The organism is Stenotrophomonas sp. STEN033 (assembly GCF_056856655.1).
In genome coordinates, this window is record NZ_JBXFWM010000012.1 from 1 (window position 1) to 57,671 (window position 57,671).

The 57,671-nt window shown below is 59.8% G+C and carries 36 protein-coding genes and 1 pseudogene; 5 read left to right on the forward strand and 32 right to left on the reverse strand.

Going from position 1 to position 57,671, the window contains the following annotated elements:
• Positions 1–159: 159 nt before the first annotated feature.
• The 5 genes from AC1VXC_RS06175 to AC1VXC_RS06195 form a co-directional block, all read right to left on the reverse strand.
• A complete protein-coding gene (locus tag AC1VXC_RS06175) occupies positions 160–1,410 on the reverse strand; it encodes a DUF819 family protein (protein ID WP_313170531.1) in 1,251 nt (416 codons plus the stop codon).
• Between the two features lie 260 nt (positions 1,411–1,670).
• Entirely contained in the window at positions 1,671–2,921 is a 1,251-nt protein-coding gene (locus AC1VXC_RS06180) for a DUF819 family protein (protein WP_481538223.1), read from the reverse strand.
• Positions 2,922–3,115: 194 nt separating this feature from the next.
• Positions 3,116–3,346: an SHOCT domain-containing protein gene (locus tag AC1VXC_RS06185; protein WP_313493841.1), complete on the reverse strand. Its 231-nt coding sequence runs from the start codon at positions 3,344–3,346 to the stop codon at positions 3,116–3,118.
• A gap of 94 nt (positions 3,347–3,440) precedes the next feature.
• The gene (locus AC1VXC_RS06190) at positions 3,441–5,501 is read right to left on the reverse strand and encodes a S9 family peptidase (RefSeq protein WP_481538222.1); all 2,061 of its coding nucleotides are present in this window, start codon (positions 5,499–5,501) and stop codon (positions 3,441–3,443) included.
• A 353-nt stretch (positions 5,502–5,854) separates the two neighbouring features.
• Positions 5,855–7,846: an OPT family oligopeptide transporter gene (locus AC1VXC_RS06195; protein ID WP_293714347.1), complete on the reverse strand. Its 1,992-nt coding sequence runs from the start codon at positions 7,844–7,846 to the stop codon at positions 5,855–5,857.
• Positions 7,847–8,055: 209 nt separating this feature from the next.
• On the opposite strand from AC1VXC_RS06195, the gene AC1VXC_RS06200 reads away from it, so the two are divergent.
• Entirely contained in the window at positions 8,056–9,819 is a 1,764-nt protein-coding gene (locus tag AC1VXC_RS06200; protein WP_481538221.1) for a peptide MFS transporter, read from the forward strand.
• A gap of 146 nt (positions 9,820–9,965) precedes the next feature.
• On the opposite strand, the gene AC1VXC_RS06205 is transcribed toward AC1VXC_RS06200, so the two are convergent.
• The 12 genes and pseudogenes from AC1VXC_RS06205 to AC1VXC_RS06260 all read right to left on the reverse strand — a co-directional run bounded on the left by AC1VXC_RS06205 (position 9,966) and on the right by AC1VXC_RS06260 (position 28,915).
• Complete coding sequence (locus AC1VXC_RS06205; RefSeq protein ID WP_481538225.1) at positions 9,966–11,918, reverse strand: alpha/beta hydrolase family protein; 1,953 nt, start codon at positions 11,916–11,918, stop codon at positions 9,966–9,968.
• Between the two features lie 244 nt (positions 11,919–12,162).
• The gene (locus tag AC1VXC_RS06210; RefSeq protein WP_481538220.1) at positions 12,163–13,146 is read right to left on the reverse strand and encodes a hypothetical protein; all 984 of its coding nucleotides are present in this window, start codon (positions 13,144–13,146) and stop codon (positions 12,163–12,165) included.
• Positions 13,147–13,576: 430 nt separating this feature from the next.
• Positions 13,577–14,179, reverse strand: coding sequence for a hypothetical protein (locus AC1VXC_RS06215; RefSeq protein ID WP_481538219.1), 603 nt, complete (start codon positions 14,177–14,179; stop codon positions 13,577–13,579).
• Between the two features lie 230 nt (positions 14,180–14,409).
• A complete protein-coding gene (locus AC1VXC_RS06220) occupies positions 14,410–15,144 on the reverse strand; it encodes a hypothetical protein (RefSeq protein ID WP_481538218.1) in 735 nt (244 codons plus the stop codon).
• A gap of 6 nt (positions 15,145–15,150) precedes the next feature.
• Positions 15,151–19,461, reverse strand: a pseudogene (locus AC1VXC_RS06225) (hemagglutinin repeat-containing protein); the annotation flags it as partial.
• A 777-nt stretch (positions 19,462–20,238) separates the two neighbouring features.
• Positions 20,239–21,936, reverse strand: coding sequence for a ShlB/FhaC/HecB family hemolysin secretion/activation protein (locus AC1VXC_RS06230; RefSeq protein ID WP_481538224.1), 1,698 nt, complete (start codon positions 21,934–21,936; stop codon positions 20,239–20,241).
• Positions 21,937–22,885: 949 nt separating this feature from the next.
• Positions 22,886–23,593, reverse strand: a complete 708-nt coding sequence (locus AC1VXC_RS06235) for an SseB family protein (protein ID WP_481538216.1) — start codon at positions 23,591–23,593, stop codon at positions 22,886–22,888.
• A 78-nt stretch (positions 23,594–23,671) separates the two neighbouring features.
• Entirely contained in the window at positions 23,672–23,920 is a 249-nt protein-coding gene (locus AC1VXC_RS06240) for a BPSL0761 family protein (protein WP_481538215.1), read from the reverse strand.
• A gap of 347 nt (positions 23,921–24,267) precedes the next feature.
• The gene (locus AC1VXC_RS06245) at positions 24,268–24,519 is read right to left on the reverse strand and encodes a hypothetical protein (RefSeq protein WP_481538214.1); all 252 of its coding nucleotides are present in this window, start codon (positions 24,517–24,519) and stop codon (positions 24,268–24,270) included.
• Between the two features lie 84 nt (positions 24,520–24,603).
• Positions 24,604–25,317, reverse strand: a complete 714-nt coding sequence (locus tag AC1VXC_RS06250; RefSeq protein ID WP_481538213.1) for a DUF6602 domain-containing protein — start codon at positions 25,315–25,317, stop codon at positions 24,604–24,606.
• Positions 25,318–25,633: 316 nt separating this feature from the next.
• Positions 25,634–28,312, reverse strand: coding sequence for an AAA family ATPase (locus AC1VXC_RS06255; RefSeq protein ID WP_481538212.1), 2,679 nt, complete (start codon positions 28,310–28,312; stop codon positions 25,634–25,636).
• Positions 28,313–28,588: 276 nt separating this feature from the next.
• Positions 28,589–28,915, reverse strand: a complete 327-nt coding sequence (locus AC1VXC_RS06260; RefSeq protein WP_481538211.1) for a helix-turn-helix domain-containing protein — start codon at positions 28,913–28,915, stop codon at positions 28,589–28,591.
• A gap of 208 nt (positions 28,916–29,123) precedes the next feature.
• On the opposite strand from AC1VXC_RS06260, the gene AC1VXC_RS06265 reads away from it, so the two are divergent.
• The gene (locus AC1VXC_RS06265) at positions 29,124–29,762 is read left to right on the forward strand and encodes a hypothetical protein (RefSeq protein WP_481538210.1); all 639 of its coding nucleotides are present in this window, start codon (positions 29,124–29,126) and stop codon (positions 29,760–29,762) included.
• On the opposite strand, the gene AC1VXC_RS06270 is transcribed toward AC1VXC_RS06265, so the two are convergent.
• Positions 29,759–30,157: an H-NS family nucleoid-associated regulatory protein gene (locus AC1VXC_RS06270; protein WP_481538209.1), complete on the reverse strand. Its 399-nt coding sequence runs from the start codon at positions 30,155–30,157 to the stop codon at positions 29,759–29,761. The genes AC1VXC_RS06265 and AC1VXC_RS06270 overlap by 4 nt on opposite strands.
• A gap of 293 nt (positions 30,158–30,450) precedes the next feature.
• Here AC1VXC_RS06270 and AC1VXC_RS06275 point away from each other — a divergent pair, with 293 nt between their 5' ends.
• Positions 30,451–30,654, forward strand: coding sequence for an antitoxin PaaA2 family protein (locus AC1VXC_RS06275; RefSeq protein ID WP_481538208.1), 204 nt, complete (start codon positions 30,451–30,453; stop codon positions 30,652–30,654).
• On the opposite strand, the gene AC1VXC_RS06280 is transcribed toward AC1VXC_RS06275, so the two are convergent.
• From AC1VXC_RS06280 to AC1VXC_RS06330, 11 genes are all read right to left on the reverse strand, one after another.
• Entirely contained in the window at positions 30,638–31,672 is a 1,035-nt protein-coding gene (locus AC1VXC_RS06280) for a DUF4365 domain-containing protein (RefSeq protein WP_481538207.1), read from the reverse strand. The genes AC1VXC_RS06275 and AC1VXC_RS06280 overlap by 17 nt on opposite strands.
• 133 nt (positions 31,673–31,805) lie before the next feature.
• Positions 31,806–32,660: a phospholipase D-like domain-containing protein gene (locus AC1VXC_RS06285; protein WP_481538206.1), complete on the reverse strand. Its 855-nt coding sequence runs from the start codon at positions 32,658–32,660 to the stop codon at positions 31,806–31,808.
• Positions 32,632–34,857: a hypothetical protein gene (locus tag AC1VXC_RS06290; protein ID WP_481538205.1), complete on the reverse strand. Its 2,226-nt coding sequence runs from the start codon at positions 34,855–34,857 to the stop codon at positions 32,632–32,634. The genes AC1VXC_RS06285 and AC1VXC_RS06290 overlap by 29 nt, the downstream gene beginning before the upstream one ends.
• Position 34,858: 1 nt before the next feature.
• Complete coding sequence (locus tag AC1VXC_RS06295; protein WP_481538204.1) at positions 34,859–39,016, reverse strand: DEAD/DEAH box helicase; 4,158 nt, start codon at positions 39,014–39,016, stop codon at positions 34,859–34,861.
• A 42-nt stretch (positions 39,017–39,058) separates the two neighbouring features.
• Positions 39,059–41,428 carry a hypothetical protein gene (locus AC1VXC_RS06300; RefSeq protein ID WP_481538203.1) on the reverse strand — a complete coding sequence of 790 codons (2,370 nt, stop codon included), beginning with the start codon at positions 41,426–41,428 and terminating at the stop codon, positions 39,059–39,061.
• A 413-nt stretch (positions 41,429–41,841) separates the two neighbouring features.
• Positions 41,842–43,590: an Eco57I restriction-modification methylase domain-containing protein gene (locus AC1VXC_RS06305; protein WP_481538202.1), complete on the reverse strand. Its 1,749-nt coding sequence runs from the start codon at positions 43,588–43,590 to the stop codon at positions 41,842–41,844.
• A gap of 213 nt (positions 43,591–43,803) precedes the next feature.
• Positions 43,804–44,244: a hypothetical protein gene (locus tag AC1VXC_RS06310; RefSeq protein WP_481538201.1), complete on the reverse strand. Its 441-nt coding sequence runs from the start codon at positions 44,242–44,244 to the stop codon at positions 43,804–43,806.
• A gap of 2 nt (positions 44,245–44,246) precedes the next feature.
• Positions 44,247–45,914, reverse strand: coding sequence for a hypothetical protein (locus AC1VXC_RS06315; RefSeq protein ID WP_481538200.1), 1,668 nt, complete (start codon positions 45,912–45,914; stop codon positions 44,247–44,249).
• A 262-nt stretch (positions 45,915–46,176) separates the two neighbouring features.
• A complete protein-coding gene (locus AC1VXC_RS06320) occupies positions 46,177–47,733 on the reverse strand; it encodes a hypothetical protein (protein ID WP_481538199.1) in 1,557 nt (518 codons plus the stop codon).
• Positions 47,726–48,139 carry a hypothetical protein gene (locus AC1VXC_RS06325; protein WP_481538198.1) on the reverse strand — a complete coding sequence of 138 codons (414 nt, stop codon included), beginning with the start codon at positions 48,137–48,139 and terminating at the stop codon, positions 47,726–47,728. Before AC1VXC_RS06325 ends, AC1VXC_RS06320 begins: the two co-directional genes overlap by 8 nt.
• 973 nt (positions 48,140–49,112) lie before the next feature.
• Positions 49,113–49,667, reverse strand: a complete 555-nt coding sequence (locus AC1VXC_RS06330) for a single-stranded DNA-binding protein (protein ID WP_313170511.1) — start codon at positions 49,665–49,667, stop codon at positions 49,113–49,115.
• A gap of 276 nt (positions 49,668–49,943) precedes the next feature.
• On the opposite strand from AC1VXC_RS06330, the gene AC1VXC_RS06335 reads away from it, so the two are divergent.
• The gene (locus AC1VXC_RS06335) at positions 49,944–50,975 is read left to right on the forward strand and encodes a LacI family DNA-binding transcriptional regulator (RefSeq protein ID WP_481538197.1); all 1,032 of its coding nucleotides are present in this window, start codon (positions 49,944–49,946) and stop codon (positions 50,973–50,975) included.
• Positions 50,976–51,138: 163 nt separating this feature from the next.
• Here AC1VXC_RS06335 and AC1VXC_RS06340 read toward each other — a convergent pair whose 3' ends face one another.
• The 3 genes from AC1VXC_RS06340 to AC1VXC_RS06350 form a co-directional block, all read right to left on the reverse strand.
• On the reverse strand, positions 51,139–51,519 hold the full coding sequence (locus AC1VXC_RS06340; RefSeq protein ID WP_481538196.1) for an SseB family protein: 381 nt from the start codon (positions 51,517–51,519) through the stop codon (positions 51,139–51,141).
• Positions 51,520–51,806: 287 nt separating this feature from the next.
• The gene (locus AC1VXC_RS06345) at positions 51,807–53,522 is read right to left on the reverse strand and encodes an alpha-amylase family glycosyl hydrolase (RefSeq protein WP_481538195.1); all 1,716 of its coding nucleotides are present in this window, start codon (positions 53,520–53,522) and stop codon (positions 51,807–51,809) included.
• Positions 53,522–55,003, reverse strand: coding sequence for an MFS transporter (locus AC1VXC_RS06350; protein WP_313170504.1), 1,482 nt, complete (start codon positions 55,001–55,003; stop codon positions 53,522–53,524). The genes AC1VXC_RS06345 and AC1VXC_RS06350 overlap by 1 nt, the downstream gene beginning before the upstream one ends.
• 209 nt (positions 55,004–55,212) lie before the next feature.
• On the opposite strand from AC1VXC_RS06350, the gene AC1VXC_RS06355 reads away from it, so the two are divergent.
• Positions 55,213–57,279: a glycoside hydrolase family 97 protein gene (locus AC1VXC_RS06355; RefSeq protein WP_313170502.1), complete on the forward strand. Its 2,067-nt coding sequence runs from the start codon at positions 55,213–55,215 to the stop codon at positions 57,277–57,279.
• The last annotated feature ends 392 nt before the right edge of the window (positions 57,280–57,671 follow it).

Genomic DNA, 57,671 nt, shown 5'->3' on the forward strand with positions numbered 1-57,671 from the left:
TTGGGACTTTGCTTACCTTTAAACCCCTATCTTCGTCCTTTGCCTTTTGGTTTTGGGGCTTACCGGTTCCCCCCCGCCCTTTTCTGGTGGGGCACCACAGATCACCAGATGCATCTGCCGGCTCCGCGGCTCGCATCGCTCCTACAAATCCAGCACTCCTCAGGCGCCAGCCATCCACTTCAGCATCAGGCCGGTCATGTAGGCGATCACCGTGCCGGTGGCATAACCCACCGTGCCCAGCAGCACACCCACCGGCGCCAGCGTGGGATGGAAGGCAGCGGCCACCACCGGCGCCGATGCCGCTGCGCCGATATTGCCCTGCGAACCAATCGCGAAGAAGAACAGCGGCGTGCGCAGCATCCGCCCCACCACGTACAGCAGGCCGATATGCACGCCCATCCAGATCACGCCCAGCAGGAACAGCCAGGGACGATCGGCCAGCGACAGCAGGTCCATCTGCATGCCGATGCAGGCAATCAGGAAGTACAGGAACAAGGTGCCGATCTTGGACGCGCCGGCCGCCTCCAGGTTGCGCGCACGGGTAAAGCTCAACAGCAGACCCGCAACGGTGGACAACATCACCACCCACACAAACGACGAATCCAATGAGGCCTTGCTGGCCCAGCTGACGTTCGCACCAAACCAGGCAGCCAGCGGTGTCGCCAATGCATGTGCCAGACCCACCACGCCCAGGCCGACGCCGACGATCACCATCAGGTCGGTCAGGCTGGGGTTGCGCGCGCTCTTGGCTTCGTACTCGGCGATGCGGCGCTTCATGTCGTCGATGGCCGAGGTATCAGCCCCACTTTTGGCATCAATCGCCTGCGAGCGGCCCGCCAACCACAACAGCACCGCCATCCACAGGCTGGCACAGGCCACGTCGACCACCGCGATCTGACCGAAGGTGGTGGCATCGACGTTGAAGGTCTCACGCATGGCGGCCATGTTGGCGCCACCACCGATCCAACTGCCGGCCAATGCCGCCATGCCGGCCCAGGTATCGCCGGCCACGGTTTCCGGATGGATGAACTTCATCACCTGGAACGACACCGCTGCACCCAGCACGATGCCGACGGTGCCGGTAACGAACATCACCAGCAGCTTGGGCCCCAGTCGGGCGATGCCTTTCAGGTCGATGGAGAGGGTGAGCAGCACCAGCGCCGCCGGCAGCAGCACGTCGCGGGCGATCGGGTTGTAGAGCTTGGTGCCGTGGCCGTCGATCAGGCCGGTGGTGTTGTAGATGGCCGGGATGAAGTAGCACAGCAGCAGTGCCGGCACCCAGGCGAACACCTTCTTCCAGAAAGGCGTGGGGCCGCTGGCCAGCCAGAAGATCAACGCCAGGGTGGCAGCGATCAGGCCGAGGCCGACGATGTCGTTGGTAATGAGGGCGGTACTGGGTTCGGTCGGCATAAGGCCTGTTCCTGTCGATCGAAGGGAAATAAAAACGCCACGTTGGTGACGTGGCGTGGGAGGGTGGAGCCTAGCATGGTGGTGGACAGGGGGTCTTGTTCAGCGAGAGCAGCGCTGTGCGCCTTCCCCTCTCCCCAACCCCTCTCCCGCAAGGGGAGAGGGGCTTCAAAGCTGCAGTTGCTGGCGTTCGCTTGGATTGAGCCTCTCTCCCCTTGCGGGAGAGGGGTTGGGGAGAGGGGAAGCGCGCAGCGCGCTTGGAATCACCCCGCCCCTGCCATCGCCCGCAAGGTAATCCCGACCACGTAGGCCGCACCGGTACCCACCGCATAACCCAAGGTACCCAACAGCACACCCACCGGCGCCAAGGCCGGATGGAAGGCGGTCGCCAATACGGGCGCCGAGGCCGGGCCTCCGATATTGCTCTGCGAGGCAATGGCGAAATAGAAGAACGGCACCTTCAGCAGCTTGCCCACCAGCCACAGCAGCACGATGTGCACGCCAATCCACAGCACCCCCAGCGCGAACAGCCAGGGCTTTTCCAGCAGGGCCAACAGATCCATCTGCATGCCGATGCAGGCGATCAGGAAGTACAGGAACATCGAGCCCCACTTCGACGCGCCGACGCCTTCCAGCTCGCGGGCGCGGGTGAAGCTCAGGCCCAAGCCAATGAAGGTGGCCAACAACACCACCCAGACAAAGGGCTTGTCCATGCTCACCGAACTGGACCAACTGACATTGGCGGCAAACCAGTTGGCCAACGGACCGGCCAGGCCGTGCGACAGCGCCACCGCACCAAACGCGATGCCGGCCATCACCATCAAGTCGCCCAGCGCGGGAATGCGCGCATGTTGCGCCTGGTAATTGGCAACCCGGTCGCGCAGGTCATCCAGTGCGGTGGTGTCGGCACCACTGCGCTTGTCCATGGCCGGCGCACGCGAGGCAAAGAAGATCAGCACCGCCATCCATACATAGCCCACGCCCACGTCCACCACCGCAAACTGGCCGAAGGTGGTGGCGTCGACTTCGAAGATTTCCTTCATCGCCAGCATGTTGGCACCGCCACCGATCCAGCTGCCGGCCAGCGCTGCCATGCCGCCCCAGGTGCTACCTGCCACGGTCTCCGGATGCAGCCAGGCCATCAGCTGGAAGGCCACCACCGCGCCCAGCATGATGCTCAGCACCGCCGCCACGTACATGGCCAGCATCTTCCAGCCCAGGCCGAGGATGCCCTTCAGGTCGATGGACAGCGTCAACAACACCAGCGCGGCTGGCAGGAATACATCACGCGCGATCGGGTTGTAGAGCTTGGTGGTTTCACCATCGATCAGGCCGAAGGTGTTGTACACACCCGGTATGAAGTAGCACAGCAACAACGCCGGCACGAAGCTGTAGAACTTCTTCAGCAGCGGGTTGCTGCTGCCCGACGTCCAGAAAATAACCCCCAGCGTGGCGGCGATCAGGCCGAACACGATGATGTCATTACTGATGAGTGCGCCTGTCGCGGCTGCCATCATCGTCTATCCCCTTGATGCGTGTATGCGGGCAAACCCCTTGCCCATGGATGGAACCTGCAGACACACCGCACCGGAACGGAGACAGCACTTGCGCAGGACGGAACACACTGGCGCATCCGTCGCCGCTCGCCAGCCCTCCAGGCCGGCGTCAAACACTTCCGCAACCGCCAGCATTCCGCTGGCCATCCAGCTCAGCGTCCAGTCACCACCGCCGCACGCTGCCTGGCGTATTCCTCATCGCTGATCAGGCCTTGCGCGCGCAGGTCTTCCAGCTGCTGCAGGCGCTTCTGCGCGCTTGCCACCGGGTTGCCGGGTGCCTTGGAAGAGCGCATCGCCAACCAGACGATCAGGCCAACCAGGCTGGCTGCAACGGCGAACAGAAACAGCAGGATCAACCAGTGCCAGATACTGAACATTCCCATCGCCCCCTCCATTACGACACCGCAGCGATGAGCACCCGATGGCACCGCCCGCTACAAGGAAGGGCGCGCCAATGGCACGCCCTTCCTCACCTGCTTACTGACCGATGTGCTGCTTCAACCAGCCATTGACCGTGTCATGCCATTGCACGCTGTTGTGCGGCTTCAGCACCCAGTGGTTCTCGTCCGGGAAGTACAGGAACTTGGACTCGATGCCCTGTCGCTGCAGCGCGGTGAAGGTGGCCAGACCCTGCTCCACCGGGATGCGGTAATCCAGCTGGCCCTGCACCACCAGCATCGGCTTCTTCCAGTTGGCGACGTGGTTGACCGGGTTGAACTTCTCATAGTTCTGCGGGACGGCGTACGGGGTGCCGCCCTGCTCCCACTCGGTGAACCACAGCTCTTCGGTGGCATAGCCCATGGCGCGCTGGTCGAACACACCGTCGTGGTTCACCAGGCACTTCCACGGCTCGTTCCAGTTGCCTGCGATCCAGTTGACCATGAAGCCGCCGTAGCTGGCGCCCAGCGCACAGGCCTTGTCGCCGTTGAGGAAGCTATACTTCTGCTGCGCCGCAGCCCAGCCCTTCTGCAGGTCTTCCAGCGGGCGGTCGCCCCAATGCTGGCTGATCGCATCGGTGAAGGCCTGGCCATAACCGGTGGAGCCGTGGAAGTCGATCATCACCACCGCATAGCCCTGGCCGGCATAGGTCTGCGGGTTCCAGCGGTAGCTCCAGCCATTGCCGAAGCTGCCCTGCGGGCCGCCGTGGATCAGGAAGGCAACCGGGTACTTCTTGCCTTCCTGGTAGTTGTGCGGCTTGACCACGTAGCCGTGCACGGTCTCGTCGTTCCAGCCCTTGAACGAGAACTGCTCGAAGTCACCGAAGTTCACTCCCTCGAGCATTTCGCCGGCGCTCTGGGTGATGGCGCGCTGCGGTGCACCGGCAGCGGTGCTGCTGGTGAACACCTGGTCGCCGCTCTTCAGCGAATTACGGGTGAAAGCCAGCGCATCACCGGCGATATCGAAGGAGGAGATGCTGCCCTCGCCCACCAGCTTGGTCGGCTCGCCGCTGGCGATGTTCACTGCGAACAGCGGATGTTCGCCCATGTCCTGCGCGGTGGTGTAGATGGTCTGGCCATCGGCCGACAAGGTGATGCCATCGGCCGAACGGTCCCACTGCGCGGCGATCTCATTGACCTTGCCGCTGGCCAGGTCCATCGCCATCAGGCCGAAGCGGTCAGCCTCGAAGCCCGGGCGCTTCATCGCGCGGTAGAACAGGGTCTTGCCGTCGGCGCTGAACACCGGGCCGGCGTCCCACGCGGGATTGGCCGCGGTCAGGTTGACCGGTGCCTGCTTGCCGGCAGCGTCGAGCTTGTACAGGTCGAAGTTGGTCGACCACGGCTCCTGCTTGCCCTGCACGCGGATGCTGGCCACGACGGTCTTGCCATCCGGCGACCAGACGAAGTCTTCATTGCCGCCGAACGGCTTGGACGGTGCATCACCGGCCAGCGTCGCGCTGATCGCCGATGCGCCCTTCACCGCAGCTGCGCCTGCAGCCGGCAGCGGTGCGACGAACAAGGTGTTGCGGCGGCCATCAGCCCAGGTATCCCAGTGGCGCACGAACATGCTGTCGTAGACCTGGCCGCTGCTCTTGCTGGCCTTGTCCTTGTCCAGGCGCTTGCTGGTGCAATCCAGGTCCGAGCCGCAGTCCTGGAACACGCCGGCGCTGAACAGCACGCGGTCGCCCTGCGGCGAGATGCGGTAGCTGTCCACGTCCAGGGCGAAGTCGGTGAGCTGGCGCGGTTCGCCGCCAGCCAGCGGCATCACATACAGCTGCTGGCTGCCGTTCTTGGCGCTGAGGAAGTAGACGTTCTGGCCCTCGATCGAGGCCGAATTGACGTTCCAACCGGCCGGGGTCAGCTGCTTCGGCGGTGCCATGTCGCGGGTGCGCAGGTCACGGATCCACAGGCTGTTGCTGGCCTTGAGGTCGGCATCGACGATGCGCTTGGCAAACACCACCTGCGCGCCATTGGCGCTGAGCAACGGCGCGGAGGCGCGGTCCAGCTTGACCATGTCGCGGACTTCAAAACCGCGCGCACTGGCCAGCGACGGCAAGGCGGCCAGCAGGCACAGTGGCAACAGGGCGTGACGAAGCTTCATGGGCAACTCCCAGGCAAAGACAAACCCCGATGGTAGGCGTCCAGCCCACCCCACTGCAAAGGCTTGAAGTCATGGCCCGACAACCGCCGCAAACAGCAAAGCCGCCCAAGGGCGGCTTTGCTTTGCTTTGCTTCTGCCTAAGCCCCTCTCCCGTTTACGGGAGAGGGGTTGGGGTGAGGGCGCGTTGGCTTGAGCCCCCTCCCTTTGGCCGCAGGCCAAGGGGAGGGTTGGGGAGGGGTGCTTTGGCTTTGGCTTTGGCTTTGGCTTTGGCTCCAAGCCCCGGCCAACTCAAAACCAAAAGCTCCCCTCTTCCGCCCTTCGGGCACCTTCTCCCACAAGGGGAGAAGGGAAAATCAGGCCTTCGCCGCCGGCTCGCCCTTCTTGCCGATGCGGTACAGCAGCAGGCCAACCAGGAACAGCACGAACAGGCCTACCCAGGCCGACAGCGTCGCCCAGGTATCGGCAAAGCCGCCCAGCGGCAGCGCCAGGATGTCGCCCTGCCCGCTCACCACGATCGGCACGGCGATAGCGATACCCATCAGCGCCTCACCGGTGATCAAGCCGGCAGCAAACAGCACACCCGGGCGATGCACGCGGTCGCGGCCTTCTTCATCGTCGGCACGCAGCTTGTGGAAGCGCTCGACCAGATGGGCCAGCAGGCCGCCCAGGAAGATCGGCACCATCAGCTCCAGCGGCAGATAGATACCGATGGCAGCAGCCAGCACCGGCACGCGGAAACGCTTGCCGGTTTTCTTCAACCACTCGTCAACGGCAATGATCACCGCGCCAACGCCCGCGCCCAGCGCGATCATCGTCCACGGCAGTTCGCCGCCAAACAGGCCACGGGCCACCGAGGCCATCAGGTTGGCCTGCGGTGCGGCCAGCGAGTTCGGGTGCTCGGCGGTCGGCGCGCCGATGCCGTAGGCATGGGCCAGCAGGTTCAGCACCGGCGCCATGATCAGGGCGCAGGAGAATGCACCGATACCCAGCATCAGTTGCTGCTTCCATGGCGTCGCGCCGACCAGATAACCCGCCTTGAGGTCCTGCAGGTTGTCACCGCCAACGGCGGCCGCACAACACACCACCGCACCGATCATGATCGCCGCCACCGCGCCCAGCGGAGCACCGCCGACGCCAACCGGAATCAGTCCGTCCTTGCCCAGCAGCAGCACCAGCACCACCGAGGCGAACAGGATGGTGGAAATGGTGATGCCCGAAACCGGGTTGTTGGACGAACCAATCAGGCCGGCCAGGTAGGCCGACACCGACACGAACAGGAAGCCGGCGACGATCATGATGATGGTCATCGGGATCGACACGTGCCATTGGCCGACGATGGCCTGGTACAGGCCCAGCAGCGGCAGGGTGAAGGCGATCAGGGCGATCAGCATCCACTTCATCGGCAGGTCGCGTTCGGTCTCGGCCAGGGCCGGGCCACTGCTCTTGCGCGCAGCGGCAAAACCGCTTTTGACGCCATTGAGCAGCGACTTGCGCAGCGAGAACAGCGTCCAGACGCCGCCGATCAGCATGGCGCCCACGCCCAGGTAACGGATCTGCGAACCCCAGATGGCAAAGGCCGCATCGGCGGCCGGGGCGTTGGCGATGGACGCCGCCAGCTCCGGGTTGGTGCCCATGAAGAACGCCTGGTACAGCGGAATGGCGATATGCCAGGACAGGATGGAGCCGGACAGCACCACGATGCCGACGTTCAGGCCGACGATGTAACCCACGCCCAGCAGCGCCGGCGACAGGTTGGTGCCGATGAAGGCGGTGACCTTGGAGCTGCCCACATAGGCGGCCTGCGCCCAGGCGTCCGGGAAGATGCGCAGGCCCGAGGCCGCCGCCAACTTCACCAGGCCGCCGATGGCGGCCGAAATACCGAGGATCTTCATGCCCGGGCCCGGGTTTTCACCGGCCTTGAGCACTTCCGCGGCGGCCTTGCCTTCCGGGAAGGGAAGCGGATCTTCGACGATCATCGAGCGCCGCAGCGGCACCGAGAACAGCACGCCCAGCAGGCCGCCCAGGCCAGCGATACCCAGCACCCACCAGTACTTGAAGTCCGGCCAGTAACCCATGATCACCAGCGCCGGGATCGTGAAGATCACGCCGGCGGCAATCGACGAACCGGCCGAAGCACCGGTCTGGACGATGTTGTTTTCAAGGATGGTGCCGCCACCAAGCAGACGCAGCACGCCCATCGAAACGACGGCGGCCGGAATGGCGGTAGCAATTGTCAAGCCTGCGAACAGACCCAGGTAAGCATTGGCGGCGGACAGCACCACAGCCAGCACGACGGCAAGAACCACCGCGCGGAATGTGAGCTGCGCAGGCGCAGCGTTGTTCATGGAAAGCCCTTGGATGGCAAAAAAACCCTCGCCACGCTAACGCCCGCTTAACGGCAAGTCCAGTCGCGACGCCGCACGGCCCCCGCTGCGGCACAGCCAGCGCCCTGATTCAGCACAGCCTGACAAGGGTTTTGCCGGATGCTGCGCTGCGGGCGATGCGGCGCCGACAGCACGCCTATACTCGCGGCCTTCGATTTTGACGGTTGCCCATGTCCACATCCTCCCTGCCGGCGACCGGTACCGACGACTTCCTCGGCCACCCCAAGGGTGTCTACGTCTGCTTCTTCACCGAGATGTGGGAGCGCTTCTCCTTCTATGGCATGAAGGCCTTGCTGCTGCTGTACCTGACCAAGTACCACTTGTTCGGCGACAAGGCCGGGCTGGACCTGCTGGGTGCCTACGGTGGCCTGGTCTACTGCATCCCGGTGTTCGGCGGCCTGCTGGCCGACCGCTGGCTGGGCATGCGCAAGGCGGTCGTGTTTGGCGGCATCCTGCTGGTGCTCGGCCATGCCGGCATGGCCTTCGAGGGCCACGCCGCCCACCGCGTCGCCGGTGAAGTGGTACGCGACGAAGCCGCGCTGTCGATCACCTACCTGTCGCTGGCGCTGATCATCATGGGCGTGGGCTTCCTCAAGCCCAACATCTCCACCATCGTCGGCAAGCTCTACCCGGAGAACGATCCCCGCCGCGACTCGGGCTTTTCGCTGTTCTACGCCGGCATCAACCTGGGGGCGCTGTTCGCCTCGCTGGTCTGCGGCTTCCTCGGCGAAGCCTATGGCTGGAAGTACGGCTTCGGTGCCGCCGGCATCGGTATGCTGGTGGGCCTGGCAATGTTCCTGTGGGGCCAGAAGTACCTGCAAGGTCACGCCGAGCCGGCGCAACCGGCAACCCTGCGTGAGCGTGTTCTTGGCATCCGCCGCGAATGGCTGATCTACGGCGTCGCCATCGTCGGCATCGTTCCGGTCGCGGCGTTGATGTGGGCAGCAGCCAACGGTGCGTTCGCACTCGGCGGCGAAATCAGCCTGGCGCTGATGCTGATGATCGTGGTGCTGGGCGGCGTGCTGCTGTGGTTTGCCTGGTTCACCGGCACCCAATGCACGCCGGTGCAGCGCCAGCAGATGATCGCGCTGATGGTGCTGATCTTCATGGCACTGGTGTTCTTCACCCTGTACGAGCAGACCTACGGCTCCTGGGTCACATTCACCGACCGTCTGTTGACCAAGGACCTGGTGCCGTCACTGGTGATCCGCGAAGGCACGCCGCTGCCGTGGTCCATCGTTTCCCTGCTGTTGGCGCCACTGGGTTTCGTGGTGGCCGCGCGCCTGTCCGACCGCAACCCCGCCTCCGCCGCACCGCGCCTGCTGTTTGCGGTAGTCGTTGCCGCCATGCTGGTGATGCTGGTCCGTGACTGCCTGGTACTGCCGCAGACCGCGGGCTCGCTGACCTATCTGGGCGCGCTGTTCCTGGTGCTGCTGGCGCCGCTGTTTGCCGCCCTGTGGGCATGGCTGGACAAGCGCAGGCTGGATCCGTCCAAGCCACTCAAGTCATCGTACGGGCTGGTGTTCGGCGCATTGTCGTTCGTCCCGCTTGCGCTGGCCGCGCAACAGGTGGGTGCGACCGGCGAGATGGCCAGCGTGTGGTGGCTGGTGCTGGCCTACCTGATCCTGGAAATCGGCGAGATGTGCCTGTCACCGGTGGGCCTGTCGGCGGTCACCCAACTGGCCGCACCGCGGGTGGTCAGCCTGATGATGGGCACCTGGTTCCTGGCCACCGCCTTCTCCGAAACGCTGGCCGCACTGTTCGGCAAGCTGGCCGCTATCGACGTACCCGAAGGCGAAGTGATGAACATCGCCGAGGCCGCCGGCCGCTACGAGCACCTGTTCTGGCTGCTGATGTGGATAGGCCTGGGCTGTGCGGCAGTAGCCGTGCTGGCCTCGCCTTTGCTGAAACGGATGATGCACGGCGTCCGCTAACCCCTGCTTTTGTAGGAGCGGCGTAAGCCGCGAAGCTAGCACCGCATGCGTGGCAGCAACATCCGCAACCTGACACAGCATCAGCTTCGCGGTTTACACCGCTCCCACAAAAACTCAGGGCCAACGCCCGCAAGGCGATCAGGTGGCTACTTCGCCTTCTCTCCACCCAGATGCTGCGACAGGAAGCCCAGCAACCTGCCGTAATACTCGCGCTGATGCGGCTCGGTATAGAAGCCATGCCCTTCGGTACTGAAGTACAAAGACTCAACCGGTACGCCAGCCCTCTTCAACGCCACCTCCATCATCCGCGTGTGCTCGATCGGCGCGATCTCGTCCTCACCACCGGCCGCAAGAAACACCGGAACCTTGATCCGATCCGCAAAACGATTCGGTGATGCAGCAGCCAGTGCGCCCTGATCCTCACCCACCCAATCCTTGGACCAATTGCCGAGACTACGAGCGGTGCGCGCATCCGCACGCTGCATCATTGGCAAGTCATAGACACCTACATAGCCGGCAGCACAGCGATAGAGCGAGGGCTCCTTTGCTGCACCCATTAGCGCAGCGTACGCGCCATAGCTGGCGCCATAAATGCAGATCTTTGTTGCATCAGCCAGTCCTTCGCGGATCGCCCAGCGGGTCGCATCGGTAAGATCGTCCTGCATCGTTCCGCCCCATTGCTGCGCGCCGGCACGACGAAACTCCCAACCGTAGTTTCCCGAACCGCGATAGTTGACCTGCATGACCGTATAGCCTGCGGCAGCCAGCATCTGCGCATCACGGTCGTAGCGCCATGCGTCGAAGATCCCGTATGGCCCACCATGCGGCATCAGCACCATCGGCCGCTGGCCTGTGACACCACGTGACTTGGTAAGGTAACCATGGATCTTCAATCCATCGCGTGCAGCAAAGCTGAAGGGTTCAACCACGGCAGCTGCGTCCGGGTCGATCCAGCTGCCGCTGGCCACCACAAAACTCAGTTTCTTGGCAGCCGAGTCATACAGGTAGAAATCGCCCGGATTACTGCCAGACCACACTCTCACCATCGACAACAGGCCGTCCTTGGTACTGGAAGTGATCCGCAACGACTGCCCCGGAAATGCAGCTTCCAGACTACGGAACAAACGCGCCTCAGGCACACCGTCATCGAAGAACACACTGCGGTGGCGCCCATCCATTATCTGCGCGCCGACAGGCACACGCGTGCCGGTGCGGTAAATAATCGACCACGGGTCCGCTGCCTGGTCATGCAATACGGTAGTACGGGCATTGGTGGAGGGATTCCACGCCACGATACTGTCTGGCCCCTTGCCCTCACCACGCACCTGCAGATAGGCCAAGGTGTTATCTGCCGAGAAGCCCAACGGCACTTCGATGCGGCCATTCGCCATCTGATCGTTGATCAATCGCCAGTCGGTGCCCGCCGCATCGCGGTAGTACAGCTTACTGATATTGTCCGTACCCGAACCCAGCGCCAGGCGCACCTCGCCGGTGTTATCCGTAACAAAGCTGGCGTTGCGCACTGGCGCCGTCGCGGCCACCACACGACGCCCGCTTTTTACATCCAGCCTCTCAGCACGGGTGAATGGCTCCATCGTGCCCAAAGGCCATGTCGATACCACCACATTCCGGTCATCTGCAGGCAAGCCATCAACCAGAAACGCGGCCACGCTCTCCACCTTTTTTGGCTGGATACGGGTACCTGGGCCATTGCCTTGTACGCGGAAACCAACCAACAACTCCGCCTCCCCGCCATCAGCGTTCATGGCGTACAACTCGCCGGTCAAACGCGGCTCGTCCAATAGGCCAAATTTCTCGGCGATACCAATCAGCACTCGCTCGTCGTTTACCCAGTCGAAACTGTTCACATGCATATTGCGCTGCAGGACGAACGCGCCGGCTTTCTTGTTGCCCTCACGGGTGAAAATAACAAGCGCGGTTTTGTCTTCCAATGGAACGGTGGCCGCGTAGTACTTACCTGAAGGCGACAACTTGATGTCGTTGAAATCATCCTTGCGAATGAACTGCCCCAGATCCACAGCAGCCCAGCTGCTGGCCGAACAAAAAGACAGCACCAGAGCCATCCCCAGCTTCATCATCTGCATTTTGCCCCCATTGAACGGGCATCCGGCCCGCGTTGGGCGATTCTAGCCAGCTATCAGCTCGCTTTTCCATATGGAAAATGCGCAGGAGCACTTCGGAGGATAGCGGGCTACACCCATGCTCGGCGAATAGACATCGTTACCAGAGAAAATCCGGCCCATACGACTTCATCACCCCATGCACGCCCCTGGAGTTCCGGGCTCTCCATCCATGCACGATCAAATCTGGCCCGTCGGCGCTCTATGCGCGACCAGCCGCAGCCGCAACCAAGCGATAAGCATCACGCAGCATGCCGACGAAGACCTGCCGCTGCCCTGCATCCAGCACCACCGATTCCCGAAACCGGTCAACAGAGCCAGCCCAGTCGTCCAGGGAATCATCGTTGTAGATCGCCTGATACGCATCCCATGCACCAGCAGACCGCAGGTATAGCGTCTGCGCGAACAGCTCCAGCGAATCCCCATTCGAGAGTTTCAGCGGCCTGCTGGTCTGGGTGTGGCTGAGCACCTGCCGCAAAACCGGGTCGTCATTGAGCTGCGATGCCCAGACATGACCATTCAGATGCTGGCGAACGAACTCCAGAATCCCGGCATGATCATCTGCAAGCCCCTGGGCATAGATGCCGTCAGGCAACCGCAGATGGCGCCCGTCGAACAGCCACTTGACCACCAGCGTAGCCGCAGGTTTCACCGTGTTATGCACGTTGGCCTGATCGAACTCGTGGTGCCCCATGAACTGGCGATCCTGCACGATGCTCACCTGGATTGTCTCCACCCGCTGCTTCCTGGGGCAGAACCAAAGCTTCAGCTCCACATCCGCACCAAGCGGCTTCTGAAACAGCTGCGTATCGGTATACGTGTCCACGTTCCCTTCGAAGAACGTCATGCACGCGTCAAAGCCTGCATCCGGCCCTACGAAACCATCCCAGAACCCAGCAGGCAACGCGACATTACCCTTCGGCTTGCGTGAGAACAGCAACACGGACTGCAGATGGCAGAGCAAGCCACCGCGCAGGCCGTCTACCGGCGGATAGAAACGGTCGTTGATGATGTCGAACCCGAAGTAGTACTCCATCTCATGCCGCTTGTCCTTCACGCTCTTGGTGCCCTGATTCGCGGTGACAGACATCGGCGGTTTTCCGATTCCAAGCTGTTCGAACCAATCCACGAGCTGCGGATCACTACCTTTGGTGCCAACAAGACTTACGAGATCAGAAACGTGCATGGTGTCTTCCGTGAGACCTTAATCTGCATGAATTATTGCAGGTGCGACAAGCATGCGTCATCTATATCTGGCGACCCACGACGAACTACCAACTTTCTCTTACAGCACGGCAGAGAAACGACAACCAGGCTAAACATCCGCGCGCATCGAAACTACGCGCCCAACCTTCTTCAGCATCGTAACGATCTGACTCTCGGTGAGTTTGCTCTTGCGCATCGGTCGTCTCCTTGGGGCTAGTTTGCCCGGAGACCTCTAAGAATGCCTGGATCAAGTTTGCGGGTAGGCGACATGCTGAACTCGGCAAACGGATCATGATGCCCTCCCCATGGACCAACCACTCGTAGCGCCAGGCGGTTCAGCGCTTGATATCTTCTTGCATCATTTTGCTCATCGGTCCTTCCTTTAGGAAACCCATCAGCTGAGCAGGTCCTCAGTGGGTCATTAAGCCTCTTTGCCGCGGGCAGGAGCCTGCCGGCTCGCTGGAAACAGCCCGGCGGCTTACAGAACCATCACCTTGCGTAAGAAGCTGCGACAGCTCGACGCTGCAGCCCTGACTATTCCACTTGGCGCGCATTTCATAGTTTTGATCGGAATCCGGAACGAAGCTACGCGCCAGGTAGCAACTGGCCGAAGCGCGCTCTACAGAACCGGGACGGCCAGCAGCGGGGCGCTGAGATTCAAGATAGAACGTGAATCCCGCGGTGATAGGCTGCCCAGGCCGCACCGCCATCTCGACGAAATGCTTGGGGGTATCGGGCGTCTTGGGCATACCCAAATCACGCTTGCGTTGCCCTCCCATTTGAGGACCGGCAGGATAGCCGCTACCAGGCACATCAGGACTTACGCAGACACTGTTCGGATATACCTTGATGTTGCGTGAGCCCGACACTCTGAGGTGGGCTGCGTCCTCCTGCTTAGGCTCGTTGTAGGACGACAGCTCGCTCTTTGCTACTTCCTTGATGAAACAGCCGGACAACAACGCACAACAACCCACTCCAATAAATGCTTGCGAAATCCTATTTTCATAAAACATTCAACGCATCCTTGTTAACCCGTCAAGAGCACGCAACTTCACTAAAGATCGCAACCACAAACAGGGCTGTGACATTAAAACTTATACAGCGACCAAACTATTTATAACAATTTAGGGCTAACAGATTCGAAAACATCACAAACCGCGAGTTAACCTTCAAAAAATCAGAAAAGAGCAACGAGAGTTTGATTCAATCGCCCAAGTCAAAACCGCCCAAGTCAGATTTGGCACTAGCAATCCACCAAAAAAAACCCATTTCGAAACAACCGCTTGAGCTCAGCACGACGCCGGTCGAAAAGCGAAAAATCAGCGACTATATCGCCAATTTCCTTCGTAACCGTCACCAAACGCCCCCCCATCAAACTCTCAACAGAGAACCCCATAGATCTAATACGCTCATCATCCACTTCTCGGGAAAAATCATCCCCGTAAAACATTGACCAACCAATATTCGGAACCTCAGGACTCAGAGCAGAATTAAACGATCCAATCTGAAAACTATCATTTAAGTTATCGGGATGAAGCTCAGGCGCAGTAAACAAATGAAGCATTCCTAGTTGAGGCTCAAATATCTCGCACCATCTTCTGAAAACAACCATCCAATCAACCTCATCAGAATAGCTGGCCCTCAACGAGATAGACCCAGGGACTACTTGTCCCCTCAAGTTTCTGAATGTGTGCACCACACTACCTATCGATTTAACAGATCGCCGCCGCCTCCATGCAAAATCCCGATAGAGAACTGATTGAACCCCGTTTACGTCGAAAATTTCCTCAGCAGCCCAGCAATCCCTAATAGAGCTTGAATTTATAAAATTATTTGAGAATTTATCCGCATTATGTGAAATCTGCTCCGGAAGCAATCGCCCCCCACTCAAGCTTAGGGACTCAACCAATTTCTCACCAATCGCCCAATCAGCCGTCTCATTCTTTGTTCTGATCGACATCTGTATATATGATTTCATTGGCTATCAATACTTAGAAAATTCGCCCGTACCCGGATTGTACCTGTAAATCTCCCCTCCCGTAGCTCTCACCTGACGTAACACTTCTGCCGATATCCGGCTCGTCCTTTGACTCACGACAAGGTTAAACGGTTGTCCCGTCACCCCAGCATGCCTAATCTGCGCACGCAACTGATCGGACATTGAAATATTAACAACATTCTTAATTTCAACTACACCACCCACATTTCTCCCGGCAAGATCAGGAATGGTTTTCACCACTTTCCCACTCGAGAGTTGCACCGTGACAGGGACAGCATTCTTCACGGCACCGACGTGCCCCAATGCACCTACAAAGTCTTGTTCAAATGCCACCCCATTTCTATGGTTAATTATGACCTGCGGAATCCCAATGCCGCTTGCCACACCTGAAATTCTGGTTCCCTTCCCGATCTTACTAACGAAATCTCCGCCAAATGGAATGACTCCAATAGTGGCCCAACCATAATCACTTGGACTATCAGCTTCATAGAACGCCTTTGCATCTCCTATCCCTGGGGTAAAGTCCAAGGCAGTTTCGCCGACCCACTTTACCTTACCTCCTATGTCGTATTTATTCCAAACATCCGAAAGATAATCTCCAGAGTCATACTTAAACAAACCCGGAGCCTTATGCTCCATAGCAGAGCGAATTTCCTCACGCTCCTCAGCGCTCATTGCTCCGATAACTTCATATGTCTGCCTTTCTAACTCTGCAGCCATAACACCAAGGTCTGTACCTACCCAGCACTGCATCTCATAGCACGCCATTGCCTCCAATTGCGTCTGGCTATAGCCTTCTTCCGCCAGTTCCTGCACAGCAGCCTTCTGTCGGGGATGTAATTGGCGATTGAACTGCTCCCCCGCCAAAGCAGTCACTGCGCCACTTCCCTCACCCACAGCAGCACCGATGGCAATGCTCGCCAGTTCCATCAACGCCGTCCCTTCCGCCGAGTCCGGGTTGATGTTGTTGCTTCCCAGATAGTTCAGCACTGCGCCACTTGCCAATTGACTGGCAGCGACCCCGCTCAACCCATCCAGGGCGCTGCCACCGCCCAATGCGGCGATAGCGGCACCCACGGCACCATGCAGTAGTACTTTCTCTTTACTGCCTTCTTCCCAGCCCATTTTCTGGGCAATGTCGCCGGCGGTGCGCATACCAACTTCAGCAGCAACCTGCCCTATCTCCAACCGTTCCTGCACCTTCAGCTGATCAAAGATCTCCTTCAGGCCATCCTGCTGCAGCACAGTTGCGGTGCGATCCAGTCCCTCCAACGCATTGGAATCGCCATTGCGCACTTCCACCGTGCCAGCAGCGATATCGCCACGCGTCACGCTGCTGGCCTTTTCGCTTTGCGGAATACTCACACTCGGCGCGGGTGCATTCATGCCACCCGAACTGCTGCCGCTCACACTAATCCCGATACTACTGGCCTTGTATGCGGCCTCATTCTTCAGATCTTCAACCGACAGGCTGCCGGTACTCAGGTGGTTGCGTGATGGATCGGCAGTGCTCGCAATCGCTGCACCGGTCAACTGCGTGTGTCCGCCCACATAGATATCAAAGCCACCTTCGCCGGCCTGGATACCGGTCTGCTCCTTGACGCTGGTGTAGGTGCTGTCGATCTTGCTTTGGTTGAAGTTGGCGCTCACCGATGCACCGCCGGTGCCCACGGCCACGTCGATTCCGCCGGACACATCCTTGCGCTTGTAGTCGTTGCTGTCCTGTTGGCTGATCAGGGTCAGATCACGGCCGACGTCAGCAATAACCGTCTTGCCCCTCGCCTGCGCGCCTTCCAAGGTCATGTCACGGCCACTGATCATGGTCAGTGTGTTGGTCGCATCGATTGTGGTTTCGGCGTGCGTTGTGCCGCTGCCATCTCCCTTACCTTTTGCGGCAGATGCGGCCACGTAAACACCAAAGCCTGCCTCCGAGCCGATGGTGATGCCAATCTCGCCACTGGAAGACTTGCTGCGCTCTATCTGCTGACGGGTTTCCTGCTGCGACTTGAGAATCAGATCATTGGCGGCGGCGAGGGCGACGTTATCGCCTTCAATCTTGCTGCCGATGATCTTCAGATCGCCGCCATTACCCTGGCCGTCGCCCGTTGCTTGAATGACCACATCCCCCTCACTGGCGATGCGGCTGCCCGAAGAGGTGCTGGCGGTGTATTCCGTTGAGCTGGAGCTCTTGCTTGCGCCAATGCCGATACGAAGGCTGAGACCTCCTGCGGTCTGCTCCTCGTTTGCAATGTCCGCCTTCGCCTGGCCGATCTGATCGCCCATGCCCTTCAGACTGCTCATACCAGCACCGCCACTGGAGAACAACGTCTGTCCGGCCTTCGCAGCATGCAGTGCGCTAAGCCGATCATCCTTGGCCTCGCTGGCCCGCTCAACACTGTTTTTCACTGCCATTGCGGTATCCACCGCACCGCCCTTCAAGCTGACGTTGATGCCGGCCTGCTTGAACTTCTGGGTCTCGGTGACGCTGGTGCTGTCTTCGGCAGCCTGGATGGTCACGTTCTGGCCAATAATGCCGATGCCTTCCCGGCTCAGCACATCACTTCCGGTGATCGTCACATCGCGGCCAGCGGCGATATCCACACGACCATCTGTACTGCCAATCAGACTGCCGGTGTGCGTCTTCTCTGCGATATCGGCGGTGGTGTCCGTCTGCTGCTTGCCGATCGTGAAGCCAACACCGCCACCAGAGAACAAACCCGATTTGGTGACCGTTTTGTCATGAACTTCGGTATGCGTATTCTCGGCGACACCGAGAATCACGTCGCGTCCAGCCGCCAGTAGAACATCACCTGTACCGGCAATCTGCGCTCCCTGTGAGGTCAGGTCTCTTCCAGCCGCCAAGGTGACCGTTTCGCCACTCAATGTGGTGGTGACGGCAATGCTGTCACTCCATGAATCCAGCGTCGCGGTGGTCTTGGTCTTGAGAACGCCGCTCTTCTTGCGTTGTTCCTCGATCGTCAGGTCATGCTGTTCCTGGGCCGAAGTCAGGTTTACGTCACGGCCTGCAGAAACACCGATGCCACCTTCATCACTGGCCACCGTAGCAGCCTGCAACGTGAGGTCCCGCCCGGCCTGCAGCGCGATATTGCCACCTGCCGCGATCTGCGTGCCCTGCACGGTCTCGTCACTGGCTGATACCGCGCGCGAGGACTTCTTGCCTGCGCTGCTCCTGTCGAACATCGCCACATCTACAGCAACGCTGCTATTGATATCGCGCCCGGCCTGTACTGCGATTGCATTGCCGGCGCTGATATTGGCGGCAGCGAGATTGACGTCATTGCCCGCCTCCAGGACCACGTCGCCGGCGCCGTTTACGGTGCTGCCGACATGGGTGGTCTGGCTGGTGCGCAGATAGTTCCGGCTGTCGCTGGTGACATCCAGGCTCCGCTGCTCGGCGATGGTCTCCAGGTTGAGGGTGCCACTAGCCGCCAGCATGGTTACACCCTGCGTACCGGCATTTGCCACCTGGGCGCCCGTCAGGGTCACATCGCCACCCGCATTGACGGACAGCGCACCGATGCCACTGGGGCTGGTGACGTACAGCCCGGCCACGCGGTCAATGCTGGTACTGCTTTGCGCGTGGCTGCCACCGCTCTCCCAGCTGCGGGTGGTGCTGGCAACAGTGATATCGCCGGCGGCCTTGACGCTGAGTGCGTCGGTGGCGGTCACCTTGCTGCCGATGATCTCGATATCCTGGCGTGCCTGCAGCCCTACCTGTTGGCCACTGATGTTGGCGCCAGCCAGGTTGCGGATGTTGCCGGCATCGATGGAGACCAGCTGGCGGCCTGCGACATCGCCTTGGTTGACGAAGTCACCGCGCAGCTTGAGGTCGACGTTGGCGCCGGCCAACAGGGCACCATTGTTGCTCAGATCGCCCGCCTGCACGCGCAGGTAAACCTGCGGCACCAGCGCGGTAGTGGTGGAGCCATCTGCCAAGGTGATGGTTTGCTCAACCAGCCATACGATGTCGCTGGTCAGCTGTGCCATCTGCGCGGCCGTCAGCGCGATGCCCGGGCGCAAGCCCCAGCTGCTGGCGACGGTAGCACCGGCTTCCAGCAGGGCGCGGTACTGCTCGTCGTCACTGGCATAGCCATCGAGGAAACGGCGGCCGGTGAGTTCACCGATCTGCTCACGCACCAGCTTCTGTTCGTAGAAGCCGTCACCCAGCCGCTTCTGCGTAGTGGCAGGGTCAAAACCCATCTGCGCCAACAGGTGATCCGAGCTCAGCCAGTTGCGGTAATCGGCAAATCGCGGATCCGTCTCCACCAGGTACTGGCCGCGATTGGCATCCACCTTGAACAAGCTTCCGCTGGGCGCCTTGCCATCGATGGTGGCGGTGACGATGGTGTCCGCGCCATCATCGTTGGCGCGCACGGCTGTGGTTCTGCCCAGGCCTGTTGTGCCCTGCGTATCGACCGTGTTGCCTGTGCCTGTTTGTGCAGCATCCGGGCCGTTTGCGTTCGCGTTCGCTGCGGCCTGCCCCTTCACGACACCCGGGCCCTGCGCCTGGCCTGCGCCCGGCCCCACCGTGCCTGCGCCCGGCCCTTGGGTGTTCAAATTGGCAAGCCCAGCGCCATCCTGGACATTCGGCGCATCGCGCCCGTCGTTGAGGTTGCTCAGATCACCAACGTCCACACTGAGCGTGCCGCCAGCGGAAAGTACGCCGCCCAGTTGCCCCACCAACTCGGAAATATCGGGGTTTGTCCAGGAGCTGGAACCGCCCCTGTAGGTGTAGGAGGTGTTACTGAACGAATGCGTGCGGTAGAGCGACAAGCCGATATTGTTCACGCTGGCGGTGTCGCGACTGACGCCCACGATGTCGAGATTTCCACCGGCTGCGATGCGGCCATACTGGTTCAGCAACGCATCGGTATCGATGCGCATATTGCCACCCGCATTGATGATCGCATCGGCCCCGGCTGAACTCACCACATCTTCGACAATGCTGTGGGTGGCAATACGGTACTGCTCGTTGTCGGCGGTATTTTTTGGATCACGCCGCATCTCGGGCGGCAGGTTCCATATGTAGGCAGTCGGCTCGGCCGCCGGGTATCAGAACGAGGCGCTCAGGCTGAAGCCGAACGTCGTGTATGCGGTTGGGAAACCCGCCGGCTTGTGCAGCGGACTGCCAACAAAGACATCCCATTGCGCATGTGCCACGCCGCCACGCAGGCCCATGGCCATACCCGCCAGGTAATCGCCCATCTGCCAGTGCGTGGCTGGCCCGCCCACATGGCCGTAGTCGGCGCCCAGATAGGCCTCCTGCCCACCGCCTAGCGCAAAGCCCAGCTCGTTGCGCAGCACCCAGCCGCGTTCGCCGCTCAACGACATTTCGCCGTCAAAGCCGCGTACGGTGTAGCGGCCGCCCATGGAGAACCGGTCCTGCGGCACCAGCAGGGAGCGGTTCCATTGCCCGCGCCAACTGCCGGTGTAACGCACCGGCTGATTGCCGAGTTTGAAGGGCAGCATCAGCTGCGCATCGGCGGTGATGATGCGACCACGCGCGGTGCCTTCGCCGAAGGCTTCCTCCGGTGCAGGCAAGGCGCCAAATGCTGCGGTACCGCGCCGATAGGCGAGCCCGGCATCCAGCGTGTTGTTGCCGAAGAAGTGCTTGTGCGCCAGCCCCAGCTCCCAGCCTGCCATGCGCCGGCGCTGTACTTCGATCTCGGTGTCATCGATGAAGTTGTTCGAGTCGCGATACCAGGCCCGTGCATAGCCGCTGGTCTTGAAGCTGGCGTTGCGGAACAGCATGCGGGTCAGGCGCACTTCCGCGTTGCGGCTGGCCCCGCTGTAAACATAGGTTTCGTAGGCACCGGCAACCGATTGGCTGTAGTCGTACTTGCTGGCGTTGACGCCAAGCAGCCATTTGCCGACCGGCACGCTGTAGTGCGCGGCCCAGCTGTCGGTGTCGCGGCCACTGCCGTTGAACACCGACTTGCCAGCATTTAGATAGAACAGATCATTCAGGCCGGCCAAGTTGTCCATTGACACCGTGGCGCCGGCCTGCAGCTTGCCGGTGGACTGGCTGCCGGAATCGTCCAGGGTCAGGTTTGCGCGGACCTTGGAGCGCTGCTTCCAGCTGATCAGCAGGTCGCTTTCACCCGGCTTGGCCTCGGCCCCTTCGGACGGCGGCGCAATCTGGATGTCCACGGACGCGGTTGGCACGCGCTGGAAGTTCTCCAGGGCCTGTTCGATGTCGCGCAGATTCAATAGATCACCCGCTGCCGCCGGCATCGCATTCCACAATGCAGGATGCGACTGCGCGCTGTCGGCAAAGCGAATTGCATGGATCCGGCCCGGCACCACGGTCAGCTGCAAGGTCCCGCTTTTCAGGTCCTGCGGCGCGGCGAGGATACGGGTGGTGACATAGCCGCGGGCGATGATCGCGTTCTGCATACGCTTCATCACGATATCGACGCCGGCTGTACCCAGGCAGCGCCCGGTAGCGGGATCGTCCTTGGGGTCGGCGGCCTTCAAGGCCCAGCGGAAGCGTTCAGCCTCATCGCCGTCAAGAGTGATGTGGTTGATGACGAAGCAGGGCGCTTCATCCACGGGCAAGCGTCCCACGCTTTCTTCCGGGATGGCTTGCAGACGCGCGTCTGGCTGTGCTTCCTGCTGTTCACGCAAGACACGCTCGCGCTCTTGTTGCCGCAGCAATTCCTGCGCGTTTACATCTGCTGTCTGCGCCTGTGCGGCGCCGGGACCGAGCACGGCCGCACATGCAATCACCAACACCTGCGCGCGCGTCATCAACGCGCCACGCACCCGCATTCCTTTGCCTTGCATATGAAGCAACCATCCTTGAGCAATTGCAGCCACCGGCTGCGCGGAATGATTGGGGCCTGCGCACCATTCCGAAAAACATCGGCACCACAACCAGAACCGGAAACCTCCTCTCCGCCCTGACTGCGCCCGCCCCCTGTGAGCACAAATCTGCTGGCTATTTTAGCAAGGCAACATATTTTCTTGCGCAACAAATAACAAAATATATTTTTATGACTAGACCCAATTGACATGTGGTCATAGCCGTCGGTCACCACCAATATCTTGTTCGAACATTGCATAAACAAAAAAGGCCATGCAGTGCATGGCCTTTGGCAAACAAACGCGCTGGGCGATTATCAGAACGGTAGTACGTTACTGCGGGTGCTGCACATAAATGAAATTCTCCCTTGTAGATCGCCATTTTACGCCCAATCCGATTGAGAGGTTCGCACAATAACCTTTGTGCACTAACTCTGCTTTGGACAAGGATACACGTCCTAGGGGTGTGGCTTCCCGCTCGACATAGCCATTCGGAGGGGTGGATGTACATTTATCCAACCGCGCGAAGGTTGCTGGGGCAATCCAATCGATCTTAAGAAGTCCGACTCTCGGCCGCCCTCCTGAAGGCCGTGCTCGAAACCATAGGACGGCGCTAGAGGCGTGGGAACTCAAACTTCCCTGAGAGGTTGGCGGGCACGGACGACCCAGCAATAAAGGCTGTGGCCGAAGCCTTGAGGCCCTTCTCGCTACGTGGATGGCACTGCACCAGACTTACCGTGAAAAGAGGCTGCACAGATCCAGCAGGGCGGCCTTGAGGTTCTGAGCATCGAACTGCTGGAGCGAAGAGTGGGCCGCCAAATCGCTCCACACTGGGCGATCCGCCCCCCCCACCATGATCTAGGCCCTGAACCGCTGCTCGGTGACGCAGCCCGACTTAGGCGGGCTCAGTCCTCTTGAACACAGGCTCGCCCCCGGCTTGATCCAGGTGCTCAGGCAAAGGCTGCCTAACGTCATAGACGGTCAGATCGATAATGCGATCCAGATCCGAGCACAAGGGCTGGATGGCCGTCATCACCCGCCTGGCGGCCCGTTCCGCAAAGGCGATGTCGGCCACCAGACAGATCAGCAGCCCTGGCGGCTGATCCTGGGTGTTCACTGGAGCTGTTTCCAGAATGTAGGCGGCCGATACGAAATGGACCCCCTGCAGGCAAGCGCTGATGGCCGGTCCCAGCCAAGGCGGGACCTCTTGGGCCAACCGTACCTGAAGTTCGGTACTTGGGGACTTCTCGACTCTCGCCAGGAAGCCTGTGTCCAGAAGTGTCGCGATCTCTTCCGGATAGAGGACAGCCCCGCCGTCGTTTGGGTTGAGCATCAAAATGGCGCCACGCGTCCCAGCCAGCAACTCGCGGCCTTGCACCTCCAGAATTCTGACCGCCGAAGAGCCGGCAAACTGCGCCTTGGCCAGCGACGTAAAGAACGGGATGGCGTCAAAGCCGTCGGGGTGACGGAACTGGACTAGCCTGAGCTTGCCGCTATCGTCCGATGCCGGCGCATGTACGTAAACCTTGGCATCCAGCAGTCGCCGAAAGAACGCCGGCTCCTCACCTGGATCGGACCGGGAACGGTCCAGCCAGGTTTCCAATTCGCTTTCCGACTGGGTCTGCTGGCCGGCGCGCGGCTTTCTAGGGGCCATGACTCATTCTCGGTGTGGGCCTATGGGTTAGCTGCGGAACCAGTCGGCCTCGATCTTGGAGGTCAGGTAAGGCCGGCGCAGGATGGATTGGGTGAGCTCCCAGAGCTCCTCTTCGCGCTGAGCAATCGCTTCAATATCGCTTACCGTCGGATAGTGCCGGAGCAACCGATAGGCCTCTTCCCGCAACCCTTTGGGCGCGGCCTTGTTCGAGGCAAGTTCTCTAAGGAAGGCGCACGCTTGCTGCACGTTGCGGGTGCGCTCATCAGGCAGGGGCATGCGATCGCCGGCGAAAAGCTAAGGATTCCTTAGCTTACAGCGTTGCGCGAGCTTGCGGGCGGAGGCCCATCCCTAAGGTTGCGCCAAGGAAATATATCGCCGCCGCGGACTGGCTGATCTACGGTGGCTTCCCGGCGGTGGCTACGTGTACGGATTGGGCCACAGCAAGACACAGCAGGCGAGCCCACGACTGGCTCCAACCTAGACAAACCCGTGCTGGTGCGGCCGCCCCTGCGCGGGCGGCAGCCAACACCGAAGACCCGATCTTCGCCTATGGGGCACCCGATCGGGCCAGGGCTCAGAACCATCTCGAGCCTTGTTGGCCGCACCTTATCCGCCGTTCTGATTCAATCCGCACGAGCCTGATAGCGCTCGAATGCCGCGATCGTCTCGCGCTGCAGCGTATCGATCAAATGGTTCGGGCCAGCATACATACGAACCCCGTATGGTCGGAAGCCTTGGTTGTCGTTTATATCGACTATAGCCACTTCAATGTCGAACGGGGCGAGTTCCTCTAGCAAGTATTCGCGAAAATCTGCTGGATGGATCGACAAATCAACGCATGATGGCCCATCCAGTTCAATCTTAAATTTACTCATACGGATCCTATTCCTTAGCTGCCGTGCGTGTAGTAATAATATGTAGAGAACGAATCATATAAACTCGTAGCCTGCTCGATCGCGCTACTTAGAATGCTGCGAGAAAATTGAATGAAAGGCATCGAGTACGAAATAATTTCGGCCCGCATGATGAAGCGTCGCAGTCACGCATTGCAGAAAAGCTAAGAGCGACTGCTCCTTGCCCTTGGCTATGATGATGTGATCCGATCCCGGCGCCCTACCATAAAAGATCGCTCCCTCGATGCATAATATGCCGTTCGGAATCAATCGGCTTGAGAGTGACTTGTAGATTCGCTCAATACCCTTTTCAGTGGAAGGCCCCTTGAATCCGACGATGAAGGACGGAATAGAAACTTCATCGTAGCTAACGAACTCGTCCTTCTTTACCAGAATCCTATGAAGACTTTTGATGGCTGCAACTTTCTTCATTGCTGCCTCTGCCTGCTTGAGTAGGTCCGACTTGACTTCGATGGCCGCACAGACAGATGGAGCCAGGAAGAGTCGGTTCTGTTCACTGCTGATAGGGAAGCTCAACGAAAACGGCTGTTCGATGACAATATCAACTTCACCCGAATCCTCTCCATGTTGATCAATGATCGTTCCTCTGCTCACTCGATAACTTGGCGCCAAGATCAAAGAAAGGAGAGTTCGATTGATGATTTCCCTCTCGGCGCCCGCAATGCTCGGAGCGTAGCTCGTTGAGTCTTTGTGGGTCTGCATGAGGGTTTCATGCAGACCGCCGAGTTTCTGCAACAGGAATTTCTTAGCCTTTTTCATGGCTTTCCTAGCTCCTTTACCGGGTTCCGGATCCCGCCTAACAGCGAAGATATTTTAGGCCTGCCTATTGGGTGCAACAAGCGGCGCAGGCATCGAACAGTCATCCTGGCCGTTCACATAGACCAACTGTCATGCGTAGCATGGCGTTCTCAGCGAGATCCAGCTATACCCAGCAAACGAACACCCACCGCACGCGCCCCACGAGGCGCTCGTCTGCTGCCAACCGGATCACTCACATTAGTCCACATCTAGAGGTCGCGGCTGGCCCGATCAGAGGGCATTAGGCAACGCTGGTCGCCACTTCAGTTGCAGCGAATTACCTATGCGCCAGTTGTAAACGCGCCACCAATCGCATCTGATTGTTGAGCTCCTCTAGCTGCTTCCCGTTCAGGCCTGGCCGATAGGGGACAAGTCGCGCAAACTCCTCCATCGCAGCGGCGTGCTCCCCGCAGTAAGCCAGCACCACCGCGTACTGACTGCGGACCGGGACCACCTTGTCTAGCAACTGGTGCTCCAGAACCACTGGCAGCAGGTGATCTTCGATCAACTGACGCGCATCTTTACTTTCGTTCCTCATCAGAAACTCGTCGACTAAGTCTTGGCCAACTTTGATGTAAGAGTCCAAAGCGTTAGCCAGCTGGTAGAACTTTAGGGCATGAATGCGCGCGTATCCGCCGTGGCGACCTTGCGCATTGGCCGACCGCGCCAAGACGTCGAGACAGTCCGCCAGATGCTTTGTGTCGCTGAGCAGAGTAGAAGTCTGCCGCAACATCGCCGTGATCTGATCACTGCTCTTGCCGATGATGCCCTCGCTTGTAAGACCCAAGTGATCGAGGTACTCATCCACCAGCGGTCGCGCGAGAGCTTCAGCTTCTGCGTGCAAGCCCAGCACATACAGTGCTTGCGCAATGTTGTAGCGCAACACGCGTTGGTGCTCAGGCTCGTCGGGGGCTAGCGTCTTTGCATGCTCAATAGCCGTGCGGACGGCGGCGACGTTTCCGGACTCAGCATCAAAGGCTATGCGCTTGAGCACGACCACGAGCTTGGCGCGTGCACCCAATTCATTCTGTTCGACCAACCTCTCCATCTGATCGAGCCGTTGAGCCACCTTGCCCAAGGAGCGGCCTTTCATGTCAGCAAACACCAAGCCATCCAATGCGTGGAAGCGCTGCTCTGCGCTGATGGACGTGTCATCCGTTGCGGCTTCCAAGGCAGCCCAGATACCCGCATCGATGCCTAGTTCATGGAACCACTCCTCGGTAGCCACATCTACCAAGGCGTCCAGCTCGCCCAGTTCCACTAGTGTACGTATTAGTAGCGGGAAACGAGCGTGCTCGCGCTGCTGCTCCAAGGAGGCCAAGATAAGTTCCTTGAGCGCAGTGCGGCCAGCCGCCGCCTGCGACACTGGCAAACCCGCATAGCGACGCAACCCCAGCACCCGGAACGCATCGTGGACCTGAAGACGTTGGCCACCATAGGTGCGGACGACGCCCAATGGGCGCAGATGCCGGATCGCTGCCACAACGTCGGCTTCGCTCAGGCCGAATGTGGCGGTCACCAGTTTGGCACTCTCATCCTGACTCAGCGGCACATCGCTCAGACTCAGCACGGCCACGCAGTCCTGCACTGCGGGCGGCAGTATATCCAGCGAGCGCGTGAGGATCAGCTCTTGCGCGGTCTGCACTAAATTCGTATTGGCTTCGATGGAGGCCGCCATCGCGGCGGCATCGCCGCCGTATTGAGTCGCGCAGAGCTGCATGGCCGTGCGCACATACAGCGGCAGACCTCCGGTCAATGCTAGGACCCGCCCAAGCGTAGGCGCCGACGCACGCACCTGATGTGCATCGGCTTCGGCCGCGACCTGATCCAGGCCCCACCCGTGCAGCAGTTCCTGCGACAGCGCAATGCCCGCCTCCAACTCGATGATCGAAGCAGCGGGTTGGGCCAGCAGCACAAAGCGCAAGTGATGCGTAGCATCAAACAGCGTCCTTAGATCGGCCGCAGGCACACGATGAGCGTTATCCAACACGACCAACGCGCGCGCGCCTTGCCTATGCACGAAGCGGTCCAGAGCACGCAGCGCCTCGATCCCGGTCGCACCGGGAAGCAACACCTGGCGCAGACCGCCCGCCGTAGGCGCTGCCCATTGGGCTGCCAATTCCCTGACCAAACTGGCTGCTATCGCTGGTCCAGGCAAATCGCCGACATCAAAGTAGGCGCACTCACTGCCCAGATGCATCGCCGCGCGTGAGGCCCAGGCGGTCTTGCCGGCACCGGAAAACCCCGTCACGATGCGAATGCGCGAATCCCGGGCCAGCTCGGGTTCGTTCTCCAGCGGACGATAGGCTTGGGGCGGCAAGGGAAATTGCTGGAGCTGGATGGCCAGTCGTTCGAACAGCGCCGGCAGGTCGGCAGTTTCGAACCCATGTCCGGCGCCCTGCCCGGTCGCCGCCAGCAGCACGCGGCCGGCCAGCTTCCAGACCAGAGTCTCCGGTTCCAGCATGGCCATCGGCGAGCGTGCGTGCTCGGCGCACCAGGCCACGGCTTGGGCAACATCGAACCAAGCTGGCGGCATGCCCGCAGGCAAAGTCTGGCTCGTGTTCGGCGTCACCAGGATCGTGTCGCCAGGCAAGCCGTGATCCGCCACCCATGTGGCTAAGTCGCGGCCGGGGGGGACGTTGGCTACGATGGCAAAGGATGGGGTACCGCGGCGGCGACCGGCCGCATGCTCAAGGCGAATTCGCTCAAAGCGCGCCAAGGCGCCATCGATGTCGCTTTGGATCAGCGGCCCAGAACGGGTCTTGATCTGGAGGTAGCGCCGGTCGCCATTATCGTACTCGAGCTCAACGTCCTCATCCAGCTCCACGATGATCGCGCGCACGCCGCTGTGGCCGGCCAGCAACAGGCAGCCCACGGCATACAAATGTTGATAGAGAAAACCTCGATGTACGGCCTCGATGCGCGTGAGCTGACGTGGATCTAGCGGGTTGTACATGGGGTGTGCGCGTCTGAGTCCTTCGGTGATCTTAGACCCAAGGCCTCGCACTGTCGCCGGGCCCATTCGGCACGGCAAGATTGAGACCGTTCAAACCCTTTGCCGCTCACGCAAGCGGAATAACGATATCTCGGTTGTTCAAGCGACTCCGCTTCGATAGCGTCGGCGAGCAGCGGCACGTTGTTCGGGATTGGGCGTGATGAGTAAACAAGCACCAGCGCAGTGAGTGCCGCAGACGGTGCCCTCCATTGGGACCACCGACCATGCGATGGTCTTTTACTTCTCGGCGGTACCTTCGACCAGCTTTAGCAGCTCGCGCCTCTGTTGTTTGGTCAGCGATCCCCATCGCAGCAGCAGCCTGGCCAGCAGATCATCATCGGTATAGAGAAAGGCAGGCGGAATGCCCAAAGCCTCGGCCAGCTGCTTAACCGTCGCCGAGCGCGGCTCGTGCACGCCACGCTCGTACTGATTGATGCGAGGGCTTGCCACGTCGAGCTCCATACCAGCCAAGATACCCAGCTGAGCCTGCGTCAGGCCTCGGCTCAAGCGCGCCTGTTTCAGGCGCCTGGCGAAATTCGAGCGCTTGTCAGCTGATTCGGACACACGGGCCTCGGGTCACATCCTGATGAAAAGGATGGCCGAAGTGCTTCTCGGTGGATACTAAGTTACTCTTAGTTTTCCTGCAATGCGAGCGGCACCGATGACGCCTCACACGCTGGATGACTTGGGGTTGCCCGGTTCCGTGTACTTGTGGGCGCTGCTTCGCGCCCATCAACAGCGTTTGCCGATCGCGCCCACGGCAGAGCTTGCAATGGAGGCCCTGCAGGTCCTGGCTTCCCACAAGATCCTGGCGCTGCCGGTAGACGCATCGGCTTCTACGCTCGGGCTGCGGCAGACGCCACTGGAAGGCATTGCATGGCGGTGGACCTGGGGTGCTTATCAGGCCGAGAGCGCCTTGCCGGCTATCGAGGATTTTCTGGCCTCGATATCTTGCGACGAGCTGGTCCTGACTCTTGGCGCGACGTTGTGGCAACGCCTGGTACGCGATGAGGCCCAAGCGTTCTACGCCGAGCAACTGGCCCGCTGCCAGTTCGATCTGCACTGGCAGCAGGACATGGCTTTTGCCCACCACCTGTCCCGACTGCCGCTAAGCGCCGCGCAATGGCGCTACTGCGCGTGGGCAGCGGTACGCCAGGGCGCCGCTTTGGCACGCCAGGGTACCTTGCCCGCCTCCCGGGTACGCGAAGGCATGTATGGCGAGATCCTGCGACGTGCCGCGGCGCTGGCGGCCGGTCATTACGGCCGTTGCGGCTTCACCCCGTCGTCGGTGCAGCCACCGACGGCGCTGGCGCAAGGCCTCGCGTGCCAGTGGTTCAATCTCGGGCCCGCCTACTGGACCGCCTTGCCCAGCACCGAGGCCCTGCAACCTCGAATCATGACTTCGGGCTAGGTGCCAGGATACTTGGGGAACTTCTCGTTGGGATGCCCGGCCTTCCATTCCTTGTAGGCCGCGGTGCCCTCCCAGGCGGTAAAGGAGCGCGGCGGGCGCCCGCGACCGCTCCACGTCTCCTGCGTGTGCGGCAACCAGTACTTGGGCGCCACCTCCTGATTGCCGGTCGACTTCTTGACCCGCGCCGGGCTGTTGGCCCCGACCACCGCCACAATCTCCGCCTTCTGCTTGGCACCAAAATGCTGGTTGTACTGGCCCAATAGAGCCATGACCTCGGCGAAGGCATCGGCAGCCTGCTGCTGGAGAAGCTGGGCTTCTTGTTGCTCGAGGTTGCGCAGTTCTTCCTCAAGCTTGGCTCGGGCCGTAGCGATGGAGTCGAGGGTGGGTTTGCTCATGTGGGGCAATGACCTTTGGAGACGGTGGGCGGGGAAAGGCTGAGTGTGAACATGGATCTAACCAGGCAAAGTTCGCGGTGAAACTCGAGCGTCAATTGAGCAAGGTGGAGTTGCCAGCATCTAGTGGACGCTTGGTTGCGCAACCGAGTTTGGAATAGGTATGAGAAGCCGCCACCCGAAGCACGTTTCCGCATGAGACTTGTACCTGAAGGGAATTTGATGCCGAGAGTGGAAGGTCGCTTTGAGCTCAATCCGGCCAGAGGGCGCTTCGACACCATGCTCTCGTCGACGCCATGGCACTTCGGTCGGCTCGGATCGTGGAGAACTACAGCTTCGATGGCAATGTTGGCAACGCCGGCTCCCGCGATCCGGAACATGATGAATGGTTTCTCGCGAAGGTAGAAGCAGCTACAACTGACCCGAGGCCATCCATTCCACACGAGGTTGCGACGGACCGCCTAAGGAAGCGCCTTTGGAGTCTCAAGAATAGGGATTGATCGCGCCAAACTCCTCGATGTACTGTCGAATCTCAGCTGCGTACCAAGATCCAGCGCTCTCCAAGGCCGTCAACTCAGGGATAGCGCCCGCGGCCTCATTCATCGCAAGAATTAGCGCTGCGAACTCCTTCTGAGACATGTCTGAAGCAGGGGATTCGATTACCTGACGAAGTAAGGCGCTTGAGCAAGGCAGTGACGAAACGATCGCCTCGACCGATTGCCCTAGTGTGCCCCTAGCAATCTGCGCCTCTGGATCAACGAACGAAATGAGCTTGAGCACTTCCTCGACCCCAAACTCTGCCAACAGCGACCGACCATACTCGCGAATACCCGGCGAGGCCACCTTCCCGAAGGCCATAATGTCTCCGTGCCAAGGAATATGTGCCAGCCAGTAGATAATAATCGGCGGAAGTTCACTTGAAGGGAAGCTCCTAAAGGCCCTCACAAGCTCGTCCCATGTAGAAGTCTCGTCAGGGTATCTGCGAAACAGAGTCAGCAATCCAAGGTAAACTTCGTCAGGATGTGTTGACCTAGCCAGGCGCAGCGATTCCTCAAACCCCAACGCTGGAACCTTACCGACAGCCTGCGGAAGAAAGATGCTTGAAAACGTTCTGACATCAAACCTCGTAGCCTCACAGGCGGGGAATCTCAGGACGGTTGCTTCCGCATCCGCTTTCAACATTCCTTTAATGCTTGCCCAGTACGCAACACCATGGGCTGGCACATAGACTACCCCAACAACCGGTAAGGGATGCTTCCCCCAGTACTCCCTATGTTTCCCAACGGGTATCAGGCACTCGCGAGTTATCCCTGAGTAGTAGGAAGCACCTGATTTAATCTGTACGGCAATCTGCTTGTTAAGAGGCACCTCGTTCTCGACAAACTCGATCAACGCGTCAACGCCAAGGTCGTTCTCGTGCTCGATCTTAATGAATATCGACCCCGCGCTCTCCGTTGCGCTTCGAATGTAATTAACCCCTTCCTTTGCTGTGATTGCCGACCGCTTGTACTTTGGCATGCCTCACCTCATGCGCTAAAGCGCGCCCTTCGACCTACGATAACAATTGACTTCTCTTTGACGAAGCTACTATCGAAGCTCCTAGGCCTAACAACATCAGCTTCAGGCTCCATGTAGAGCAACCTTGCCGAAGTCACAATGTGAGCGAACTCGACACTTTAACTACGGCATCCAAGACGCGAGATACGTTCGATGCCGCTTTGCCAGTTACGTGAAAGCCAAGTTCAAGCGAGTATTCGAAACTCCATCGAGTCATGTTCGACGACCCCACGTAGCACTCTCGACCGTCAATTCCCACCACTTTTGCATGGAATGTCTCCGTCTCACCACTACCTGTTCGCGGCAGCCGAAAGTCAAAGACTTTCACTCCGAGATGTCTGATAACATCGAGCAACTCGACTAGCGCAGATGGCATGCCATCTCTGACGATTAGCTCCCGCTCTACCCCCTCACGCGTAGCGGCGAATAGCTGAACTATTCGATTAGCTCCACTCGCATCGACGAATGGAGTCATTATCGTCAAGCGCTTTTCGGCACGAGCGGCCATCTCGCCGAGGAGTTCGCTAGTAGCCAGAAATCCCCAAGCGCCCTCTAGCGTGCTCTCCAGCTCAGCTACAAATCTGCTTGGCTGGGGAGGCTTTGATAGCACGACTCGAACGCGGTCGAGGTCCTGGTGCACCTTCTCGCGATACATGGCCACACCCTTCAAGAGGAGGCCCAACTGGTAGCAGTGATGCGCCTCGAGCGTGAATCGCCACTCACCCGAAACTTGCTCCATGGCGCCACTGTTCTCTGCGGCTAAGAGAGCGTCGATAACGTCGGGCAGGCGCGCCGCACCAACGCCAACTAGCCTCGCAATCTCTCTCCTGCTGTGAGAGCCTTGAAGACCACCTTGACCGGCGAGTTGAAAGATTCCGCAAAGCACCGAAGCATGCGGAGCGAGCTGGAGAAAGATCCCCTCAACTTCCCGGCACATCTGATGCGACATCCAGATAACCTCGGATTACTTGTGCCGAATGATCCTGATCTTCTCGAGGAGCCGGGCCAGTTCGTAGTACGGACCTGGACAGCAACTGGTTCGAAGCGACGCACGATGTTTCTGGTATTACGATGCAACTTGGGCATGCACCCCCCGAGAGAGAATCGCAAAGACTGCCTGCTCCGCACATCAACGTTCTTGGAGCGAGCAAGTGCTCAAGGAATATCGTGTTGTAGTTTCTCCAAAGCGCCGATAGATTTCCAAGATCCATAGTCGTGCCATTCCGGTAGACGACGAACGCCAAGTCTCCCGGGAAGAGATACTCTCCGAGACTCCCAACATCAAGGCCCGAAAACTCAGCGACAGTCTTCATTACGGCGTGCGAATACGTGTGCAGCAGTGTGTACACGTACCGATAGGTGTTGGCAGGCCCTGGAGTCAGGTTCGCAAAAAACTTCCCAAAAGGCGCAGCGGACTCCAGTACACAAGCGCCAAGCTTCAACGACTCTTCTTCGTCGCACGCGGGAAGGTCACTGACACCTAAGCTGCGCAGCCACTGGTAGACCGTCTCCGGACGAAGACGAACGTAGATCGCCTCATTCGATTGATTGACGACGTAGATCGGAATCTTCTGATTGCCGAGCTCCTGGAACAGATTCAAGCGAACTGGCAGCCGAAGCGTTTGCTGATCCGATTTCTCGATCAGCGGATCAGTCGACATCCGAGTGAAGCCATGAGTGAAACGACAAAGGTCAAACTCGCGAACAAGTCCCATGTCCGCAACGCCCAAGGCGAGAAGGAGATCGGTGGTCCGCGAAACTTGGGCTTCGAGCGCCAGTTTGGTCCTTGGCGCGAGGTCCTTGTCGGGATGTGTGAATCTGACGAATTGGGAGCGACCGTCGACAGGAGTGGTCGCCCGAAGCTTGCTCCTAGAAAGCGCTTCGTGCTCAACCGCAAGAACCAAGGGATCGTATCGACTCCCGAACTCGATTCTTCTTGAGATCAGCTGCACGAGCCAAGCCGGCGACTCATGCTGAATTGGAACTAGACCTGGAGTTGCCTTCCAATCCGCAACCAAGTCGCTGAGCTGCGCATCCACTTCTTCTTCCATTGGAGTGCCGATCAACCTGGCCTTCATCCCAATGAGGCGTTCGTATTGCGAAACCTTGGTGGAGTGCCCCGCCTTCCTCAGCACCTCGACAATCTCTTCGTCATTGGGCGGCCTCTCGCCAACACCGAAGCGTTCTGCAGCGAATCCTGCGAGCTGCTCCTCATTGCCCTCCTGCAGCATCGTCAACAAATCACGCTGGTCAGAGGCAAAAACAATAAATTGTTCGGAGTGCGGGTAAAAGGCCGGGGTGGCTCGATACGAAATGGGCTCCATGCGCCGCCAACGGGGAGGTCGCTTGGTCGTGTCATCGCCAAGAAGCTTCGTAGTAGTCGGATCATTCTGCAGCCAACTATCGCCGTACTTGTGTCCCCTCTCGCACTCGAAAACCCATTCACCAATTCGTGGCGACTTGTCGATCAGGTAGAACTTGCGACTTTGGCAGATCTGGCACGACCCGATTGGCGGGAGCAACTTTTGCTCTGCGACGCTCCACTCCCAGCGTCCCGGGGTTGGCGCCTCCCAATTGCCTGACCAATGCACGAAGATCACATCAAGCTGGCGCCAGCGACACTTCCCTTTCAGCTCCTCAGATCTCGAGTCGCAGTTCTCGCGTTTCAATTCATCAAGGTGGCTAGAGGCATCTCGCACTGTGTCGAACTTCCGAAACCGCCCGCAAGTGTTGCACACGAAATCCATCGGAGCAGGCACGTAACACATAGCCTTCGGATCGACTAGCTCAAAGCGCGAGTGGGCTGGTGCGTGAAATGCCCCGTCGCGCAGAAGCGCCTGATCCAGGCACAAGGTCGCGACGGCTGGATGATCCTGAGTTCCCCCCTGCATGGCTCGCGTGAACCAGCTCTGCCAAACCTCCCGCAATCGCAGGTGGATCTGGATGGCCGTTTCCTGCGACACGTCAGCCCTCGTAGGGTGCTGGCTTTGGTCCGAGATCGATAGGCAAGCACCAAGCCCGCCTTCAAAGGTGAAGAGAGCCCCTGGGGCATAAACCGTCGCTAGCTGGCCGCGCGAGCGCGACATCTTGGCTGCAGCTTGCTCAGGCGGATCATCAGGGCTACGGAACTTCTTCTTGAACGCCATATCACTCTCCGTCCTTCCCACCATCAGCGACACCGCCGCGGATAAGTCTCATGACCTTTCTCACCGCTCGGTCGTCTATCTTTCCCCTGGATCCATCGAGATCGCGGTACCCGAAGGAAATGAAACCAGCTTCATCGACGTCTCGGAGCGAAGTCATCGGACGCTTCATGACACTGCTCTGAGCGCGGAAGAAGTCCCCAAGCCCACGCTGTTCACCAAGCATGTCGCGCGCCCAGCCAGTCAGCATCGCCTCAACACGGTCCTTGATCAGCTCCTGGTAGTGCTGTTTTCCGCCAGGAGCAAACGTTTCGTTATCCAGTCCTATTGCCGTCTCGACAAACCTGCATAGGTTCACCACTAGCGGCCCTCGGGTTGCCTGTCCGTTGTATAGGCCGACGATATTCGGAATCCACGACAGGTCCCGGACGGATTGCTTCTTATCGGCTGGAGCCGAGTGCACCTCTGAAACATAGGCCACCCCTGCGAGATAGGCCTGTATCAGGCTTGGCAGGACCCGCTCCACAGCACGACCGGCCCACCTATCAATCGCCGCTGGAGAGACCATGCGTTCCAAGAATCGGTGGAAGCTGTCGAACACCTCCACCACGTATCGGTCACGCCTTCGCTGTGGCGTTGGTACCAGGACCACAAAGCCAACATGGGTACGGCCCACGCGAGAGGAAGCTTGGATATATTCCGCGATATCCGATGGCAGACCGGCGAAGAACATGGAGTTGAACTCTTCAACGTCCACGCCGTGGGACACAGCCGAAGTAGCGATCACGGACCGGAGCACTGTCTCCAAGTCAGGAAATGATTGGCCAGGCCTCGGCCTCCGCTGAGCATCCTGGACGGTCTTCTGGATGTCACCCTGCGAAACAGAGCCGGTAATGAGGTCCGTGCGCAGATCTTTCAGAGGCAAATTGCGCTCAGCGTGACGCTTTCGCGTTTCCTCAAACTCGGCGGCCATGATCTGGTCGCCGCCCTTCTTATTGGTCACGTAAGTAAGCGCTATCCGGTGAAGATCCACGAGGGTAGCTAGCTCAGCCGGACTCGCCGTCTCTAACGCCTCCGCATAGGTGCCCTGCATCTCGCCTTCGCTCAATGCCTTGAGGAGCAAGTCCCGAGCCGCCCGGTGGCGTCCTTCGTCATCAGAGGTGAAAGACAGAACTAGCTCTGAAACTGCCGCATGGAAATTCGAAAGAACAGCGACTGTGGTGGCCGTATGGGCCCGACCATTTGTCATGAAACCTACGTAGACGCGGGCCCAACTGGCTCGTTGTTCAATGTCGGGAAGGCTGGAGCGCCGCACGTCCGTGGGTTCTGCAGGCGCAGCGTAGAAGGATGCATACAAACTTTCGCCCGGGTACGGAAACTGCATTGCCGGCACAGGGCGCTGGTAGAGGTGCTCTAGCTGCCGATCGGGATCCGAAACCGTCGCCGACGCTGCTACAACCTTGGACCTCCGGCGGGTCCGACCGTCCGGCTCATGCGCAACCAGCTCCTTGAGGGGCTTCGAGAGCTCTCCATATACGGCATCCAACGCAGACTCGAACAGACCTGCAAATGTGCCAAGCGACTCGTCCAGCAGATGAGCTTCGTCCTGGATTAGCAGGCTGGGGAATGGGTCGTGAAACAATCGCTTTCCATCTGGATAGGCCGGGAATAGGCCAACACATCCGGCAGCTTCAGGCCCATTCTCAAAGGCACGAGGTTCGTTTGGGATCTTTAAGCGGCCAGTTGCCTTCTCCTGCCACGGCGCAGCACCGAACATCGCATAGATTTTCCGAATGGTTCCCGATGACTGACCGATGAGTGCAAGCTTGTCGACCGTCCCCAAGAGAACCGACGGAGCGATGTCGTAAATATCTGCGTCACAGATGTAGAACGGAAGAGGTTTGTACTGACCCTCGTTCGCGGAACAAGTCAGGCTTGAGCAAACGTGTGCAATCGTTCCTCCCAATGCCGCAAAGCGCCGCAGAACCGTCTCCTCGCCGCAGAACGGACAAGACGGAATCTTGTTCCATGCGGCCTTCTGCAGCTCATAGTTGATCTCTCGGACCAGTAGCGCCGATTCGGTCTTCAGATCGGCTGCTTGATCCTTGATGTCTGGAATGTCGGCAACACCCGGACCAGTGTGACTGTTCGGAGAGCCTCCACTGCCCACCCAGAACCCAATAGAAAATGGCTCTCCACCAATTGAGTGTCGTCTGCGGACCAGCTCGGCCCTCGCCAGCACCTTAGAACAGCGCTGGGCCTGCTGAATGGTGAGAAGGCGTAATGGATAGCGAATCATCGCCGTTACGCCGATGCCTTTCCCTCTCAGTCGATCGAGAAACAAGGCTAGAACGAGCAATCCAAAAAACGCCTCAGACTTTCCACCGCCGGTCGCGAAGTAGAGCAAGGTGACGGTGTCGTCGCGCTCGCGCTCAAATCGACTCGCAAAAGCAGCCATGCGACTTGCGATTGCAGGGATGTGGGCGATAACGAACGCAAGTTGGAACAAACGCCACTCACCGTCGTCATTCTTGAATCGGCTCCGTAGCACGTCAGCCATCGTCTCATTCATAGATAGCCAAGCTTCGAATACCGTCGCGCGCTCGTCAGACTGAGGGCCACGCTTATGAGTGACTTTCCAGGCGCGCTCGGACTCAGAAAGAATCTCGAGGCCTGCCCGGACGGCATCAATTTCCTTTCGCCAACCTCGCTTGTCTTTTGCAAATCCGCTCGTTTCTCGTGCCCTACCGACCACGTCGTCGGTGCTGAGTCCGGCAAATGGATCGACTCTCTCGTCCAGTGATGCGTACCAATCTTCGAGCACGTCCGCGAGAGGCAATACCGATCCGAGGCTGTTGTCTCCACTCAACAGCCGCATATTTGGCTGCAGGCCCGCGTACTGGCGCGGGATGACTCTTGGCTGCGTATAGCGCGGGGCCCAGGTGGTTCGGATTCTCAGATCGTCGGATGTATCGCCCTTAAGTCGTTTGACTCCGCCATTGAAGCCCATGGCGGGGTAATCCAGATACTCGTTGTAGCGATACGACGGCTCGACCCGTCCCAACCTCAATGAACGGTGCATCACGGTGGGCATCGACAGTTCCAGATGAACCTGAAAAACACTTTGGTCCATGGCGTCGTCGTTGCGCTTCGGCTCGATCGACGCATTTTCCAGACTAACGTGAAGATTTGACCTTGATGGATCTGACCAGTCCGGAACAACCCTTACCTGCCAACGGAGTGCAATATCCGGAAGAATAGGAGTCTTCGTCGGGTCAGCCCGAACGGCTTCGAGAAATAACTCCCAACCCTTGTATTGCGACGGCAGAACTCGAACGCCTTTCCGGTAGCACCACGCCTTGCCGATGTCCGACTCCGCCCAGCGCTTGATGGCGCCGTCTAGTGCTCGCGTTAGATCTGCTGAGGCCCGGTCGACGACAGCGCCCAGGTCAATCTGCGGCAACGAAGGGTCGAATTCGAGAATGGGAATCTCTTCAGGTCTCAAGTCGATCCGGAGCCATTTGTGGGGAACATCCATTGGCCGGAAATGTGCATCGTTCAATGGAGGAAACGCGTCTCCTCGTGCGACAACACCTTCGGCCGCCCCATCACCCGCGTCGGCGACGTCGACATCGTCGTTGGTGGAAAAAATGGTAGTGATGTTCGGCGGTAAACCCAGCTTCGCTAGAACCGCAAGTCGAACGGAACTCTCAATCTCTGGCCAGTTCGACTCCTTGAATCGCTCCTTGTAAGCCCTCCCAGAGAATTCTGTTTCCCACCGCTTCTTGAGCGCCGCCTCAGTTTCATCCTTCAGATGAATTCGAATCGTGTCGTCGAGGCGAAATCGCGGACCGCAATCAGGGCGCTGCAGGTCCTGCAAAGAGGGAAAAACTCGAACGTAAACGCTCAAGTTTGGTCGAACCTTGACGGCTCCCCGAGCAGATCGATGGACCTGCAGGTCGAGCCCGTGAGCGCTGATTCGAATCGGCTGCGTGACCTCGTCGCCCGGCCCCTGATCCAGCAACGGAGGAAGCAAAAATCCAGATGCAAAGACCGATCGCGGCCTTGCGCCGAAGACCTGCACACCCTCCGATCCAAGGCCGCTGATTCGCGAGTAAGTGGCGTTGATCAACGAATCAACGACCGCTTCCTTCAACGTCATCGCGATTGTGTTCGGGTCCACCCTAGCAATAGCACCGCCCATTCAGCGCGCCCCCTGAGGCTTGTTGATCGCCTCGATCAGATGAACGTTGTCTTTCGCTCGCGCATAAAGATCCTGAACCACAGAATGACTAAGCCGGCCGTGCACCTCGAGCGACTCGGGCTCCAGCAACAGGTCTGAGTATGCGTCAGAGACCCGTCGGCCATCGGCCCTGCGGACACCACGCAACGGCTGGATAACCATTCTCCAAAAGTACGTGGCCTCGAAGGAATCCAAGCCAATGGCCTTAGCGAAGGCTCTGAAATGCGGCTCAACACGAGGGGCTCCGGGCCTTGCATCTTCGAAACTACGACCGCGATATCTTTCGATATCCAACCAACTTCTAAGCGTAACTTCGGCTGGCATATTAACCGCGTCACCCAGAGCCTCTTCCAACGCTCGCTGGATGCTTCTCGCCTTATCAGTCAGGGTGGCACCAGGGATCTGTGCCACGAGCTCGCCGACGCGATCGTGATACTTACGCAGATCGTTTTCGAATTGCTTGTCGTTGGAAATTGGAGCTCCAACTGCTTTCAAGGCAGACTCTGTCAGTTCACGCAGTTCAAACGACATCACGAATACGTGGTCGCCGGGCTCAAGCGTGCTGACGTCGACAGCCCTGAACCCGCGAGTCACAGTGTGTGATTGGGAGGGATCGTAGAGGTAGAGCTTTGAGGTTGGATTGCGGCGAACGGCGATGCCGCTATCGAGCACGAGCTCCCAAGCAGATTCGTCGTGTTCGTCACTGTCGGCGAATGTTGTTGAGAGACCCTGCTCGAACGAAAACGTTGGAAGAACAAAGTCAGCGCGACTGAATATTGTCTTCTCGTCGCCCGCTGGAAATTCGGGCAGCTGACGCAGAATCGCTTGAACTCTCGGTCGCAGCGCCTCAAATCCCGCTGTGTTATCGATTGCTCGAAGGGTCGCCTTCAAGTAGGCAGCATTGCGTCGCGTTAGAAGAACGTACGTTGGCGAAGAAATACGCTCGCTAAGGATCATGGTTCGAAGCGACTCTTCATCTAACCCGGCAAAGATAAGCGTGTCACCTTTTGCGTTTTCGAGCTCGCTGTCCAGCTCTCGAGAAACCATGAACTTTACGCAGTCTCGAAGCACTTCGAAGCCGGCGCCCTCTGGATAACCGTCGTACTCCTCAAAGTACCGCTCTGCCAGACGCCTCGCCGTCGGCCTTGTAAAGACCACCATGCACTTCTCATGTCCTCGCGTGTGCTCTTCAATTAGATCCGCGAGCTTGCGAGCTAGCGGCGTTCCATTTGAATAGTTTTCCCAGAGCGCATTTCCTCGTTCGATAATCCGCTTCAACGCAGCTCGCTTCTGGAACGTTGGATCATGGAGGATCTGTTCCAGGCGAGATCGATAGACTGGCCAGGCATAGTTTTGCCTAACGGCCATCGGTACGTCTGCTTCGCCAAGCCAGGCCACTAGCATCTTCGTGCTCGACGGCAGTGCGGCAAGTGTCTCCACGTAGGAAGAGGCGGCCCCCAGAGCCTCGATCCACTGCTCCGCTACAAGGCCGGCGGTCAACTTCTCGATCTGCGCGACAACTTCCGCAGCCTCAGTGTCTGTAATGGCGACTTGTATCTCCTTGCCCGAAGGTTCTTTCGCCTCTGGCACGCGGCACTCAAGCAGTCCGTCCATGCCGAGCGTGCAGATCTCGCCATACAGGGGCACGTCTGCCTCGCTCAGCCACGCGTAGATCTCGCTCTTCTTAGCAGAGGCCTTAAGCAACTGCCTCTGCAGCTGGCCTCGCACCCAAGGCTCATCGGAAACAAACACGACGGGGGGAGTATCGACTGGCCAGGCCTTCCGCGCGCACTCGAGGAACATGACGGCATTGGCCTTCCATCCCGGGTTCTTCTTGCGCAGCGCCCTCGTGAGATCAACTAGGAGTACATCTGGCCTCCGCGCCTTCTCCAAGGCGCGCATAGCGCTTCGGACGTCCTGGCGAGTCGCCCTCCAACTCACAGCGAAGACGGCGTCTGGCGCGGTGTTGGGATCGCTTAGACTCTGCGTCGCCAGGCTCCCTAGCAATCGCTTGTCTTTGAAAGACTTTAGGCTGCTCTTGACGTGGCGCAACATGTCCCTGTCGCAAGACCGCCATTCTTCGAAACCAGAATCGGCGAAGAAGTGGGGAATTAGCTCGGCAAGGCTAGGGTGAACTCGCTCCTCATCACTGGCTTTTATGTTGTTTAGTGAAGTCCAAAGGGCATCTTTCTCTCGAAAGGAAGCGGTAACCTTCGGATTTGGCTTTTGGTTGTCCTCAAGCAGCTCTAGCGCCAGCTTCACCAAGTCCGACTTGTCCAAATGGGCGTGGTTTAGCGCATGCAGAAAATTGGCCTTTGCCGGATAGATCATCGTCCGTAGGCCTTGCTTGTTTCCTTCTTGCCACAACGCTGCAGTGCCCACGGCGTGCGCCAACGTCAGAGAGCGCAGTGAGCCAGGCCAAAGCAACAGGAAGGAGGAATGGCGTGTCCGGGAGGAATTTATTAGATGGCCAGCCATGCCTTCGATTGCAGCTACTGGGCGGACTTGAGTGTCAACGTCGTCCGTTCGCAGTCTCAGGCCTAGGCTGGCGCGGCCTACGACTGGCTGCATGTAGGACTTCTTTGGGGTCCTTTCTCGCTTCGGCTCCAACCTCCGAGCTTCTTCAGACGGCGCCTCCGGGCTACTAGCCTTGCCCAACAGGCTCGCAGCTAGTTTTGCCTTTCGCTCTTGAGCGGAACGAATGCTTTGAAGTTGCGATCCGCCTGGGGAGCCCCGTCTACCTTTCATGGCTTCACCCTTCCCTTCGCCAACAATGCGGTCGCCTCATAAGCAGCTCTCGCAGCCCCCTCGAAATCCGCAATCTTCTCGGTTGCCGCAACCCACGCCGCAGGAGCGGGTAAGAGAAGAGCGTTAAGCTCTGACACGGCAACGTTTGTTGCGCTCGATATGGTTCTGAAAACACGGTCGACCGCCTTCGTATTCAGCAAAGCGGCCATTAGCTCAATCGAAACCGTCGCCTGTTCCGATGCTTCAAGAACGATGACATGGTTCTCGCAGACATACGCCTGGTTCTTCTTGAGCCAAGCCGGCGAAATCGGAGCTGCAACAAGGCGACTGCGCTGATCACTAGACGTAAGTCGCTGCAAGAGAACAGATCTGACCTTGACGACACCTGCCTCATTGAGCCCTTTGATCTGCACATAGGGCCTGCTTTTTCTTGACCGATGTTGTCGGCCATGGTCGAACGCCCCATTTGGTGCGATGTCTGTTGCCCAGACGAGTGGAACGACGAGACGACCTTTCGCATCAACGGGGCGCTTGGCAAAGCGTGGCCGCTTGTCTCTGTAGGCAACGAGGCTGCCAATACGAGGCACGTATCCGTAGTCCGCTAGCGTGAATTGACCACGCTCGGCAGCTGCTACAAGTGCGGCGTCGTCGGCGCTCCTGGGAATGGGCCAAGGGCTACCCGAGTTAGGCAGCGGAAACTTTCCTACGTCCCGATACTTTCCGTCGTCTGCAAGTACCACGATCTGCGTTTTGGCGTCGTCGCGAACAGCACCTGTAGGCTTGAGCAGCGTGATTGCCGTCTCTTGGAGAACGTCGATAAACATCGACTTTCTATTTCCAAGCATATCGATGCTTAGAACGCAGGCATCTTTTAGAAGCTTGGCCCTTAGCTTCGAGAATGAGTCACCGGACAGAAAGCTTGTCGGCGTTAGAAGACCTATCAACCCGCCCCGCTTTGCGAGAGTCAAGGAGCGATTGATGAAGAGCCCGTAGATATTGGGCTGGCCTTCGATAACATCACCATGCCCATCGCGATAGGCATCGACTTCGTCGGCCTTCAACTTTCGGTAGGGTGGATTGCAAATGACCACGTCATACGTTTCTGATCCAGCACGCAGGCCATCTCCAATCGTCAGATTGAATGTTGGCGAGTAGCGCGACTCCTTGATGAGCGGAAATGTCGCCATCTCGAGAAGCGCCGCCGAGAGATGGAGCAATTCTGCATCAATGTCATTGCCGCTGAGCGCATTCTCGATCGTGATCAGCTTCTGCTTGGCTGTGTGCTTGGTCCCGTCGAGCTCCTTCATCATGCGAAGGGCGAGTGGCACAAGAAACGCAGATCCTCCGCAAGCAGGATCGTGCCAGGTGCTTTCTAATAGATCGGCGCCCGCATTCACCAGGTTGTTGATCAGCCTATCCGCCAGAATCGGAGGGGTGAAGAACAAGGCGCGTTGTGATCGAGTGTCCTTGTCGACCAATAGCGAGTACGCCGTCGCGATCCAGTACGCGCCATCTCCAAACGGCTGGCGACTGACCCAATCCGCTAGCTCCTCGACAGCAGGGTCGGCGACGTACGCTGCCGCACCCCATGGGGCGCGCTCAGATTTCAGTTCAGGAAAATTGCGTGCCTGCCAAAGATGAAGGATCGCTCGAATGATCCTACCGGCATCAAATTCGATGCCCGCCGAGTCCCTGACAGACTTCACGCGTCGAAAGAATTTGAGGCGAGCGTCAGGGATGATCATGGCGCTAGATGGCAGCCTTCGAGCTATCTTGGAAGCCCAAAGAAGGCCCGATGTCTGCCATGGACGGCGACGGCATCGGCACCGAGCTCGTCGAAAGCCGAGGGCAAGAGGGGCGATGCTCAAGGTCACTGCAAGACTGGCCGGACGTGGATTCGTCGGCAATCAGGCGACCGATCGATCTCACGAAGTGAGACTGACCCCCACGGCGGCCCATCAGCGGCCCCCCAGGGGCCGAGGACCCCTAGCCTTGAAGACTCCGGACACCCTCCTATCAGGCGGGATCAAAGGCTTGTACAGCTCTTCTGGGTCAATCCCCAGCCGCTTGGCGTTTCCTTCAACTAAGGCGAGGCGTGCCAGCAAGGCGTTCGACTGGCCCTCCAACTGCTCGTTCTTGAGCTGGATGGCATCCAGCCGCTCGCCCATCGACCGACGTTTCTCATCGGCGCCAGTCCGCAAGGTTTTCGCTCGCTTCTTCTCTGCCGCGGCGATCACCAAGTCCTGTCCGTACTTCTTCAGTACGCGCCTGTCATGGCCGATAGCAACAGAGACGGCCAAGGTCGAGAGCGCCATCTCTTTCGGTGAGGAAGCCATTGCCTTCTCGATATATTGAGAAACCTTTTCCTTGACCTGCCTCTCGATGGAAGGGCGCGCCATGGCTACTCGAGCTCCTGAAATTTTGAGGGACTGTCGCCAAATGGCGATACAACCCCTGTGCCTCGAACATCCTCAGCAAGCAGGATGATCCGAAGGCCCTCGTCGGTTTCCCTGAGATCTCGCACCCACTCGTCCGTGAGAACTCCTTCTTGTGCGGCCAAAGCCGCCTCGGCATCTTCGAGTGCCTTCGCGTTTCGAAGCTGTAACGTTGTCAGCCTTGCACGCTGCGCCTCATCCTTCGTATCAAAAAGGAAGGAGCCGCAGCGCTTGACGCAGTTCAGCGCGCTTGGACATGGCGATGAATTGAAGTCGTGCACACAGAACCCGAGATGGGTGATGTGTATTGCTTGAACGATGGTCGTAAGGAAGACGTCTCGCTCTCCGTCTGCGAGTGAGAAGTACATCGTGGCAACATCGCCCTTCAGACGACCACTCTTGATGTGTTCTCGGAGCCTCCCCAGCCGCTCCTCAGACGTGAGGTGCTTGTACGCTTCGAGATCCCCTTCGTGCGCTCTACGCTGCCACCTGACGAGGTGCGCGTCGCTGATGCCCGCTCCGGACGCTTTGGTAGTCACGTAGTGCCGGATCTGGTGAGAATTCAGCGTGATCGGACGGCCGTCTTTCTCGGCTAGTCCAAGGCGCTCGAATATAGATTTCAGTCCGTTCGATTGTCCGCCAAGAAAGGTTCCGACCTGTTGTTGACGGAGAAGGACGACCAGTAGGGGATTCGTTCCTTTGCCCTCGTGTCCCTGGTTCTTGAAGCAAACGAACAGCGCTTGATGGAGCGGAAGCCAAGTTCCGTCCGCCCTTCTCGTCACGCCACGAACCGACTCTTGGCTATGCTTCTCTCGGTAGCGCTGTAAATGCCCTTGCAGCGATTCCCTGCGAAACACCTTAAGCATCGAGACATCGTCCCTCCTAGACTCGACGCACTTCGGCAACTTGACCGCTGTCAGCCCTAAGAGCTCAGCAACTTCGCGCTCCGAGAGCCACTCCTTCTCCATGGCCCAGGCTGGCAGGGGGAAGTGATGTGGTGATTCAACTAGCTCCTTCGCCCGCGCCCGCGCGTCGGAAGTCAAGCGCAAGGCGCGATCCACAGCGTCCCGAGCCAGGGAGGCTTGAGCGCTTGTGAGTGGGATCTTGTCTTCGATAACCGCCTTCCCTTTCGCCTTGAAGAAGTAGATGAAGTGCCGATCCCCTTCCTTCCGAATCGGATTCGTTGTGAACTGAAGTGGCTCGATTATTCTCAGGCTTGACACAAACATGAGAGCAGGAACGCAAGCCAGCAGTTGCTCAAATGGGCTGATGTCGTATTGATCGTTGTAGATGTCAGCTATAGCTGCAATCGCTTCCTCAGAAGGCAGCAATTCATCTCTTGCAGCCCGCCCATCTAGAGTTTGGCGATCCAAGCTCTCTTGGCGCGGGGTTCGGAAGGTGATCGCCAGGGGTGCTATGACTTGAGCTTCTGCTAGGCTTGTCAGAATCGACTGCAGGTCAACGCATCTCCGGTAAGCGCTGCTCGACTTCATTCCTGACGCAAGCATTATCTCCTCGGCCCCTTCTACGTCATCGCTGCGCAATCCGGCCCAGGAAAAAGCCTCTTCGCTGCCCCCAAATCGCTTGCGAATTGCTTCCCAGAGCCAACGTGCAGCCGTAGAGCCGTTGTACATCGTGCCCGGCTCCTTACCCCCGATACATAGACAAGCCTTGATGACACGTGAAAAGTGATCTGGGAGCGAAACGTGTCGATTTCCCTTCTCGATCCTCGTGAACAACAAAGAGACATTCCCTTGCCCGGCCCCGGACTTCTTCAGATGCCGGATGCTCCACGAGTGCCAATCGAAGTCTTGGCCAGGAAAGCGAACGGCGAAAGCAGCCCTTCCGCGATCAACGTATGAACGTTCGGCCGCGGATGGCGCCTTCGCGAAAGCACTAACCGCAGTCATGCTGAGCTTCCTCTTCGACTTGGCGCTCGAGTTCGCGAATTGCCTGAATGGTGAGGACAAGCTCCCCTCCCACCCTGTCGTCCGCGCGTCCTTCGAACCTGCTTCGAGCCAACGCTTCAAGAGCGTCGCCGACTGACTTGTGATCGGCCTCCCGGAAGGCAGCAAACTTCGGGCAGCGATAGCAACTTAGCGGTGGAGCTAACTTGCAGATGCCATGGCGAGCCACGTTCTGTCCGCACGCCCCCAATCCCAGCTGCAACGGGACTTCTAGAAACTGGGGGAATATGCCTGGAACGACGCGACGCGGAATCCCTGGATGCGGAGACGGGTCAGACGTGCTCGTTACCTTGCCCAGAAAGCGGTTGAGGTGGGAGCCGAAGGCGCGATCTAACCGCTCCTCAATCTGATCCATAACGGTTCCAGCAGCATCGAAATAGACTTCGACGTTCTGCAGGTCCTTGTGGAACAACAGGTGCGCTATGTCGAACCGCGAAGCGCCGTCCCTCGCTGCCTCGGTGGCCAGCGTGTAACGGAAGCGGGTTGGGTTTGCCTTGAGTGCGCGACCTGTGCGCGGGGAAACGATCTGAGCCTGATCGACCCAATCCTGCACCAAGCCCCCCAACGTGACCGTCGAAGTATCTGGATCCAACCACCAGCATAACGGTGAAGTGTTCGTCGGAGCCTGCGGTGCTAGCGATTGAAGTCTTTGTCCTAGTAGCGTGCTGATGGGCCGCACTTCCTCCACACGGTACTCGCCACGCTCCTTAGCTCGAGGAATGTCCAATGTATAGCGGACAAGTTTTCGTGGCTGCCCCCCTTCAACAACGTTAGCCTCGAAGCGCCGCAATCCGGACCATCGGGTCCGCAGCACTTGGATGGGCCTGAGTCCCAGTTCCTGAAGCAGTTGCGTGATGACCAAGGTGCCCGGATCCCCCTTGCCCTCTTTCAACGCCTGGTCCAGCAATTCAACCTCTTCCGGCGAGAACGGTCCGACCTGAGGGTCGCCGCTCAGAACCCTCCCACCCTTCATATTGCCGGGAGCCTTGATCGCCTTCAGCTGAAGAGAGAGATTGGGGTCGAAGTCGCCGAGCCTTGCAACATGGCAGCCCCACGCATAGATCGCTCGCATGTGCGCGAAGTCATTTCCACCAACACCTTGCGGAGATTCGAGTCCTTTGGACAGAAGCGATTGAAAATCGGAGACACCAAGTCGTCCCCAGTCAACAAGGGCGTCCGGCGCCTGCTCTCGCCAGAACCGCACCGCGCGCGAGATGGCAAATGCGATGTTCGCAAGGCTCCAGGAAGCGTAAGTAGCTGCCTTCTTCGCGACAAAGCGCTTGGCCACCTCCATGAATCGGTGCGTTGCTATCCCGACAATTGGGCGAAAGTCGATCGCGACTAGGCCACCGCCGTCAGCATTGGCGCGAAGCGACCAAACGTCGCCGCTCGTGTCGAGAGTCTGGCGATCTTTGGTAGTGACGATTCCGGGTAGCGCTGGAAGGTCGACCAACTCGTGATTCTCATCCGTGCGCAGCTCAGGCATGTCCTGACCCCTCATCGAACTTCGCATTCCTTTTGCGCAAGTAGGCGTCGCCGCGCTTCTTCAGCGCGTTCCGAATGTAGGCGAGTGGGGTATTCGACGTTGGGGCCCACCCACCTAGCTCTCGAAGAATTCCCAACACGATGTCTGAGGCATCAGCAGTTCCTTGGTACTGCTCAAGGAGGTCGTCAGCTGTTTCTTCGGCCCAGGTGTGCCGCAACGAATGCCAACTAAGATTCAACGGAAGGCGCGCATTCACCGCGTTCCAGATGGCGTCTAAACTCGTCCCAGAAATCGGAGCACCTGAAGCCGTGACTAGGAGATAGGGAGTTCGCGCGCCGCGACGACCGCCGTCTTCGGGAAGCGTGTTGCAGTACTGGCGGATTGCCAATCCCAGTAGATTTGACATCGGAAGCTCGCGCTCGAGCGACTTAACTTTCGGCCTATTGCTGCTTGTGCGCGTATCCGATGGATCATGTGGTCGGCGGCGCACCGCAATGCAGGGCCCTTGCACGTTCCGTATATCCCCGACACATACCTTACCCACTTCGCCGCGGCGAAGACCTAGCTCCCGAGAGAGTAGGTAACCGATCCAATTCCGAAGTCGAGTCGACGGATGCCATGGATTTTCGTCAGAAAAGCGAAGCGGTATCTCGTGACGACCATCCTTACGTCTCCGGGGACCTACTAGGTTCGACAGTGCGATGTCATCATCAGAAGAGAGTGGCTGAATTCGATTCCCGCGCGATCTGAAAGCGCGCAAATCCGCAAACGTCAGGCGAAGCTGTTCGTGGTACAGAACCAGCTCTGCGGGCTGCACAAAAGTCTTGCCGCCACGATCTATCGGCTTAGCGAGCCACCGCAAGAAGCGCTCAGCGTTTGAAATCAGCTGCCCAGTTGTGGCGAGCGCTCTAATCCCGCTAGAACCCCGGCCCGCCCTCAAATATCCGATCAGTTGATCGAGCTCATCTGCATTCAGTCGATGACCGTGTGCGAAGACATCGTCTAAGGACACCTTGAGTTCGTCTTCGCAGAACGAGTAAAGCAATGAAGCAGCACGGAGATCGTCCGCGAGCGTCTTCTCACCCACTGCATTGCGACGCGAGCGCATTACCCATCGCAGAGCAAGACGTGGTGGCAATCCAGTTCGTTGATCAACCAGAGTAGGGACAAGCTCCTGTTCAAGCGTTCCCGCTTTCGGCAGGACCACGTTGACCAATCGGAAGCGGCGCAGCGTTGCCTCCACCTGTTCCAAGCCAACCCTTTTATGTTCATGTATGACTACATAGAAATCTAACACATGACGTAGGCAAAAAGAAAAGGCAGGAAATCAACAGCCTCCTGCCCTTCTAATAAATGGACAACTAGGTATAGGTAGTGACCTAGAACGGAATATCGTCGTCAGCAAAATCATCCATCGGCGGCGCCGACTGCTGCTGCGGCGGTGCCTGGCGCTGCTGCTGGCGCTGACCGCCGCCGTAGCCGCCGCCCTGGTCCTGGTTGCCATAACCGCCCTGGCCGCCACCCTGCTGCTGACGCGGGGCCGACTGACGCTGCGGACGATCGCCGCCGTAGCCGCCACCGCCACCACCGCCGCCTTCACCACGGCCGCCGAGCATCTGCATTTCGTTGGCGACGATGTCGGTGGTGTACTTTTCAACACCGTCCTGGCCGGTGTACTTGTCGTAGCGCAGTTCGCCTTCGACATAGACCGAGCTGCCCTTGCGCAGGTATTCACCGGCGATCTCGCCGAGCTTGCCGAAGAACACCACACGGTGCCACTCGGTACGCTCCTGCTGGTTGCCGTCACGGTCCTTGCGCACGCTGGTGGTAGCCAGGCTGATGCGGGTGATCGCCATGCCGGCCTGGGTGTACTTGGTGTCCGGGTCGTTGCCGAGATTGCCGACGAGGATGACTTTATTGATGCCGCGGGCCATAGGTTCCTACTCTTCCGTTGGGGTCCACCCGCCGGATGCGGGCAATAGCCGACGTATTATATCTGTCCGGCGACAGATAGCAGCCAATCCTTGCAGCCCTTGTGGCGTAAGGCTTGCGCTGGCCCAGCCGGGGCTGCCACCGCCCCGGACGAGGTCCGGAGGGTCCGCCGGCCAGCGCCGGAATCGCCCGGCTGGCGGGACATACTGGCCCCGGTCTGCCCCCGTTTCGACGACCGCATGGCATGATGCCAGACGTCGTTCAGATTGCTGGTCAAGATGGTCATCAAGGGCAAAGCCACTTCATTGGATATCGCACACATGGCCGGCGTCTCGCAGCCGACGGTGTCGCGTGCGCTGCGTGGCAGCCCGATGGTCAATGCCGAAACCCGCCAGCGCATCCTCGATATCGCCCGCCAGCTGAACTACAAGGTCGACAAGAACGCCTCCAGCCTGCGCTGCCAGCAGTCCGGCACGCTGGCGCTGCTGTTCTTCGAGGACCCGACCAACGATGACTCGTTGATCAACCCCTTCTTCCACTCGATGCTGGGCTCGATCACCCGTGCCTGCGCGCTGAAGGGCCGGGACCTGCTGGTGTCCTTCCAGCAGCTGTCCAGCGACTGGCATGCCGATTTCGAAGACAGCAACAAGGCCGACGGCATCATCCTGCTCGGCTATGGCGACTATCACGAGTCGGTTGAGCGGCTGCAGCGGCTGGTGGAGCAAGGCACCCACTTCGTGCGCTGGGGCGCGGCCTTGCCGGGCCAGCCTGGTGTATCGATCGGCAGCGACAACTTCCAAGGCGGCTTTGATATCAGCGCGCACCTGCTTGAGCAGGGCCGCCAGCGCATCGCGTTCCTCGGCCACGCATCCAGCCACTATCCCGAATTCGAGGAACGCTACCGCGGCCACGTTCAGGCGCTGGCTGCGCGCGGGCTGAAGGCAGATCCCGGCATGCAGCACAATGCCATTACCACCGAGGAGTCAGGCCACGCTGCCTGCATCGCCCTGCTCGACAGCGGCAAGAATTTCGACGCGATCTGCGCGGCCAGCGACCTGATCGCCATCGGCGCGTTGCGGGCCCTGCGCGAGCGCGGTATACGCGTGCCACAGGATGTCGCGGTTACCGGCTTTGATGATATTCCGCTGGCGGCGTCGGTATCGCCGCCATTGACCACGGTGCAGCAGGACACCAAGCAGGCCGGGCAGCTGCTGGTGGACAAGCTGTTGAGCCTGATTGCCGGTGAGCCGGTGGAAGGCCTCACCATTCCGGTGAGGCTGGTGGTGCGGGAATCATCGCTCGGCGTCTGATTCACGCCGTAGCCCCTGTAGCCCGGGTAAGCGCAGCGCACCCGGGGAGCACAGAAGCAACAACGTTCCGTCAGCCCTCAACTCCGTCGACACGCCGCCCCTTGGACGCAAGCCCCGGATGCGCTGCGCTTACCCGGGCTACGGTGTCTTCGCGTGCCTTGGCCTAGCTGAAATCCTTGAGGATTTCGCCCACGCCTGACGGTGATATCTCGAAGCCCAGCTGCGTGCCCGGATTGATCACCACACCGTAGCCACCGGGCACGCGGCGCAGCACCTCCAGCATCAGCATGCGGATGTTGTGCGGTGCCTGCTGCTGGTGGAAGCCAACCCGCGCCATGTCGGTGAACACCGCCACATGCAGCACACCCTGCTTGTCGAACAGCAGCGGATCGAAACCACTGCCGTCAGGCGTGACCAGGCTGCCGGTCAGCAGCACCACCTCGGAGGCGACGAAGGCCTGCATGAACGCGCGGATCGGCAGTTTGCCGTCCATTGCCGTCTGCAACAGGGTTTCGATGGGGGTCTGCGGGGGGAGCTGGTTCATGGGTGCCGCCGGAAATGCCTGGGGGCGGATTGTAGCGGGTGAGGCTTTGGGAGGCGCAGGGGCTGTAGGTGAGACAGAAGCGAGAGCTACCCCTCCCCGGCCCTCCCCTTGCCTTCGGCAAAGGGAGGGGGACAAGCAAGGCCTCCAGCTGCACGCGAACAGCCCCCTCCCTTTTGCGCAGCAAAGGGGAGGGTTGGGGAGGGGTGCTTTTGGCGCGGTGTTGGATTGCTCGAAGAGCCTTACCCTCACCCCAACCCCTCTCCCGCAGGGAGAGGGGCTAACGCAGGCTACTGCGCCAGTCGTTTATCCCTGGCTTGCTGATCCGCCATGGCAGCGTCCAGCTGCACCTGCAGCTCAGCCTGTTTCACCTGCCCTTCCAGCACAAACACCTTGACCCCATGCGCCGGCACTTCGGTCTTCAGCGAACGCTTCACCTTCAAGGAACCGCCACCCAGCACATCACGCCACTGCCCGGCCTGCAGATAACGGCTCACCTCGAACGAGCGTGCAGCGTCGCCCTTGTTCAGCAGCACCAGCGCCGTCTGCGCCGTGTCTCCATGCTGCAGCACGCGGTAGAAGACCGCCTCGTCGCCCTGCAGCCGCTCGTTGACCTGCAGGCCGCGCTGCAACGCAGGCGTTGCTTCACGCAGTTTGGCGATGCGCTGCAGCGGAGCGAAGATCGGGCTTTGCCCTGCTTCATTCACCCGCTGCTGGCCGAAGTAGGCACGGTTGCCCGCATGCTCGGCGCGTCCGCGCATGAAGCCGGTTTCCGAACCGTAATAGAGCACCGGAATGCCGCGTGCGGTGAACAGCCAGTTATGCGCGTCGATGAAGCCGGCGTCGCTGGCATCCAGACGCGCCATGTCATGGTTGTCGTAGAAACTCATCAACGCATACGGATTGGCATACGGGCCTCCGCTCAGATGCAGCGGTTCGGCCAGCGTTTCAAAGCCCTTCTGCTCCTTGCCGAATACCGACGAAAGCGCACCGCGCAGTGGGAAATCCAGCACGCTGACGTTGGCGTTCGCCGGCCAGGTGTGCTCGGCGATCTTGGCGGCGTCGTAGTCGAAGGCTTCGCCGAACATGAACATGCCCGGGTGCTCGGCGCGGATGCGGCTTACGAATTCATGCCACCACGGATGCGGCAACCAGCCGATGGTGTCGATGCGCAAGGCATCCACACCCTGCGCCGTCCATTGCAGGTAGGCGCCAACCAGGTAATCCATCACTGCCGGGTTGTGCTCGTTGAAATCCGACAGCTCGGCCAGGTTGCCGTCGAAGATCGAACCCTTGCTGCCATCGACCGGGCCGATGTTGTTGTAGAACGCATGCAGCGGGTTGTGCTTCGGATCAAGCTTGTCCGGGGCAAGGTTCTGATGGTCGGCGATCAACTTGCCGTCCTTGTCGAAGATCTGGCCGAACTGTGGCTGCCGCTTGGGCATGGTCCAGGCCGGTGAGCCGTGGTTGCCGACGATATCCAGCACCACCTTCAGCTTGGCATCGTGCAGGCCCTTGGTCAGCCCGGCGAAATCCAGGTCTGCACTGGGCAGATGCTCGTCCAGCTTGTAGAAGTTGATGCCCCAGTAACCGTGGTAGCCGGTCTTGCCGCGGTCAGTCAGGGTGCTGGTGCAGCTGATTGGCTTGCTGCCGGTGAAGGCCTGATCGGGGTTGTCGATGATCGGCGTGATCCATACCGCGCCAAAGCCAAGCTCGCGGATGTAGTCGGCGTTGTCGAGTACGCCCTTGAAGTCGCCGCCGAGGTAGCCGATGTTGCCGTCGATCTTGTCCGGGCACGGCACCGGAATATCGAAGGTGCGGTGTTCGCCGCCCTGGTCGCGATGGTCGTTGCTGGTATCACCATTGACGAAGCGGTCAGTGACCACGAAGTACACCGCATCACTGGCGAAGGGCTCGGTGGTACCGATGTAATCCGGCCGGCTACCGGCCAAGGCCGAGCCTGCCATCACTGCAAGTCCAACCGCTGCTGCCAAACGACTACGCATCACACCACCTCCTGTTGCGACGGAACCCGCAGCACGCACAAGCCGGCCACGAACAAACTGCAACCGCCCAGCACCAGCACGTGGATGGGATCACCACCCAACCAGTTGCGCAGGGCGAAGCCCAAGGCACTGGCGGCCACCAGCTGCGGGATCACGATGAAGAAATTGAAGATGCCCATGTACACGCCCATCTTCGCCGCCGGCACGCTGTCTGACAGCAGTGCGTACGGCAGCGACAGGATCGAGGCCCAGGCAAAGCCGACGCCGACCATCGACAGCAACAGCCAGTGTGGGTCCTTGATCAGCATCAGCGAGATCAGGCCCAAGCCGCCCAGCCACAGATTGACCAGGTGGCTCCAGCGCAGGCCAATCGCGCGCACCATCAGCGGGATGATCAACGCAGCCACGGCCGCGAAGCCGTTGTAGGCGCCGAACAACACACCTACCCAGTTCGCGCCTTCGTTGTACGCAGCCGACTGCGTATCGGTGGAACCGAAGTGCGTGCCCGCCACCGCTGCAGTGGTGTAGATCCACATCGCAAACAGGGCGAACCAGGAGAAGAACTGCACCCATGCCAAACGCCGCATCGTGCCCGGCATGCTGCGCAGGTCATCGACGATGGTGGCCAGCATATGTGTGCCGGGCAGCACCCGCGCCACGCCGAGCAGCAGGCCGTAACTGGCGCACAGGCCGGCCAGCACATAGAGCATGCGGTCGCCTTGGCGCCAGGCGATCAACGCTGCCAGCAACACCCCCAAACCAAGCCACACGCCGATCTGACCCCATTGCGGCAGACCTGCAGCGCGCTGCACGGCATGCACGGCCGCCGGTTCGGCATCGTCGAAGCGGGCCAGCTCGGCCGGGGAATACTCGCGCGTGCTGAACACCGTCCAGCTCATCGCCAGCAATAGCACCGCCGCGCCGAAGTAGAAGGCATAGCGCACGGTATCCGGCACCTCGCCCGGACCCGCCGTATTGGCGACACCGAAGTGGGCAAGGATGAAGGGCAGGAAGCTGGCCACCACCGCGCCCACGCCGATAAAGAAACTCTGCATCGAGAAGCCCGTCGGGCGCTGCTTCGGCGACAACTGATCACCAACGAAGGCGCGGAACGGCTCCATCGAGATATTGATCGAGGCATCCAGCACCCACAGCGTGCCGGCGGCAATCCACAGGGTCGGCGAGTTGGGCATCACCAGCAGGGCGAGCGTGGTCAGCACCGCGCCGATCATGAAGTAGGGACGGCGGCGGCCCCAGCGCGTCCAGGTGCGGTCGGACAGATAGCCGATCACGGGCTGCACCAGCAGACCGGTCAGCGGCGCGGCGATCCACAGCCCCGGCACCGCATCCATCGGCGCGCCCAGCGTTTCAAAGATGCGGCTGGCATTGGCGTTCTGCAGCGCGAAGCCGAACTGGATACCCAGGAAGCCGAAACACATGTTCCAGATCTGCCAGAACGACAGCTGCGGTTTGCTATTCATCAAGCGCTTCCCCCTCCGGGAATCACGGATGCGATGTTGGGCGCGGATGCGCTGCGGCCATGGTAGAGGGCGCACCTGTGATCTGCACCGCTGTTGCATACGTATTCAATGCGGCATTGCGCCCACAGCGGCCCCGGCCGGGGAATAGTGGCGCCACGTGCCACCCCGCTGGGCCGGCGCGCCGACCAGAACCCGGAGTTGAGACCCGCATGGCCGATACACGCCCCACCCCTGCCCGCCTATCGCTAAAGGCTGCGTTCGCGCTGCTGCTGATCAGTTGCCTGCCGGCCCATGCCGCCGATCTGGCGCGCGTCACCTCACCCGACAAGCACCTGGTGGTGATCGTCGAATCCCAGCACGAAGGCCGCCCTTCCTACCGGGTGGAGCGCAATGGCGAGGCGGTGATCGCGCCGTCTCGGCTGGGCATGCTGCTCGGTGATGGCCGGTTGGAACGCAATGTCGCCCTTACCGGCCAGTCACAGCGCAGCTTCGACGAAACCTGGGAGCAGCCTTGGGGCGAGCGCCGCCTCACCCGCAATCACTACAACGAGCTGCGCGCCAGCTTCACCGAGAAGCCCGGCGCCGGCCGCAACTACGAGCGCCACTTTGACGTGGTGTTCCGCGTCTATGACGACGGCATCGGCTTCCGCTACGAGTTCCCACAGCAGGCCGGCATGAAGCAGGCGCAGATCCACGCCGAGCTGACCGAGTTCGCGCTGGCGCGCCCGGCAACCGCCTGGTGGATTCCCGCCTTCGAGTGGAATCGCGAGGAATACCTGTACCACCAGACCCCGTTGAAGGAGGTCGGCACCGCGCAGACCCCGCTGACCCTGCGCAGCGACAACGGCCTGCATATCTCCATCCACGAAGCCGCGCTGGTGGACTACGCCGGCATGAACCTGGCCCGTGGTGATGGCGACATCCTGCGCGCGACGCTGACCCCGTCCAGCAGCGGTGCGCCGGTCGTGCGCGCCCTGCCCTTCAATACCCCATGGCGCACCATCACCATCGGCGAGCAAGCGGGCGACCTGGCTGAATCCAGCCTCATCCTCAACCTCAACGAACCCAACGCCATCGGCGATGTGAGCTGGTTCAAACCGGCCAAATATGCCGGTGTGTGGTGGTCGCTGCACCTGGAGACCGAGACCTGGGCGACCGGCCCCAAGCATGGCGCCACCACCGAGAACACCCGCCGTTACATCGACTTCGCCGCCGCCAATGGCTTCCGTGGCGTACTGGTGGAAGGCTGGAACATCGGCTGGGACGGCGACTGGTTCGCCAACGGTGAGGCCTTCGACTTCACCCGCGCCACCCCGGATTTCGACCTGCCGGGCCTTGCCCGCTACGCCGCCGGCAAAGGCGTGCACCTGATCGGCCACCATGAAACCGCCTGCGCGGTCAGCCACTACGAACGCCAGTTGCCTGCAGCGCTGGACCTGTATGCGCGCAACGGCGTGGATGTGGTCAAGACCGGCTATGTCTGCGACGCAGGTGACATCCACCGCCAGGACCAGGTCGATGGCCCGATCACCCGCGAATGGCATGAAGGCCAGTGGATGAGCAACCACAACCTGCGTGTGCTCCAGCAGGCCGCCGCCAAGCACATCGCGATCAACTCACACGAGCCGATCAAGGACACCGGCCTGCGCCGCACCTACCCGAACTGGGTATCGCGCGAAGGCGCACGCGGCATGGAGTTCAACGCCTGGGGCAACCCGCCCAACCCGCCGGGCCATGAAGCCACGCTGGTGTTCACCCGCATGTTGGGCGGACCGATGGATTACACCCCGGGCATCGTCAGCCTGAAGGGCCGCAACGGCCTGGCCCTGCGCAGCACCCTGGCCAAGCAGCTGGCCCTGTACGTGGTGCTGTACAGCCCGGTGCAGATGGTCGCCGACCTGCCCGAACACTACGCCCAGCACCCGGACGCCTTCCAGTTCATCAAGGACGTGGCGGTGGATTGGGAGGAAAGCCATGTGCTCAATGGCGAGGTTGGCCAGTACGTGACCTTTGCACGCAAGGCGCGTGGTAGCGAGGAATGGTTTGTCGGCAGCGTTGGCAGCGAGAAATCGCAGGCGCTGGATGTGGCCTTGTCGTTCCTGACCCCAGGCAAGCGTTACCGCGCGGAGATCTACCGCGATGGTGACGGCGCCAACTGGGAGACGGCACCGTTTGCGTTTGTCCGTGAGGCGCGGGTGGTCGACAACCGCGACCGGATCAAGCTGCAGCTGGCGGCTGGTGGCGGTGCTGCTGTGCGCTTTGTGCCAGTGGAGTGAGGGCTGGACGGCCTGAAGCCCAAGGCTTTGGGCTTGGGGCTTGGGGCTTTGGACGTCTGGCTTTTGGCTTTTGCTCTACAGCCGTCATTCCCGCGCAGGCGGGAATCGCTCTTGGCTCTTGGCTCTTGGCTCTTTGCCCTTGATTCTCGTTCTTTCACTTCGACGCGCAAATCAAGAGCCAGAGCGATTCCCGCCTGCGCGGGAATGACGGCATGAACCAAAGCCACAACCGATGCCACAGCCACAGCGATTCCCGCCTTCGCGGAAACGACGGCGTGATGGCAGAACCGTCGCCGAAAGCGTTTTCAGACCTATCTGCCGCCGCAAAGCCCCATTGAATACGTATGCAGCCCAGCACCACGGGCTTGCCCGCTGATTACCATGCGAGTCAG

What these genes read in the sequence shown, in the direction of transcription:
- AC1VXC_RS06175 (WP_313170531.1), bottom strand. Translation starts at nt 1,410, where the DNA reads ATGCCGACCGAACCCAGTACCGCCCTCATTACCAACGACATCGTCGGC.
- AC1VXC_RS06180 (WP_481538223.1), bottom strand. Translation starts at nt 2,921, where the DNA reads ATGGCAGCCGCGACAGGCGCACTCATCAGTAATGACATCATCGTGTTC.
- AC1VXC_RS06185 (WP_313493841.1), bottom strand. Translation starts at nt 3,346, where the DNA reads ATGGGAATGTTCAGTATCTGGCACTGGTTGATCCTGCTGTTTCTGTTC.
- AC1VXC_RS06190 (WP_481538222.1), bottom strand. Translation starts at nt 5,501, where the DNA reads ATGAAGCTTCGTCACGCCCTGTTGCCACTGTGCCTGCTGGCCGCCTTG.
- AC1VXC_RS06195 (WP_293714347.1), bottom strand. Translation starts at nt 7,846, where the DNA reads ATGAACAACGCTGCGCCTGCGCAGCTCACATTCCGCGCGGTGGTTCTT.
- AC1VXC_RS06200 (WP_481538221.1), top strand. Translation starts at nt 8,056, where the DNA reads ATGTCCACATCCTCCCTGCCGGCGACCGGTACCGACGACTTCCTCGGC.
- AC1VXC_RS06205 (WP_481538225.1), bottom strand. Translation starts at nt 11,918, where the DNA reads ATGATGAAGCTGGGGATGGCTCTGGTGCTGTCTTTTTGTTCGGCCAGC.
- AC1VXC_RS06210 (WP_481538220.1), bottom strand. Translation starts at nt 13,146, where the DNA reads ATGCACGTTTCTGATCTCGTAAGTCTTGTTGGCACCAAAGGTAGTGAT.
- AC1VXC_RS06215 (WP_481538219.1), bottom strand. Translation starts at nt 14,179, where the DNA reads ATGTTTTATGAAAATAGGATTTCGCAAGCATTTATTGGAGTGGGTTGT.
- AC1VXC_RS06220 (WP_481538218.1), bottom strand. Translation starts at nt 15,144, where the DNA reads ATGAAATCATATATACAGATGTCGATCAGAACAAAGAATGAGACGGCT.
- AC1VXC_RS06230 (WP_481538224.1), bottom strand. Translation starts at nt 21,936, where the DNA reads ATGACGCGCGCGCAGGTGTTGGTGATTGCATGTGCGGCCGTGCTCGGT.
- AC1VXC_RS06240 (WP_481538215.1), bottom strand. Translation starts at nt 23,920, where the DNA reads ATGCCCCTGCCTGATGAGCGCACCCGCAACGTGCAGCAAGCGTGCGCC.
- AC1VXC_RS06245 (WP_481538214.1), bottom strand. Translation starts at nt 24,519, where the DNA reads ATGAGTAAATTTAAGATTGAACTGGATGGGCCATCATGCGTTGATTTG.
- AC1VXC_RS06250 (WP_481538213.1), bottom strand. Translation starts at nt 25,317, where the DNA reads ATGAAAAAGGCTAAGAAATTCCTGTTGCAGAAACTCGGCGGTCTGCAT.
- AC1VXC_RS06255 (WP_481538212.1), bottom strand. Translation starts at nt 28,312, where the DNA reads ATGTACAACCCGCTAGATCCACGTCAGCTCACGCGCATCGAGGCCGTA.
- AC1VXC_RS06265 (WP_481538210.1), top strand. Translation starts at nt 29,124, where the DNA reads ATGGAGGCCCTGCAGGTCCTGGCTTCCCACAAGATCCTGGCGCTGCCG.
- AC1VXC_RS06270 (WP_481538209.1), bottom strand. Translation starts at nt 30,157, where the DNA reads ATGAGCAAACCCACCCTCGACTCCATCGCTACGGCCCGAGCCAAGCTT.
- AC1VXC_RS06275 (WP_481538208.1), top strand. Translation starts at nt 30,451, where the DNA reads ATGGCACTTCGGTCGGCTCGGATCGTGGAGAACTACAGCTTCGATGGC.
- AC1VXC_RS06280 (WP_481538207.1), bottom strand. Translation starts at nt 31,672, where the DNA reads ATGCCAAAGTACAAGCGGTCGGCAATCACAGCAAAGGAAGGGGTTAAT.
- AC1VXC_RS06285 (WP_481538206.1), bottom strand. Translation starts at nt 32,660, where the DNA reads ATGTCGCATCAGATGTGCCGGGAAGTTGAGGGGATCTTTCTCCAGCTC.
- AC1VXC_RS06290 (WP_481538205.1), bottom strand. Translation starts at nt 34,857, where the DNA reads ATGGCGTTCAAGAAGAAGTTCCGTAGCCCTGATGATCCGCCTGAGCAA.
- AC1VXC_RS06295 (WP_481538204.1), bottom strand. Translation starts at nt 39,016, where the DNA reads ATGACGTTGAAGGAAGCGGTCGTTGATTCGTTGATCAACGCCACTTAC.
- AC1VXC_RS06300 (WP_481538203.1), bottom strand. Translation starts at nt 41,428, where the DNA reads ATGATCTATCCGGCAAAGGCCAATTTTCTGCATGCGCTAAACCACGCC.
- AC1VXC_RS06305 (WP_481538202.1), bottom strand. Translation starts at nt 43,590, where the DNA reads ATGATCATCCCTGACGCTCGCCTCAAATTCTTTCGACGCGTGAAGTCT.
- AC1VXC_RS06310 (WP_481538201.1), bottom strand. Translation starts at nt 44,244, where the DNA reads ATGGCGCGCCCTTCCATCGAGAGGCAGGTCAAGGAAAAGGTTTCTCAA.
- AC1VXC_RS06315 (WP_481538200.1), bottom strand. Translation starts at nt 45,914, where the DNA reads ATGTACAACGGCTCTACGGCTGCACGTTGGCTCTGGGAAGCAATTCGC.
- AC1VXC_RS06320 (WP_481538199.1), bottom strand. Translation starts at nt 47,733, where the DNA reads ATGCCTGAGCTGCGCACGGATGAGAATCACGAGTTGGTCGACCTTCCA.
- AC1VXC_RS06325 (WP_481538198.1), bottom strand. Translation starts at nt 48,139, where the DNA reads ATGTCAAATCTACTGGGATTGGCAATCCGCCAGTACTGCAACACGCTT.
- AC1VXC_RS06330 (WP_313170511.1), bottom strand. Translation starts at nt 49,667, where the DNA reads ATGGCCCGCGGCATCAATAAAGTCATCCTCGTCGGCAATCTCGGCAAC.
- AC1VXC_RS06335 (WP_481538197.1), top strand. Translation starts at nt 49,944, where the DNA reads ATGGTCATCAAGGGCAAAGCCACTTCATTGGATATCGCACACATGGCC.
- AC1VXC_RS06340 (WP_481538196.1), bottom strand. Translation starts at nt 51,519, where the DNA reads ATGAACCAGCTCCCCCCGCAGACCCCCATCGAAACCCTGTTGCAGACG.
- AC1VXC_RS06345 (WP_481538195.1), bottom strand. Translation starts at nt 53,522, where the DNA reads ATGCGTAGTCGTTTGGCAGCAGCGGTTGGACTTGCAGTGATGGCAGGC.
- AC1VXC_RS06350 (WP_313170504.1), bottom strand. Translation starts at nt 55,003, where the DNA reads ATGAATAGCAAACCGCAGCTGTCGTTCTGGCAGATCTGGAACATGTGT.
- AC1VXC_RS06355 (WP_313170502.1), top strand. Translation starts at nt 55,213, where the DNA reads ATGGCCGATACACGCCCCACCCCTGCCCGCCTATCGCTAAAGGCTGCG.